This is a genomic window from Microcoleus sp. AT8-B5 (assembly GCF_036705565.1).
Lineage (GTDB): Bacteria > Cyanobacteriota > Cyanobacteriia > Cyanobacteriales > Microcoleaceae > Microcoleus.
In genome coordinates this window covers 1-52,925 of record NZ_JAUBUY010000028.1, presented here as the reverse complement: position 1 = coordinate 52,925, position 52,925 = coordinate 1, and the positions used below count along the sequence as shown (strand labels likewise).

At 44.6% G+C, this 52,925-nt stretch carries 40 protein-coding genes and 1 pseudogene; 19 read left to right on the top strand and 22 right to left on the bottom strand.

Features of this window, described 5'->3' with window-relative positions; translation table 11 throughout:
* The first annotated feature begins 40 nt into the window (after positions 1-40).
* The 5 genes from smc to QUB39_RS19110 all read left to right on the top strand — a co-directional run bounded on the left by smc (position 41) and on the right by QUB39_RS19110 (position 10,203).
* Positions 41-3,544, top strand: coding sequence for a chromosome segregation protein SMC (gene smc, locus QUB39_RS19130; protein ID WP_445243115.1), 3,504 nt, complete (start codon positions 41-43; stop codon positions 3,542-3,544).
* A gap of 68 nt (positions 3,545-3,612) precedes the next feature.
* Positions 3,613-4,632, top strand: coding sequence for a PRC-barrel domain-containing protein (locus tag QUB39_RS19125; RefSeq protein ID WP_333210372.1), 1,020 nt, complete (start codon positions 3,613-3,615; stop codon positions 4,630-4,632).
* Positions 4,633-4,958: 326 nt separating this feature from the next.
* A complete protein-coding gene (locus QUB39_RS19120) occupies positions 4,959-5,984 on the top strand; it encodes an SGNH/GDSL hydrolase family protein (protein WP_333053363.1) in 1,026 nt (341 codons plus the stop codon).
* Positions 5,985-6,126: 142 nt separating this feature from the next.
* On the top strand, positions 6,127-8,358 hold the full coding sequence (locus QUB39_RS19115) for a hypothetical protein (protein ID WP_333053481.1): 2,232 nt from the start codon (positions 6,127-6,129) through the stop codon (positions 8,356-8,358).
* Between the two features lie 12 nt (positions 8,359-8,370).
* Positions 8,371-10,203, top strand: a complete 1,833-nt coding sequence (locus tag QUB39_RS19110; protein ID WP_333243181.1) for a DUF6798 domain-containing protein — start codon at positions 8,371-8,373, stop codon at positions 10,201-10,203.
* 93 nt (positions 10,204-10,296) lie between these two features.
* Here the strand turns inward: QUB39_RS19110 and QUB39_RS19105 are convergent, their stop codons facing one another.
* From QUB39_RS19105 to rfbC, 4 genes are all read right to left on the bottom strand, one after another.
* A complete protein-coding gene (locus QUB39_RS19105; protein WP_333053361.1) occupies positions 10,297-11,271 on the bottom strand; it encodes a glycosyltransferase family 2 protein in 975 nt (324 codons plus the stop codon).
* A gap of 94 nt (positions 11,272-11,365) precedes the next feature.
* On the bottom strand, positions 11,366-13,159 hold the full coding sequence (locus QUB39_RS19100) for a hypothetical protein (protein WP_333395904.1): 1,794 nt from the start codon (positions 13,157-13,159) through the stop codon (positions 11,366-11,368).
* A gap of 221 nt (positions 13,160-13,380) precedes the next feature.
* Positions 13,381-14,259, bottom strand: coding sequence for a dTDP-4-dehydrorhamnose reductase (gene rfbD / locus QUB39_RS19095; RefSeq protein WP_333053359.1), 879 nt, complete (start codon positions 14,257-14,259; stop codon positions 13,381-13,383).
* Between the two features lie 2 nt (positions 14,260-14,261).
* Positions 14,262-14,807: a dTDP-4-dehydrorhamnose 3,5-epimerase gene (rfbC, locus tag QUB39_RS19090; protein WP_333053480.1), complete on the bottom strand. Its 546-nt coding sequence runs from the start codon at positions 14,805-14,807 to the stop codon at positions 14,262-14,264.
* 49 nt (positions 14,808-14,856) lie between these two features.
* Between rfbC and QUB39_RS19085 the strand changes: the two genes are divergently transcribed.
* The gene (locus tag QUB39_RS19085; RefSeq protein ID WP_333053358.1) at positions 14,857-15,546 is read left to right on the top strand and encodes a methyltransferase domain-containing protein; all 690 of its coding nucleotides are present in this window, start codon (positions 14,857-14,859) and stop codon (positions 15,544-15,546) included.
* 85 nt (positions 15,547-15,631) lie between these two features.
* Here QUB39_RS19085 and QUB39_RS19080 read toward each other — a convergent pair whose 3' ends face one another.
* The 7 genes from QUB39_RS19080 to QUB39_RS19050 form a co-directional block, all read right to left on the bottom strand.
* Complete coding sequence (locus QUB39_RS19080; RefSeq protein ID WP_333053357.1) at positions 15,632-16,696, bottom strand: NAD-dependent epimerase/dehydratase family protein; 1,065 nt, start codon at positions 16,694-16,696, stop codon at positions 15,632-15,634.
* Positions 16,689-17,450, bottom strand: coding sequence for a glycosyltransferase family 2 protein (locus QUB39_RS19075; RefSeq protein WP_333053356.1), 762 nt, complete (start codon positions 17,448-17,450; stop codon positions 16,689-16,691). The genes QUB39_RS19080 and QUB39_RS19075 overlap by 8 nt, the downstream gene beginning before the upstream one ends.
* A gap of 3 nt (positions 17,451-17,453) precedes the next feature.
* Entirely contained in the window at positions 17,454-19,169 is a 1,716-nt protein-coding gene (locus QUB39_RS19070; RefSeq protein ID WP_333210381.1) for a hypothetical protein, read from the bottom strand.
* A gap of 264 nt (positions 19,170-19,433) precedes the next feature.
* Positions 19,434-21,434 (bottom strand): chromosome partitioning protein ParA, encoded by a 2,001-nt coding sequence (locus QUB39_RS19065; RefSeq protein WP_333053354.1) that lies wholly within the window; start codon positions 21,432-21,434, stop codon positions 19,434-19,436.
* 58 nt (positions 21,435-21,492) lie between these two features.
* Positions 21,493-24,501 carry a peptidase domain-containing ABC transporter gene (locus QUB39_RS19060; RefSeq protein ID WP_333053353.1) on the bottom strand — a complete coding sequence of 1,003 codons (3,009 nt, stop codon included), beginning with the start codon at positions 24,499-24,501 and terminating at the stop codon, positions 21,493-21,495.
* Positions 24,502-24,621: 120 nt separating this feature from the next.
* Positions 24,622-25,371 carry a peptidylprolyl isomerase gene (locus QUB39_RS19055; protein WP_333053352.1) on the bottom strand — a complete coding sequence of 250 codons (750 nt, stop codon included), beginning with the start codon at positions 25,369-25,371 and terminating at the stop codon, positions 24,622-24,624.
* Between the two features lie 280 nt (positions 25,372-25,651).
* Complete coding sequence (locus QUB39_RS19050; protein ID WP_333210384.1) at positions 25,652-29,773, bottom strand: glycosyltransferase; 4,122 nt, start codon at positions 29,771-29,773, stop codon at positions 25,652-25,654.
* A 371-nt stretch (positions 29,774-30,144) separates the two neighbouring features.
* Here QUB39_RS19050 and QUB39_RS19045 point away from each other — a divergent pair, with 371 nt between their 5' ends.
* Positions 30,145-31,818, top strand: a complete 1,674-nt coding sequence (locus QUB39_RS19045) for a methyltransferase domain-containing protein (RefSeq protein ID WP_333053350.1) — start codon at positions 30,145-30,147, stop codon at positions 31,816-31,818.
* A 74-nt stretch (positions 31,819-31,892) separates the two neighbouring features.
* Positions 31,893-32,762, top strand: coding sequence for a calcium-binding protein (locus QUB39_RS19040; RefSeq protein WP_333210387.1), 870 nt, complete (start codon positions 31,893-31,895; stop codon positions 32,760-32,762).
* A 170-nt stretch (positions 32,763-32,932) separates the two neighbouring features.
* Here the strand turns inward: QUB39_RS19040 and QUB39_RS19035 are convergent, their stop codons facing one another.
* Together QUB39_RS19035 and QUB39_RS19030 are read right to left on the bottom strand one after the other, a co-directional pair.
* The gene (locus QUB39_RS19035; RefSeq protein WP_333210389.1) at positions 32,933-33,742 is read right to left on the bottom strand and encodes an MOSC domain-containing protein; all 810 of its coding nucleotides are present in this window, start codon (positions 33,740-33,742) and stop codon (positions 32,933-32,935) included.
* Positions 33,743-34,000: 258 nt separating this feature from the next.
* Positions 34,001-34,300, bottom strand: coding sequence for a putative quinol monooxygenase (locus QUB39_RS19030; protein WP_333053347.1), 300 nt, complete (start codon positions 34,298-34,300; stop codon positions 34,001-34,003).
* Between the two features lie 116 nt (positions 34,301-34,416).
* Here QUB39_RS19030 and QUB39_RS19025 point away from each other — a divergent pair, with 116 nt between their 5' ends.
* On the top strand, positions 34,417-34,983 hold the full coding sequence (locus QUB39_RS19025) for a hypothetical protein (RefSeq protein ID WP_333053346.1): 567 nt from the start codon (positions 34,417-34,419) through the stop codon (positions 34,981-34,983).
* Positions 34,984-34,994: 11 nt separating this feature from the next.
* Here the strand turns inward: QUB39_RS19025 and QUB39_RS19020 are convergent, their stop codons facing one another.
* Positions 34,995-36,131 (bottom strand): DNA methyltransferase, encoded by a 1,137-nt coding sequence (locus QUB39_RS19020; protein ID WP_333053345.1) that lies wholly within the window; start codon positions 36,129-36,131, stop codon positions 34,995-34,997.
* A gap of 35 nt (positions 36,132-36,166) precedes the next feature.
* Positions 36,167-36,844, bottom strand: a complete 678-nt coding sequence (locus tag QUB39_RS19015) for a hypothetical protein (RefSeq protein WP_333210393.1) — start codon at positions 36,842-36,844, stop codon at positions 36,167-36,169.
* 273 nt (positions 36,845-37,117) lie between these two features.
* Here QUB39_RS19015 and QUB39_RS19010 point away from each other — a divergent pair, with 273 nt between their 5' ends.
* A complete protein-coding gene (locus tag QUB39_RS19010) occupies positions 37,118-37,597 on the top strand; it encodes a hypothetical protein (RefSeq protein WP_333053342.1) in 480 nt (159 codons plus the stop codon).
* Between the two features lie 118 nt (positions 37,598-37,715).
* Here the strand turns inward: QUB39_RS19010 and QUB39_RS19005 are convergent, their stop codons facing one another.
* Positions 37,716-38,219, bottom strand: coding sequence for a hypothetical protein (locus QUB39_RS19005; RefSeq protein ID WP_333053341.1), 504 nt, complete (start codon positions 38,217-38,219; stop codon positions 37,716-37,718).
* A 427-nt stretch (positions 38,220-38,646) separates the two neighbouring features.
* Here QUB39_RS19005 and aroA point away from each other — a divergent pair, with 427 nt between their 5' ends.
* Entirely contained in the window at positions 38,647-40,002 is a 1,356-nt protein-coding gene (gene aroA, locus QUB39_RS19000; RefSeq protein ID WP_333053340.1) for a 3-phosphoshikimate 1-carboxyvinyltransferase, read from the top strand.
* 143 nt (positions 40,003-40,145) lie between these two features.
* On the opposite strand, the gene QUB39_RS18995 is transcribed toward aroA, so the two are convergent.
* Both QUB39_RS18995 and QUB39_RS18990 read right to left on the bottom strand, forming a co-directional pair.
* The gene (locus tag QUB39_RS18995; protein WP_333053339.1) at positions 40,146-40,583 is read right to left on the bottom strand and encodes a CAAD domain-containing protein; all 438 of its coding nucleotides are present in this window, start codon (positions 40,581-40,583) and stop codon (positions 40,146-40,148) included.
* Positions 40,584-40,779: 196 nt separating this feature from the next.
* Positions 40,780-41,787: a 2-hydroxyacid dehydrogenase gene (locus QUB39_RS18990; protein WP_333053338.1), complete on the bottom strand. Its 1,008-nt coding sequence runs from the start codon at positions 41,785-41,787 to the stop codon at positions 40,780-40,782.
* Positions 41,788-42,031: 244 nt separating this feature from the next.
* Between QUB39_RS18990 and QUB39_RS18985 the strand changes: the two genes are divergently transcribed.
* A complete protein-coding gene (locus tag QUB39_RS18985) occupies positions 42,032-43,036 on the top strand; it encodes an ion transporter (RefSeq protein WP_333053337.1) in 1,005 nt (334 codons plus the stop codon).
* Between the two features lie 96 nt (positions 43,037-43,132).
* Here the strand turns inward: QUB39_RS18985 and QUB39_RS18980 are convergent, their stop codons facing one another.
* The 3 genes from QUB39_RS18980 to QUB39_RS18970 all read right to left on the bottom strand — a co-directional run bounded on the left by QUB39_RS18980 (position 43,133) and on the right by QUB39_RS18970 (position 45,581).
* A complete protein-coding gene (locus QUB39_RS18980) occupies positions 43,133-43,867 on the bottom strand; it encodes an ABC transporter ATP-binding protein (protein ID WP_333053336.1) in 735 nt (244 codons plus the stop codon).
* Positions 43,868-44,002: 135 nt separating this feature from the next.
* On the bottom strand, positions 44,003-44,659 hold the full coding sequence (locus QUB39_RS18975; protein ID WP_333053335.1) for an energy-coupling factor transporter transmembrane protein EcfT: 657 nt from the start codon (positions 44,657-44,659) through the stop codon (positions 44,003-44,005).
* Positions 44,652-45,581: an energy-coupling factor ABC transporter permease gene (locus tag QUB39_RS18970; protein ID WP_333053334.1), complete on the bottom strand. Its 930-nt coding sequence runs from the start codon at positions 45,579-45,581 to the stop codon at positions 44,652-44,654. The genes QUB39_RS18975 and QUB39_RS18970 overlap by 8 nt, the downstream gene beginning before the upstream one ends.
* A 2-nt stretch (positions 45,582-45,583) precedes the next feature.
* Here QUB39_RS18970 and QUB39_RS18965 point away from each other — a divergent pair, with 2 nt between their 5' ends.
* The 6 genes from QUB39_RS18965 to QUB39_RS18940 all read left to right on the top strand — a co-directional run bounded on the left by QUB39_RS18965 (position 45,584) and on the right by QUB39_RS18940 (position 50,147).
* A complete protein-coding gene (locus QUB39_RS18965; RefSeq protein WP_333053332.1) occupies positions 45,584-45,715 on the top strand; it encodes a hypothetical protein in 132 nt (43 codons plus the stop codon).
* 875 nt (positions 45,716-46,590) lie between these two features.
* A complete protein-coding gene (locus QUB39_RS18960) occupies positions 46,591-46,716 on the top strand; it encodes a hypothetical protein (protein ID WP_333053331.1) in 126 nt (41 codons plus the stop codon).
* Positions 46,717-46,871: 155 nt separating this feature from the next.
* Positions 46,872-47,060: a hypothetical protein gene (locus QUB39_RS18955; protein ID WP_333053330.1), complete on the top strand. Its 189-nt coding sequence runs from the start codon at positions 46,872-46,874 to the stop codon at positions 47,058-47,060.
* Positions 47,061-47,176: 116 nt separating this feature from the next.
* Positions 47,177-47,611, top strand: coding sequence for a ferritin-like domain-containing protein (locus QUB39_RS18950; protein ID WP_333034807.1), 435 nt, complete (start codon positions 47,177-47,179; stop codon positions 47,609-47,611).
* A 110-nt stretch (positions 47,612-47,721) separates the two neighbouring features.
* A complete protein-coding gene (locus tag QUB39_RS18945) occupies positions 47,722-48,684 on the top strand; it encodes an FTR1 family protein (protein WP_333053329.1) in 963 nt (320 codons plus the stop codon).
* A gap of 725 nt (positions 48,685-49,409) precedes the next feature.
* Positions 49,410-50,147, top strand: a complete 738-nt coding sequence (locus QUB39_RS18940; RefSeq protein ID WP_333053479.1) for a response regulator transcription factor — start codon at positions 49,410-49,412, stop codon at positions 50,145-50,147.
* Positions 50,148-50,675: 528 nt separating this feature from the next.
* Here QUB39_RS18940 and QUB39_RS18935 read toward each other — a convergent pair.
* Positions 50,676-51,478, bottom strand: a pseudogene (locus tag QUB39_RS18935) (transposase); the annotation flags it as partial.
* Between the two features lie 136 nt (positions 51,479-51,614).
* On the opposite strand from QUB39_RS18935, the gene QUB39_RS18930 reads away from it, so the two are divergent.
* Positions 51,615-52,829 carry an ISAs1 family transposase gene (locus QUB39_RS18930; RefSeq protein ID WP_333058664.1) on the top strand — a complete coding sequence of 405 codons (1,215 nt, stop codon included), beginning with the start codon at positions 51,615-51,617 and terminating at the stop codon, positions 52,827-52,829.
* The last annotated feature ends 96 nt before the right edge of the window (positions 52,830-52,925 follow it).

Sequence of the window (52,925 nt, the reverse complement as noted above, 5' to 3'; positions counted from 1 at the left end):
AGACAACAACGGCCAATCATCTGCCAATCGAAAATCCAAAATCCAAAATCCAAAATCGGATGAGTTATCTGTTGAAGCAGAGGAAGTCGAAGGGATAGAAATTGCCGAAACTCAAGACAACAACGGCCAATCATCTGCCAATCGAAAATCCAAAATCCAAAATCCAAAATCGGATGAGTTATCTGTTGAAGACGTAGAAGAGATTGAAATCGCAGCAAGTCAAGACAACAACGGACAACTACTCGCTACTAATAAAAAATCCAAAATCCAAAATCCAAAATCGGATGAGTGGAGTGTAACGCGCAAACTTCGGGTAACTCGCCAAGGTACTTACACTTCAACTTATTACATTAACGGCCAACCTTGCACGCTGACTCAACTTCACGAACAACTCAACCGCTTACGAATTTATCCCGAAGGCTATAACGTCGTGCTACAAGGAGACGTTACCAGCATTATTTCGATGAATTCTAAGGAACGCAGAGAAATCATTGACGAATTGGCTGGGGTGGCTCAGTTCGATCGCAAAATCTCTTTAGCTAGGCAGAAGTTGGATGAAGTTAAGGAGGTGGAAGAACGCAGCAGGATTGTAGAAAAAGAGCTGATGTCTCAGCGCGATAGACTTGCTTCCGATCGCACAAAAGCGGAAAAATATCAAAAGCTGCGGGCGGAATTTCAAGAAAAGTCGCAATGGGAAATTGTGCTGAAATTCCGGCAATTGCAGCAGCAAGAATGGAAACTGCGCGAACAAATCGAAACGGGCGATCGCACTTCGGCATCTCTTACCGAACAACTGCAAACAATTAGCACCCAAATTCAAGCAGCAACCGCCGAACTAGACGCGCTGAATGCCCGCGTTAAAGCTTTGGGAGAGTCGGAATTGTTGGCTTTGCAAGCGACGATTGCGACTCAGGAAGCGGAACGGCGACAACTGCAAAACCGCAAACAGGATTTGGAAAAAACTGCTGGGCAAATGGCGGCTAATATAGCACAAACCGAGGAAGAAGTTCGGCAATTCCGGCAAAGTTTGGAGCAAATTGAGATAGAAATATCTTATGTTAAGTCTCAGCAGGGGAGTTTTCAGGAACAGCGGGACGCAGCCCAGCAAAGTTTAGATGAAAGTCGGGAAGTTGCAAATGCGATCGCCTCGACGGCAGAAGTTTGGGTACAGCAGCAAACGGAACTGCACCGCCAAATCGAAACAATTCAACAAACTTTGGAACCGCAGCGTACAGAACAAGCTACCATTGGCGAAAGAGCCGATCGCCTGCAAAGTCAAATTCAAGAACAAAACCAATCGCTGCAAGTATTGGAACAGGAAATTGCAGCGAAAAAAGAGCAGCAATCTCGCCTTGTGGAAACCAAAGGCGTGGCATCTTTGCAAGTAGAATCGCTGAATCAGATTTTAGTCGAAGCCGAACAAGAATTGCAACTGCAACAGGAAACTCAAACTCGTTTGTTGGAAGAACAGCGGGAAAGACAGCGCAAATTAGACAAGCTAGAAGTGCAGTTTCAAGCACTGCAAGAAGCGACGGGAACGTTTACTGCAAAAATTGTCGCGCAAAGCGGGATTGGCGGAGTTTGTGGCTTGGTGGCTCAACTGGGTAGGGTAGAACCGCGCTATCAGTTGGCGCTGGAAATTGCGGCGGGCGGGCGTATGGGAAATATGGTGGTGGAAGATGACAGCGTGGCTGCTGCTGCGATCGAATTGCTGAAACAAAAACGGGCGGGAAGGATGACGTTTTTGCCTTTGAATAAGATTAGGGGCGGCAGGTATTCGGTGAATGAAAATTTGCGGCGCGCGGCTGGGTTTGTGGATGCGGCTGTTAATTTGATTGACTGCGATTCGCGGTATCAGGAAATTTTTGCTTACGTTTTTGGCAGTACGGTTGTGTTTAGCAACCTCAGCGATGCTCGCCGCTATTTGGGACAGTACCGGATTGTCACTTTGGACGGGGAAATTTTGGAAACTAGCGGGGCGATGACTGGGGGAAGTTCTACTAATAGATCTACCTTACATTTTGGCACGGTTGAGGCTAGTGAGGCTGCTAGTGAAGCCAGGACGATCGCGTCTTTGCAAGAAAGGTTGGAGGAAATTGAGCGGATATTGGAACGGTGCAAAATTGCGATCGATCGCGCCTCTGTTGCAGTCAAAACTCGCAGCCAAGAATTGATGGAAGCGAAACAAAATTTGCGCGAACATCAGTTGCGCTTGGAACAGTTGGATTCAGAAATTAAGAATTTGCAAGCGCAACAGGAACAAGTGCGATCGCAAATTGCGAAAAATACACAGGAATTAACTAATTCGCGATCGAGATTGCAGTTGCTGGAACGAGAATTGCCGGCACAGGAAACTCAATTGCAGCAGTACCGGCAAACTTTGGCGCAGTTGGAAGAGTCGAACAGTCACAGCGAATGGCAGCAAATGCAATCGAGTTTGCGCGCTTTGGAAGCGCAACTCCAAGAGCGAGAATTGGCTCTGAGAAACGTCCAGCAGCGCCTTGTAGACTTGGAAAATCAATTCGGGCGCTTGGAAGAGAAAATTAAGGAAGGCAGCGAGAAATTGCAGGAATGGCAAGTGCAGCAAAACGCGGGGGCGGATGCGCTCGATCGCATTGTTTCGCAGCAGTTAGAACTCGATGGACAAATTGCCGCAGCTAAGGCGACTTTGGGGGAAATTGAGGAAAAATTGGGCGTGGAAAAGGGAGAGCGCGATCGGGCGGAATCTCAATTGCGAGAACAGCATTTAGCCAAACAACAGTTACAGTGGCAGTTGCAAAAACTGCACGAAACCCAGCAAGAACGCCGGGAACAATTAGCCGCCATCCGCACTCTCTTGGAAACGCAGCGGGCGGAAATGCCCGACCCCGTGCCGTCAATTCCTGAAAATGTCGAGAAAGCCAATTTGACGGAATTGCAGCAGGAAGTAAAGGCGATCGCCAAGCGCATTCAAGCTTTAGAACCAGTCAATATGCTAGCCTTGGAAGAGTACAACCGCACTCAAGAACGCCTTCAAGAATTAAGTCAAAAATTGACGACATTGGAAGGAGAACGCACTGAACTGCTGTTGAGAATCGAAAATTTTACCACACTCAGGCGGCGCGCTTTTAAAGAAGCTTTCGACGCGGTTAACGAGAACTTCCAGACTATCTTTGCGGAACTTTCCGAAGGCGATGGCTATCTCCAGCTAGATGACCAGGAAGACCCCTTCAGCAGTGGCTTGAATTTGGTGGCTCACCCGAAGGGCAAACCCGTACAGCGGCTGGCTTCCATGTCTGGAGGCGAAAAGTCGTTGACGGCGCTGAGTTTTATTTTTGCGCTGCAACGCTACCGCCCGTCTACGTTCTACGCTTTTGATGAAGTGGATATGTTTCTGGATGGGGCAAATGTGGAGCGATTAGCTAGAATGATAAAACGACAGTCTGAACAAGCCCAGTTTATTGTTGTGAGTTTGCGGCGACCTATGATTCAATCGGCTGAGCGTACAATTGGCGTTACTCAAGCGCGGGGAGCTTATACTCAAGTCATAGGGCTGAAGTTGTAGTCCCGGAGTTTATGTTAACGCTCGTGTTGAGTGATATATGTACTTAATAAATCAGGATTAAAGTTAGAATGACATCCGAACAAATCTGCCAACGCTCCGATATTCTAGGCACTCAGGTCATCACCCGCGACAGAGGTAAACGCTTGGGGGTGGTTAGTCAATTGTGGGTGGACATCGATCGGCGGGAAGTTGTGGCGATCGGTCTGCGTGATAATATATTTGCGGTCGCTGGAATGCCGAGGTTTATGTTCCTCAGCAATGTCAGTGAAATCGGCGACGTGCTGTTGGTGGAAGATGAGAGCGCGATCGAAGATGATGTTGATGTTGAAGTCTACAGCATTTTGATTAACAGCGAAGTTATTACCGAAACCGGCGAACTTTTGGGTAGGGTGCGGGGCTTTAGATTCGACCCCGAAGACGGTAAGTTAGTTTCTATAATTATCGCTTCCCTGGGAATCCCCCAAATCCCCGACCAAGTTCTCAGCACTTACGAGTTGGGGATTGAAGAAATTGTCAGCAGCGGCCCGAATCGCTTGATTGTGTTTGAAGGTTCCGAGGAAAGGCTCAGGCAGCTTAGTGTGGGTTTGCTGGAGCGCGTTGGTTTGGGCCAAGCACCTTGGGAACGAGAAGAGGACGAGGCAGGTTATTATCCGAAACCCGTGGCTACGGGAAATCAATTGGGCCCAGGCGTGCGGATACCTGCACCGGAAATGCGGAGCCGCGTAGCTGCGCCTGCTGTGGAGGAAGTTCCTTGGGATGAGGATTTAGAGTGGAATCGGCCTGCGGTTCGCCAGCCGCCGATGCGCGCGGTGCAGGTACAGCAGCAGCCCATCGACGATTACGAGGATTACGAAGAGGATAATTGGGGCGGCGAGGAGGACGATTACGAGGAGGAGGAGTACGAGGCGAAGCCACAATACACTCGCGCCGAGATTTCTCGCCCGAAGCAGCCTGTGGTGGAGTACGAAGATGATGTGGAGGCTGATGCTTGGGCTGATGATGAGGCACCGAAGCCTTACCAGGCTCCTCGCGTGAATATTCCTGAGAAAACTAAGACTCCTGAGTACGAGGAAGAGCCTGGTTATTAGGAATCACTCAATTAGCTGAAACCAATATTTTGCACTCTTTTTAAGAACGGGCAAGATGCCCGTTCCACAATCAAGTTTATTTTTTGTGGAACGGGCTTCTAGCCCGTTGCTGATATTGGTGCAAGATGTGAGTTTAAACTGAGATGTGGCACCATTCTTAAGAACAGGCAAAATGCCTGTTCCACAAAGAGTAGATTTTATTGTGGAACGGGCTTCTAGCCCGTTGCTGATATTGGTGCGCTCAATCTAATTAAATTAGATCCATGAACTAGAGAATACTGGCATGGCAGTTTATTATACTTTTGCTGACGTTTCATATTATGTTAATGATCGAAAAAGATTTTGCTAAAACTGTTGCTTTCAGATTAATAACATATCTAATTTTTCCAATTTTTTTATCCACCACCACGGCTGAAATTGTCTTGCGAGTTGCGGGATACAAACCCTGGCAAATAGAAAATGTTGATGTTGCCGTCGAACCCAAAGGTAACTTTTTTACCAAAGACTCAGAACTTGGCTACAAGCATTTGCCGGGTCAATTCAAAGTGACACTTAACGGCAATTACTCATTTAATGCCACTCACCTCAATAATAGTCTCAGAATAACACATCCCCTCACTACTTACAATTCTTCGTCAAAAAAGCATAAAATTTGGATATTTGGCTGTTCATTTACCTACGGTTGGTCATTGAATGACAGCGAAACTTATGCTTGGTTGTTGCAAGAGAAATTACCCAAATATGAAATAGTGAATTTTGGCGTTAACGGCTACGGCACGCTGCACTCGTTGATTCAATTTAAAGAAGCACTCAAACAAGGAAATAAACCCAAAGTTGCGGTGATTGCTTATGCGGGATTTCATAACCGCCGCAATACTTTGTTAAGGGCGAGAAGAAAGCAAATGGCTGCTTGGAATAAACTCGGTATTCTATTTCAGCCCGATGCGAGGCTGAATGGAGAAAATAATTTTACCTACAAAATGGCAAAACTTGAATATCGCGAGTTCCCGCTGATGCGGGTTTCTGCATTAAGCCATTTTTTGGAGGTTAATTACAATCAATTTGAAGAGGGATTGTATAGAAGCCATGAGGTTTCTAAGGCAATTATTCAAGAGTTTCACCGGGTGGCAGAGGCTAATGGTGTTAAGTTAGTTGTGGCCGGAATTAATGTCGGTTCTGCTAAGATGTTGGGGGAGTTAAGTCAGGAGGGAATTTCTACGGTGGATATTTCTGTTGATTTGAAAATACCTGCCAATAATAATTTACCTCATGACCTTCATCCAAGTGCGATCGCGAATCGGCAATATGCAGAAAAGTTGGACGTTTTTTTGCAAGGTAGTGTTTTAAGGTAACAATCTTGGACGCGCATCCATACCAAAGAAACCGGGTTTTTACCGAAATTAAAAGTTTTGATGCAAGATTTTGGCAAAAAAACCCGGTTTCTGACTACCCGTGCGTCCAGGACTATACAATTGATTGAGGGTTGCTAGAGTGATGGAAGTATTTGATGTTGTTTCTTTTAAATTGCCTCGAAAATTTCTAATTGATGGGTTTTTCCTGTTTTTACTTGTTCTCCTCACAGTTGCAGTAACATCAATCTATGTATCCAGCGAACATACTTTTTATTGGTGGGATTACGCGGGATACAATACCGCTACAGTCAACACGGCAAATTTATTTCGAGAGTCGCCAGATAAAGCATGGCGCGGAGTTATAGAATCGCTATCTAAGGAAAAAAACCTATTAATTTCTCTGCCGTTAGTGCCGTTTATTCTCTTATTTGGCGAGTCTCGGCTGAGTTACATTCTCAGTGTATCCCTGATTTATGTGCTGCCGTTTCGTCTGTTGCTGGGGGCAATTTCTGCAAAGCTAATTCCAGTTTATCCCCGCCGGGTATTTTGGTCAACTGTGCTGCTGAGTTTATTAATTCCTATGAGTTGGATACCGACTCTGCGGGGATATCTGGATACTGGCGGCTGTGTGTTTGTAGCCTTGGCAATTTTGGTTTATTTGCAGGATGTCACGCTGAAATCTTGGTGGAAAATCCCGTTGATTGGGTTTTTGCTGGCGGCGGCGATTCTGTTGCGGCGCCATTTTGCTTATAGTGCGATCGCATTTTTTGGTGCCGCGACTTTACAGGCTTTCATCGAGTTTATTGTACAGTATAGCAATCCCAAGGCAGTTATCACAATGGTTCAGGCTTTTAGCCGGGACGGGCTAGAAGCCCATCCCACAAGTCATTTAGGATTGCTATTTCAAAGTATTCAAAACAAAGGTTGGAAAAATTTGTTTGAATCCGCTGTAAAATTGGGCTTGATAGCTGTAACTAGCTTGATTATTTTAATGTTGGTAGCGGGGGATTTTACTCGCAGTGCTCTGACGGTTGACTACCGCAATTTGTATGTCGCTTGGAGTTTGCCTGTAAATGATATTTTAACTCGTTATGCGGATTTTTACGGTTTGGGAACTTGGCTGCTGGTACTGATTGGTTTTTCGGCGGGAATTCTGACTCGAATGCTGGTTCCGGCGGCGGCTATTTTTGTTTCGCTGTTTGGGGTTTTGTCGCTGATTGAATGGCTGTTAGTGTTGCGTTATGGCTACTTGCACTATACAATTCATATTACACCGATCGCACTTTTGGGACTCTCCACATTTTTCTGGACAACTTGGCTGACACTCAAGGGAAAAGTCCGGTATTTCATGCTGGGCGCGGCGGGTTTGTACCTGGTTTTGAATGCCGGAGTCGGGTTAATTCCTCTCAAAATAGATTTGCCAAGACTGTTTGTGGGTAATTTTCCGCCGTTAGTGCGATCGGACTACGACGAAGTTGTAAAATTAGTAGAGTTTCTGCGAAAATTAGCACCCAACGAAGAACCAATTTATATTGCCGGTGCTTCTAACAGTTTTAATGCTAATATCCTCAGACAAGCTAACCGAAAATTAAACCCGCCGGAGGGTTGGTGGAGATTAAATACAATCGGGAGGCCGCAAATTGACTCGCGCGATACTTACCCGCTACCGGAGTTGTTGCAGTCACAATATGCGGTGGTTGCTGTACCTTTTCAGCAGGTGTTAGCGACTGACGAACAAGTTTTGCGATCGCACGAACAAGATGTTGTTAAAGTTGTGTACGATGCCTTTACTCAAAACTGGGAAATTGCCCGCGATTTCCAATTGCTACCGGAACAGTTTAAGCTAGAAAACGGCGTGACACTCAGCGTTTACCGGAGGATGCGGCCGACTGATACAGCAACGGCAGTTAGGACTCTGGATGCAATGCAGCGACAAATAGTCGATCGACCAGGCACGCAGTTAGATTGGATTAGTTTGCATCAATCAATCTACACAAGTGCCAATTATTCAGTAAGTCAAGAATCGGATAACCTATATAATATTGTAACTCATCCAATTAAAAACAGCAAGAAACTCGATACATCTTTTCTGTATTTAGGTTCCATTTCAGATAAAGTAAAAGTTACCGGCAAACTCAATTTACCTAACCAACAATGTCCGGGAGTTGCCCTGCGCTTGACTTTGTGGGACAAGCAAGGTAAATTAGTAGACTCAGCAGAGATGGCTTATAGTCAAAAAAGTTATCTCGCCTTAAATCTATTAGTTGAAGGCAAAAATCCCATTTATCTGCTGCTTGAGGTATTGAGTAGCAGCCAACAGGATTTAACAAACCAATGTCAACTGGAGATTAACAATTTGGCTGTCAGTAGATAAATTGAACCGTCAATGCAAAAACATCAAAAATCCCACTGGTATTTTAATCTATCTCTCTATACTTTTGTCATCATCGGCTCCCTGATGGCTACTGGCTATATTTTCCCCATTGGAGGCAATTTCCCAGAAGTGCCGCCTATTCAATTTATGTTAAATCCTGAACTCTACAAAAATGACTATTACGTTCAGGAAATGGTGAAATTTAATCCGAGATATTACTATTATTATATTATCTATTTTCTCGCCAACTTAGGAACAAGCATTCCCCTAGCGCACTTTATTTATCAATTCCTCGCCTTCGGTTCATTTGTCCTAGCTTGCTACGCAATTCTCAATATCTATACTAATTCCAAACTGCCAGCAGCAGCGATGGCTTTTTTATGTATAGCCGCTTCATTTACCGATGTTGGTAACACGCTGATATTTTCCACTAAATCAGTACCCAGTATCTTCGCAATGGGTTTCGCAATCTGGGGAATTTACTTTAGTTTGCGCCAGAAATGGCTGACTGGATATTTCTTTTTTGGACTAGCTTGTCTGCTGCAATTCTTAGTGGGTTTGTTGCCGGGATTGATGATGGTTCCCGTTTTATTTATTGAATCTGTAAGACAGCGGAATTTCAAAACATTGATTTTGGCGATCGCACTTTTAGCAGCAATGGCAAGTATCGTTTACGTACCGATGTTATTAACAGGTACTACCAGCACTCAAACTATCGACAACGCCGATTTTGTCTACATTCACGCAAAAGTCCGCAACCCCCACCACATCCTCCCGTCAAATTGGTATTTGGGGAATTGGTTCAACTTTATATGTTTCATAATTGGTGGCTTACTGTGCATCAAAAATTCCGATTTATTGTCCAAAGAAGACAAGGTTAATTTTTATATAATTGTTACTACATCCATTTTGGGACTGTTTCTAAATTACATATTTGTAGAAATTTACCCGCTGGCTTTTATCGCAAAACTACAGTTAGCTAGAACCGTACCTTTTGCTCAACTAATTATATTTATTGCTGTTGCTTTGACGGTCGAGCAACTTTACAGAGAAAAACACATAGCTATTAGCTTGTTGCTGTTAGCTGTACTAACTTTGCCTTTTAGGGGTATCATTTTCCTAGGATTATCAGTTTGGCAAACAAAAAAATACGTATTTCCCAAACGATATAATATATTGTTGTGGATTTTAGCAGCAGGAACGGTAATTTTCAGCTTGATATATCCGGTGACTGATTCATGGGAAATAATGGGCGATAGAATAATTAGCATCCCAGTTTTTTTCTCAATCCTCGCCTTCCCATTCATTTTAGAAAAAACATCCCTAGCTACATCTATCAAACAAACTCTAACTCACACCTTAGCCTTAATAACTACTGCCACCTTAGTTTGTGGAATAGCAGGAATTCTGCCCAAACCTATATTAAATGTATTTCAAACAAGAGTTAATATCAATGCCGTTCCCAGAGACGACTTAAGCAAATTAGCTGTGCGATTTTCGCAAAGTAGCAGCCCCGATTCACTCGTATTAATTCCACCCTCAGTTACCAGCTTCCAGTTTTTCTCCGAAAGGGCGATTGTCGTCAACTTCAAAAACTTCCCCTTTACCGAAAAAGGCATCAAAGAATGGCAAAATCGCATGGAAGCTGTTTTAGGGGTTCCCTTAAACCCGCAAATGATTTGGGGAGGAAATGACTTTTTCATCCGCCGCAGCAGTGCGGATTTAGTCAAAGTAGCCAAAAACTATCATGCCGATTATATCCTGACTCGTACTGACTGGCATCCAAATATTCAAGGGGAAATCGCCGACAAACAAGGCAAATGGATACTGTATAAAATCAGATAATACTATTCTTGAAAATATGATATCTTTCTTCAGTCTGCGGAGGCAGACTTTGCTTGTGTAGAAGCGATTTCAATCGCCGTTTCCATCTTGCGGTTAAATATCAAAACCCGAATCATCAATAATTTCGCTAATTTGCTTGTCCACATAATCAGCATCCACATTCCGCGCCATCAACTCAGCCAAAATCCCCAAAGAAATCAACTGCACCGACAGAATTGTACACAAAATCCCAAAAAATAACAAAGGTCGATTGCCGATCGGCCCAAAATTCATCCCCGCCAAATTCAGAAACCAAATAACTATCAAATAACTCAGCGAAACAGTTCCAACAAAGCCAAAACACAAACCCAAACCGCCAAACAAATGACCCGGTTTGTGCAAATATTGCGTCGTGGCTAACACCGTCAACAAATCAATAAAACCCCGCGCATAACGTTCCCAGCCGTAATTCGATTTTCCGTGCTTTCGCGGATGATGTTCCACGACTACTTCGCCAATTTTAAACCCTAAATTGTTTGCTAAAGCTGGAATGTAGCGGTGCAATTCTCCGTACAATTTAATCGACTGCAAAACTTCCCTACGGTAAGCTTTAAAACCGCAATTCATATCGTGCATTTGCACGCCAGTCAGCAAACACGCAACGGCATTAAATAGCTTGGAAGGTAAAGTTTTAGAAAGCGGGTCGTTCCGCTGTTTTCGCCAACCGGAAACTAAATCAAATCCCGATTCTAAATGATGTAAAAATTTGGGAATTTCAGCGGGGTCATCCTGAAGGTCAGCATCGAGAGTAAAGATAATTATCCCTGCTGCATTGCGAAATCCTGCTGAAAGCGCGGCGGATTTGCCAAAGTTGCGGCGCATTTTAATTGCTTTAATTAGTTTGGGATGTTTGCTGGCTAAATCTGTGATTTCTTGCCAGGAATAATCGCGGCTACCGTCATCTATGAAAATGACTTCGTAACTGTCAATTTCTGTTTGCAACATGACAATTTTGATTTTGTCAAACAGCAATTTTAGGGTGGCTTCTTCGTTGTGAACTGGGATTACGAAGCTGAGTTGTTTTGGCATAGAGATATTTTATTTCATTTTTGTTGTTAATGAGATTTTTTTTTATTAACCGCAGAGGGCGCAGAGGGCGCAGAGGAGGAGAAAGAGAGGTTTTTTAGTTTTTATTGATAACTTGGGAGTTTCGTAAGGCTACCCAACCTTTGCGGTTTTTAAAGGAGGCATAGGCTGTCAATAGTTTATCTGTTGGTGATGTTTGAATGTATCCTCTCCAAGCTGCGAATTCGTAGGAAGGGCCAAATAATTTAACTAAATCTGGGCGGGGAAATCCTGACATGGCGAAACCTCTAACGACATTTTCTTGGTTGAGAATGGCAATACATTTTACATTGTTTTCGGGGTCTCCTACCCAGCCAATTACTCTGGCTGCTGTTGGTGCCAGTCTGGTGGCTGTATCAAAGTATCCGGGTACTCCGTCTTTGGGGGCTGACAGTAAATTTGCGTCGATTTTTGTGTCTAATGCTGCACAGAAATTGTGTTTTTTGATGTCTCGGTTAAATGGCACTAAGTTGTTAGTTTTTAAAGCGTCGATTAAGCCGACAAAAGCGGCGGGTTTGTTGCCTACGCGGTCTTTAATTAGGGTTACGTCGGTGATGCCTAGTTGCAGTGATAATGCTACTAACGGTTGATAGGTTGCTCTGTGGGCGATCGCCATTGCAGTTTCGCCTCCCACCCCGTACATTAAAATAATCGCGACTGTGGTGACTGCAAACAGCGGTGTCAACCAACGCCCTTGGATTCTTGGTGTTGGCTGCAACTCGCGCACCCACAATACTGTCAGCACAATTGTGCTCATCCAAAACAAAGCTGGAAGTGTGGCGTAGCGGGAAGCGGTGGCTTGTTCGACGCCAAATCCCGATCGGCTAACCGCGGCCATTAAGGCCGTTTGCAGCGTGTAAAGTTGGATTGATAGCCAAGGCAGCCAATCCGGGCGATCTACCTTTTTTACAAATAGCCAATAACCCACAAAACCCGTCGCTGCAATCAAACCAATTATACCAATAATTGAAGCAACAATAATATTTTCGCTAAAAATTCCGCCGAGATAAATGGGAATATATTCGAGAGTTTTGAGCGGGTTAATTTTAGTTAAAGAAGGGTGATGAGATGGAGTTTTATAAGTTAAAAAATAAATCCCAATCACTGCAATCGAAGCAATGAAATACAAATAAGTTATTCGCCGAGGAAACCGCAGCACAACAGCAGCAGCACACAATATCGGCCACAAACCTAAAGGAGTGCTGTAACTAATACAGCCTAAAACGCCAAAAACAATGCTGCCAATTACCCACTTATTTTGTAAATGCGGGGGCGGGCACGGGGGCACCGCCCCTACCAACTCGTTACCAGGCTCTGCCTCCCTTTTCTTTAATAAATCTGTCACATAGGATTGCAAACAAAATATCGAACAAATCACAAATAAATTAGCAATTATCCAGTGAACGCCACTGAATCCCCGCATCCAATTGTGAGCCGCCGCCGGAGTAAAATTAAAAATAGAAATGCAAAGGAGTAGCGAGATAAATTGCAGCGGAAAACGCCTCATTTTTAACGGCAGCAGAGCAATTAATACGTGGCACTGAATCCAAGCCAAAAACCAGGCAACTAAACACAAACCAATATTTGAACCTTGCGTTACAGCTATATTCAAGCCATAAATAATGGCCGGAATCAAGACAAAATGCTCGTTGGCCCGAAATATCCAATTAAAAGGATTTGTAGAAAAACCGTCTACTGAATAAAAATTCCATGTCATCCACCAATAATCAAAATTAGACAAGTCTCCCGCTTGCGATATCAAGTACAAAATATATGAAGCTGGTATTAGGATGCCGAGAACTGAGGCGGCAATTAAAATATATTGTTGCTTGATTTTCATGGATTCAGACATGGGGTATTTTTAATTAATGGGGCAGGTTTAGCGACGCACTCCCGACAAAGAAACCGGGTTTTTTATTTAATCTCTAGGCTACAGCGAAGGATTTTCGTAAAAAACCCGGTTTCTGGCCACCAGTGGATAAGTCCTATTGTCCTGAATCCCTAAATTTTAGACTAAAGTTCAAACTCCCAGATTCAATGCTGCAAGTAAATCTAAAATCTAAAATCTAAAATCTAAAATCGACTGACTTCTCTTGCCAGCATTTGTCTGAGCCCTTGCCGCCAGTGGGGAGGATACGTGCCCAAAAGTGCTGATATTTTTACCGTAGATAGGACAGAAAAAGCGGGGCGTTTTGCCGGTGTCGGATATTCGGCGGTGGTGATGGGAATTACGCGCTGAACTTTTAGGGGAAAGCCGAGTTGTGCTGCTTCCTCAAAAATGGCGATCGCAAAATCGTACCAACTACAAACACCGCTATTAGTGTACTGGTAAGTCCCAAAAGTTTCTGGCCCAAGGAGAGGAATAATTTGTGAAGTCGCCGCACCTAAATCCCGAGTCCAAGTAGGACTTCCGATCTGATCTGCTACTACTCGAATTTCTTCCCTTTCCTTTCCCAACCTCAGCATGGTTTTGACAAAATTACCTTTGCCACCGTTGCCGTAAACCCACGCGGTTCTAATAATAATATGTCGGTTTCCCGATTTGAGAATTGCTGCCTCGCCTGCTAATTTCGACTTGCCGTAAGTTCCCAGTGGATTCGTAGAATCTGTTTCCAAATAAGCAGAACCGTGGCTGCCGTCAAATACATAATCAGTAGAAAAGTGAATCAAACTTGCTCCCTGTTTTTCGCATTCTTCGGCAAAAATTCCTGGGGCAATAGCGTTGACTGCATATGCTAATTCTGGTTCACTTTCGGCTTTGTCTACCGCAGTGTAAGCACCCGAATTGATGACTAAATCCGGTTTAATTTCAGCCATTGCTTGACGGATGCTTTCGGGTTGGGATAAGTCGAGGCGAGTGCGATCGAGCGCAATTACCTCTCCCGAAGATAATAAAATCGGCTGCAATTCTTGAGCTAGCTGTCCGCTGCCGCCTGCGAGTAAAATTTTCATGATCAAAACACTTGAGCTGTTTTCAATGTTTGTCCAGCTTGGTCTTTAGCTGATAAGATTGGTTTGGCACCATCTAGCGGCCAGTCGATCGCCAAATCGGGGTCATTCCACAGGATACACCGCTCGTGTGCCGGTGCGTAATAATCTGTAGTTTTGTACAAAACTTCAGCCGTCTCGGAAACCACTAAAAAACCGTGTGCAAATCCCGCCGGCACCCAAAATTGCCGTTTATTTTCTGCACTCACCAAACACCCCACCCACTTTCCGAAAGTCGGCGAACTTTGTCTAATATCCACCGCTACATCAAATATTTCGCCAGCAACTACCCGCAGCAATTTTCCTTGAGGTTGCTGCAGTTGGTAGTGCAAACCGCGCAACACATTTTTAGAGGATTTGGAATGATTGTCTTGAACAAATTCGGCTGTCACGCCTGTTTTTTCGACAAAAGCTCGGTGATTGAAACTCTCAAAAAAGAAACCGCGATCGTCTCCGAAAATTTTCGGCTCAACGATCAGAACTTCCGGTATTTCGGTAGATATAACATTCATAGTTAGCTGTGAAAGTGATAAACTCATACTCAGTCTAGGCTATTTTACTATGAAAACTGACACATATCTCAAAAAATTGTATGCCAACCGCTTTGATTCGCGACAAATGCAAGCGAAGGTGGCACTATGGAAAGTTTTAATTGACGACTTCTTACAAAATTATGTTCCTCCCGAATCAGCGGTTTTAGATATAGGCGGCGGTTACTGCGAATTTATCAATCAAATTCGGGCTAAAAAAAAATATTTAATTGATCTTAATCCCGATTCAAAGTTATTTGCTAATGCTGATGTAAATGTGCTTAATATTGATGTGTTGAATTTAGAAAATTACACATCTTTTACCGAACAGTTCGATAGTATTTTTATCTCAAATTTTTTTGAACACCTCCGCAACAAAGAGGAACTTGTAGAAATTATCTCTTTTTGCTTCGAGGCCCTCAAGCCTAGCGGTTCTCTGTTGGTAATTCAGCCTAATTTTAAATATTCATACAAGGAATACTACGATTTTATCGACCATCAATTACCGATAACGCATTTATCGCTACAAGAGCTTTTACAAACTGTCGGGTTTGAAATCGACTTAATTATACCGAGATTTTTACCCTTTTCGACGAAAGGCAGACCGGCCTCGCCCTTGCTGTTAAAAATTTACTTAAAATTGCCTTTTTTGTGGCGTTTTTTGGGAGGGCAAATGTTTGTTAAAGCATCGAAACAAAACAATAGAGGCAGAGCCTCATGACAGGCAATCCTAGTCATATGCAGGCAGAGAGATTCATCTGCGTTTAGCCGCGTTTATCCCCCTGTACCTGCCATTAAAAAAATCCCTACAAAATCGAACTTAAAACCACCTCATTAGCAGCAATCCAATCATAAATATCCTGCAAAGCTGCTTCCGGCCCAATAACAGGCCGCCATCCTGTTTTCTCCATCACCCTAGAAGAATCAGTAATAAAAATCGGAATATCCCCCGCGCGTTCCTCCAAAACAGGATTAATTGAAATCGATTTACCCGTAATCTTTTGGCACAAATCAGTTGTCTCAACCAAAGAAAGACTGTTGCTAAAACCACCGCCTACATTAAAAACTTCGCCGTCAAATTTAGCAAAATTTTCTAACTGATAATTAACTAACCTCAACAAATCTTCCACGTGCAGCAAATCCCTAACCTGCTTCCCACTGCCACCAAAACCGATATAACTCAGCGACTTTTGAAAATAGTGAGCCGCCACCCACAAACCGCAAACTCCCTGATCTACTTTACCCATTTGCCAAGCACCCGTAATTAACCCGCAGCGGTTAATAATTGCGGGTACATTGTATGCTTCCCTGTATTCCTCAATCAGCAATTCCGAAGCTAATTTAGTGGCTCCGTAAAGCGAACGGTGTCCTTTTAATGGGAAGTCTTCTGATATGCCCAACTCGGATATACCGGGTAAAGTTTGCTCAGGGGCGATCGCAAATCTATTGGGCAACTCTAACAGTTTAACAGATTTGACACTGGCGATCGGATAAACCCGACTCGTAGACAAAAACAGCAAACTCGCACCCGTTTGTCTCGCCAACTCCAAAACATTCACAGTGCCCAGTAAATTCGTCTGCAAAACGTACTGAGGCGAACTAAAACCAGCCAGCACAGAAGGCTCCGCAGCACAATCTATAATGCAGTCAGCATTGAGTGCAACTGGATCTAAATCTGCCGCTGTGCGAATATCCCCGTAAACAAACTGAATACCACAACTTTTAAGGCGAGGCAGATTCAATTCTGAGCCCCGGCGACGCAGGTTATCTAAACAAATTATTTGCCATTCCGGGTGCAGTTTCTTCAGGCCAATTGCCAAACAACTGCCGATAAAACCCGCACCACCAACAATTAAAATTTTATCAGGCATTCACTTTCAACTTTGCTATCTTTCTAGTCCGGTGGTAGTCGCCGCGAGACAGATGTTTTTCGAGCCAGACATACAAGACAATAAACAAATATCGACTGCCCATCTCTTTGATTTTCAGCTTAGAAATACCAGCAGTCCGATTGTACCACCTCAGAGGAATCACCGTATAAGAAAAACCCCGAACAATTGCTTTTAAAGGCAGTTCCACTGTCAAATTAAAATGATGGCTCAGAATCGGTTGCACGCCTTCAATTACTTCTCTGCGGTAAATTTTAAAAGCATTGGTGACATCGCTGTACCGCAAGCCGAAAATACTTTTGACAAACCAGTTTGCTAAGCGGTTAATTACTAACTTGTGAATGGGATAATCAACTATAAAACCACCTTTGATAAAGCGGGAACCGAAAACGCAATCATATCCTTCTTGCAACTTGCGGTATCCTGCTACCAAATCCATCGGATCGTCGGAAGCATCCGCCATCACAATTGCCGCAGCATCTCCGTCAAATTCCACCAATCCCCGACGCACCGCAAATCCGAAACCGTTGGGAGGTTGATTGTTGATGTATCTCACTGTGGGAAAAGTCTCTGACAACTCCTGGCAAATATCAATAGTTCGATCGACACTATTGTCATTCACAATCAAAATTTCGTGCGGAATGCCTTCTAAATCAAGCGTCTGGGCGATCGCCCGCACAGTACCGTACAAACAGCCCTCCTCATTGTGGGCTGGTATAATCACAGAAATTTTCACTCCTCATCCTCCGCGCAACTCGACAAACTGGTTGTCAACAGGATTATACACCCAAGCTTTAATTTCTGTTTGGGCGATCGGCAAATTATTATCCGACAAATCAACAGCCCACCTGGCATTATTGTATAACTCAGATTTTAAACTCTCAGCAATGTCGGGACTGTCCAAATTTACATAAGCGTTAGCAAAAAAAGATTTTTTATCCCCGACAGATAGCAGTACAATATTGGGCTGTTGCAATTTTTCTGGCAAAACCGCCCAACCAGCAGCCTTGACAGCCTCATTTTGCTTAACAGTCAAGGATTTATCGCTAGTTTGAGGTTTGTCTAAATAACCGTAAACTTTCTCCGTATTAGAAATAAACTCTACATTTTTCGCGAACTTGATCCAACCTATTTTGTCGATAATTGCAGCGCCTTCTCTCACCAGCCAAGTTTTTTTGCTCAGCACCCTCAAACAGCTTTCCGGCGAATTATCAAAAAAATCCGACGGTTCCAGATAGTTAATTAACTGCAAACAATCTTGAGCGCCTTGTTTGTAAATAACTGCTAATCTAGTTTGGGCGATCGCCTGTTGAGAGTTAACAATAATTGTAGCAATTAACAGCCCTGCCACTACCCGATAAATACATTTATAATTACGCTTTAACGTTGCTTTTGTTTCTTGATATTTACCTCGGACAAACAATTGCCCTAGCTGAACCACAGCAATTAACAGCAAAATCGAATTCGTCGTATATCTCGACGATTCGAGCGCCTGAATCGCTCCAAATTCAGCCCTCCCCGCCGTAATAAACAGAGCCGATAAAACCGAAAAACCACCTATTGACAGCCAAGGTAAAGCCTCACGATGCTCGGTAATCTTTCTCCCAAAGTGGAACACAAAAAATAAGAAACTTGCAAATATTAGCAATCCAACTAATGCTGAAATTCCAGGCGATCGCACAATTGGCGAACCCAGCAAACTTAAAAAGTAATCAATCACCACAAACGGCTTATTCAACAATGAAATAATACTTGCTTTCCGACTAGGATGATAATCAATTGAGTAAACAGCACAAGTTGTCGCAAACAGCAGCATCCAGACAATAAGTCTTTTTCTTTTCTGCGCCGCATTTCCTTCTACAGCCGCCACAGCGGGAATTGCAGCCAACCAAGACAGCAAGCCTTGCGCGAGGGAAAAACTCGCAACAAAGCAGAATACAGCAGCAATAAAGATTCTAATATTAGGCAATAATTTGTGATTTGAAACCAGCGCATAAACCGCAGCGACAAAACACAAATTGACTAAAAACCACGCTAATTGAAATCCCCACAGCCAGTTTTCGTGCTGAACTAGAGAGAAAAGCAAAATACAAGTTAAAATATTAGCTAAATGCCACAAATCATCCCCAACATTCTTAACTTGCATTGAGGATAACTTGTACATAGCGATAAAAGTTATCGCAGCCAAACCTATGCTGAGACACAACTGATAATTAATATTCCATCGGGAAGCAAAAGCCAGCACCGCAATAATTATTTTAGGGAAAAGTATGCGGTGGTTGCTGTGCAAAGCCCAAAAATCGTTAAAAGTTACATTTCCCGCAGCTATTTTTTCAAAAAGGCTAGCTAACCTCCACTCGTCATCAACGGGAACGTTAACGTTAAAATTCGATACAAATCCGATTAATAAGAGGACAGGAATTAGATATAAAGTAAATAATATGATTTTTTTCATTAATATCCAATCCGGTAGCATCGGAATTGTAAAATCTAGTCATATCATGTCCGATCGATTAACCATAATATCCCGGTCAGGGCGGGTTTTTGAGAGTGTAAATTATTCGCAAGTATTGTTGGCTCACGGGCCCCTACAAAAATCGCGATCGCTCGAACGGACATGATATCATCAGCTTTTCGACTGAAAATCAACAGTAAACCGTCAACGGTCAACGGTCAACGGTCAACCGTCAACCGTCAACAGTAAACCGTCAACTGTTCGCTACTTAATAGTCTTGAACGTATCCATTTTCCCAGTAAATCGGTTAATAAACATCTGCAAAACAGTCCGCTTGCCGATATTAATATTAGAACTCACTGCCATTCCCGACTGCAAGTTAACCTCCACTTCATTTGCCTTGCCCTTGTTCAAAACAAACTTCTGATTTTTGAGCTTAATTTTGGTTTTGAAAGCATAGTATTTCCGCAGTTCAGTAGGAGGCTCAGCATCGCTGCTAATCTCTATCACTTCACCCTCAGCAGTACCAAACTCCATCGCCGGGAAAGCTTCTACATTCACTTCCACAGGCACGCATTGGTATTTCGTCAAACCCAGTTTCTCTCTGTTAATTTCCTTCTCTGGACAAACGCAAATTTTACCTGTTTCGCAGTCAATCTTTTCTCCGTCTAATTGCTTGCCGTGATACGGCTCCAATTTGGCCCGCTTCTGTCTCAAAGCATCCAATACCAGAGCCACATTGCTGTTTTCCAGGTAAACAACTGCTTCCAAACCGTTGTCGTCATCCAAAACTTTAAGCAGCTTTTCAGTTTGCTGTGCTTCGTAATAAGCTTCTTCGCAGCGTGCTGGGCGCGGTTCGCCCGGTTTCACCACCGAATTAATAATGGATTGGCATATCGGATCTTTCGCCATATCCAACTTAGCTTTCTCCTTCGTAGAAGGCTTCAAATCGAAGATAACACCGGATACCGGAGCTTTCAGAACTTGAGTGTCGCGGTTTTCTTGAGCCTTTTCTAGCTGAGCGTTCACCTCGGACAACTTTTTCAGGTTTTCCACTTTGAAGCGGCTTAGCTGAGAATCGCTGCTGGCAATTTGTTTCTCGTTTTCAGCAATTTTGGTATAAAGTTCTCTCGCCCAGGCATCCTTGGTATTTTTTAACTGTTCTTGAGCGCGGGCGATGGACTCCTGAATGCGCGCTTGCTCTCCTTGCTGGCGCTGTATGTCAGCACTAATTTTTTGGATGTCGCCTTGACGCGCGTTAATTTCGCCTCGGCGCGTATTGATTTCACCGAGGCGCGTGTTAATTTCGCCCCTGCGAGAGTTGATTTCACCTTCGCGCTGCTTGATTTGATCTTGCTGTTTGAGAACGTCGCTTTGGCCTCTGAAAACATCTTGTTCTTGACGTTCTTTTTGCAGTTCAGCGATGGCTCCTTCCTCCACCAGGGGGGCGAGTCGGCCTAGAATGTTTTGATTCGACTTCAATACTTGTTGCGATTTCGCTAACTGTTCTTGGGCCAAATCTCTCTGAGCCAGGGCGGATTTTACTTGCTCTTGCGAAGAAGCTAACTGCTGCTGGGCATAATTTAATTGGTTCTGGGCAAAACCCAATTGTTGCTGTGCGACTATCATTTGATCGCCGGCAGCTTTCTCAGCATCCTGAGCTTGCTTCAGTTGTTTTTCCAACTCCTGAACTTGGCCTTGAGCTGCAGCGACGCGAGACAGAAATTCCGATCGATAATTAACATAAAGTCCTTGCTGAGCAGCATCAAAATTTCCGCTGGCTCCCCGATTGAGGTACAGTTCGTCAATCAAAGCTTGCAGCACTTGATTTTGTGCCGTGAGGCTCTGTCTGTCCCTGATTGTTGATTCTAGGTTAGAAGGAACAGGGCCTTGAATTTTGCCGTTGACAACATCTTCGTAAAATTTATTTTCCTTTTCCAGAGCTTCTTTAGTTTTCTGAACCGATGTTAAATCGGCACTGGGCGCAACAGGGTTGAAAGTGAGCAGAGGCTGGTTTTTTTCCACGCGATCGCCATTTTCAACGTGAAGTCTCACCACAGCGCCCGTAGCAGGTGCTTGGATGTCTCTAGCACCATCTTTGAGTTCCAATTGACCCACAGCGGGGACAGCTTGCTCTACGCTAGCAAAATAAGCCCAAACTACAGCAGAAGTGGTCATCAGCATGATCATCCACAAAAACAAGTGCGACCAAATCGCTGGTTTTTCGAGAATGACTGGTTGCTCAGAAAGTATTAACGATTTCATAGCCATTTGTTAGTTCTCAGTTGTTAAGGGTTAGCGATCAGTTGTGAGTTGTTAGAGATTAGGTATTCGATGACTCTTGTTGTTGGAAGAGGCAGTAGTAACGCCCTTTAAGAGCCATTAATTCTTTATGAGTTCCCCGCTCGACTACAGAACCTTGATCCATCATAATAATTACATCAGCGTTTTGGATGGTAGTCAGGCGGTGAGTAATGAAAAACACCGTGCGGCCGGCGAAAGCTTCTGCTAAGTTATTGCAAACTTGGCGTTCGGAATGGTAGTCGAGGGCGCTTGTAGCTTCGTCCAAAATCAGCAGTTTCGGGTTTTGCAAAATCGTCCGGGCGATCGCCAAACGCTGTCTTTGACCCCCAGAAAGCGAGGAACCACGCTCTCCGACTATCGTATTGTAGCCAGCAGGCAAGCCCATAATAAAATCGTGAGCTACCGCTAATTTCGCAGCTCGCACAATCTCATCCGTACTCGCATCTGGATTACTCAGAGCAATATTTTCCTGCACAGTACAGTTAAACAGCAAAGTATCTTGCAACACCACCCCAAGTTGGCTGCGGAGCGAGTACAGTTCCACCTTAGAAATGTCATAGCCGTCAATAAAAATCCGGCCCGACAGCGGCGGATAAAGACGCTGCAACAGCTTCATCGCCGTACTTTTACCGGAACCGCTTCCCCCCACAATTCCCACAAAACTGCCAGCGGGAAATTCCAAATTAACATTAGCCAATTGCAGTGCCCCGCTCTCCAGGAATCGGAAGGAAACCTCCTCATAGGTAACCTGCCCTTGAATTGCCGGCAGCGGGATATTGCTGCGATCTTCATCGCTGGTTTCCGTCGGCGTATCGACCACATCCTTGAGCATATCGATCGACATCGAGACTTCTTGGAAACTCTGCCAGACGCTCACAAAACGCAGCAGCGAACCAGTCACGTTCCCGGAAATAATTCGGAAAGCAATCAACTGACCCAAAGTAATCTCATTTCCCAGTACCAAATAAGCTCCCACCCACAACTGAGCTAAGTTACCCACCTGGTTTAAAAAGCTGCTAATCGTACCGGCCGTAGTCCCCGTGATAATTGTTTTAAAACTGGCTGTAATGTATTTTGCGTAGCGGCTCGACCACTCCCAACGGGATTTCAATTCAATATTTTGAGCCTTAACAGTTTGAATCCCGCTGACTACTTCCACTAAATAAGATTGAGAGTCAGAAAAACGCATATTTCTCTGTTTGATCAGGCGCAGCACCAGCGGATTGATTAGAACAATCATCAGCCCCAGTACCGGTACCACTGCCAAAGATACAAACGTTAGCTGCACGCTGTAGGAGAGCATCACGGCGACGTAAACCACCGAAAATACCGCATCGAGAACCACTGTCAGAGCTGTACTCGTCATGAATTCCCGAATCTGGCCCATCATGCTGAATTTGTAAACCAGATCTCCGACGCGCCGATTGTCAAAGTAATTTTGGGGCAGCCGGAGCAAGTGGTCGATGACTTCTGCACTCAATTTGACATCAATGCGGTTTGAGGTATCTATAAACAAAAAGGTACGCAAACCGTTGAGCAGTCCTTCAAACAGGGCAACACCTAACAGAAATGCACCCAAAATATCCAAGGTGTCAATGCTGCGCTGACCTAATACTTTATCAATAATTACTTGGCTGATTAATGGGTTGGCAAGACCAAATAACTGTACAAAAAACGAAGCGAGCAACACCTCAAAAAACACTGTCTTGTGTTCCATCAGCGCCGGCACAAACCACCAGAAGCTGAACTGCTCTTTTTGTTCGACTTGCGGAGCTTGCAGCAGCAGGACTTCTCCTGATTCTCCCCAGATTTCTTTAAACTGAGGTATCCGCTTCCGCATTAACCCTTTTTCGGGCGTGGCCATCACCAATTCTTGCTCGGTGATGCTGTAAATAATGGCAAAGCTGGTTTCCCATTTAATCATTACGGGAGCTTTGATGCGGTTGATGGCTTCTGCGGGCACTTGCGCCAATTGGGGCGTCAGGCCGATGCTTTGGGCGATCGCCCCGCAGGCTTGCATACTGATAGAACCAGCGGTTTTTAACTGATTTTCTAGAACTTTGCGGATGATATCTCGACGAAACTTGAGGCCGAAATACTTGCTCAACATTTGGAAGCAAGCAAGCGGGGCCTCAATCTGCCCTTTGGCCCGGAAAACTGGGTATCTCCCGGCATCCTTTGGTTGGTCGGTTTTGGGTTCTGGGGGACGATCGGGGGCGTCTATAACCGCGATCGAGGTTCCGTTGGGCGGATTCTGCCCAGAGCCTCCTGTCTCTGTCGTGCCATTTAATGGGTCTGTTTCGGGTTGGGCTTCGGGGGGTTCCCGGAAGCCGACCAAGCGAGCGCCGAGGCGGCCTTCTACTTTTAAGGATTTGGCTGCGTTTTCCACAGAGAAGCGGCTGCCGGTGGGAAAGTCGCCCAAGACGCCGCTGCTGACGAGCCAAATTCGATCGGCATCTAGCTCTTTGGCGATGTCTTGAGTTTTTTTGTTGCCGTTTGGTACGTTGACAACTGTCGCATCTTGCCAAGCTTGCAGGGTGAGTTCCTTGAGATTGGAAGTGCCGTCGGCTTGGCGCTGCAATTCCAGGCTCAACAGTTCAAATACTTCGCTCAAGGAACAGTGTTCGCGAAAGGATTCTCCAAATGTCGGCTGTTTTTCCAGTACGCTCAGGAAATCTTCGGCAGGTAGGACGATCGCGATCACATCTGTAGAGGCGATCGCGGTTTCGCAGGGAACCCCCCTGAGCAAGCCAGCCCAGCCCAGGATTTCCTTCGACTGCACCAAGCGTAAACTTACGTGGCGCTGCGAGCGCTGGTCAAAGCCCAGCAGCCGGGCCTGGCCTTGATAGATAATTGCCACCTGAGTCGGCATTTTTTCCCGTTCAAACAGGGGTTGCCCCGTCCGGTAGCCAAGGAGTTGGCATTTAGCCACCAAGGCTGTCAGAGCCGTCTCTGACAGTCGGTCAAAGGGAGGTGTTTGAGCTAGGAAATCCTGAATTTGGGAGAGGGAAACAGCGGAAGAAGTCATCCAATTTTAGATTTTAGATTTTAGATTTTAGATTGAATCCAGGGGGTTTTTGTCAGGATGCTACGCTTTTTCAAGTCTCCACGGATAAATCCGGGGGCCCCTGACCCAATTGCTGGATTGTCATGATATTGAAGACACGGAGGAGAGGGGCTGTAGCGGGCCTATTTGCGATATCTGTTCGGCGAGCCAGCTTTCAAATAGTTCGTTAATCAAGTGCAGCCGCATCGATTCATCAAGCTGGGCCGGCATGAACTTTTCTAGCCGAATAATTACCATCCATTCTGCCAGAGGACGCGGCGTCCAGAGTTGATTTGGCTGGCTGACGGACAAAAGTTTGCTGATTGCCGGGTGGGGCTGGCTGAGGGGTACGGGGCCCAACAAGCCGCCTGACTTGGACTCCGGCCCTTCGGAATAGTCGCGGGCCACTTCAGCAAAGGTTTGTTCCCCTTCGAGGATGCGAAAGTAAAGTTCGTTTGCCAGTGCTGGATTTTTGGTGCGTACCAGGGAATAGACTACGTGGTCTAGGCTGGCTTTGCGGGTTAAAAAATAATTATCTACTTTAGGTCTCCAAGTTGCTTGCTTAAATTTTTCGATCAGCAAGGGCCTAACGGCCATCTCTTGAAGTTCTTCTTCCGTCATGTTTTGGCTACGCAGCCAAGCTTCTTTGGCTTCCGGGGCTGTCAGTTGGTGTTGTGCCAGAAAGTCAAGGACGGCGGATTTTCGTTCTTCGTCGCTGCAACTAAAGGATGCGATCGCTTGGTCTACTATTACACCCCGCAAGAATTGTGGCATCAACTGATACCGCTTCAGGAGCGATGGCATATCTTGAGCTTGCAATAATTTATCGCCTATTTGAAAAAGTCCTGTCATTTTTTTATCTCCAACTGACTTGCGCTTCCCCTTTTAATTTAGCTGTGGCAGGAAAAGAGCGACAACCACTAACCCCTCGATTCCCCGATGATAGCAGACCGTCAGTGGGCTAGCGCTATTGCTGTCTATTTCTTGACGCTCTGCCTAGCGAGGGGTTCCCCGCGGGGCTCAGAATGGTAACGGGATGCGAGAGTGAGAGAGTGGGAAAATCTTCCCTCAACATCTACCCGTTAAATCCCGTACACTGCTTAGTTGCTGAACTTCCTTCTTCCTTCTTCCTTCACTCTCGGAATAGTCTTTCAAAGAGTGCTTCGAGTTGGGTCGAGCAAGCGCGACTGTCGAGATATTTGGGGTTTGCCGCCATTTTTTGCTGGATTCGCTCGCGGTAGTGCCGGCGCAGTTCTGGGCTGGTTCCCAGTGCTGTGTTCAGCTCTAAATAAGAGTTCTCGCTGTCAGCTACCAGTTCCGGAATTAGTAGTTCTTCGAGGACTGCGGCTGATTGTCGCGATCGAGTTTTTTGCCCTTTTCTTACCACTACAGGCAACCCCACCAACAGGGGTTCTGCTAAGAAGCAGCCACTGCTGTATGGATAGGAGTCTAAATATATATCAGCCAATTCCAGACATTTTATGCAATCTGCGCGAGATGGCAGCGCCTTAATCACAACTAAGCGCTTTTTGTCAATCCCAAATTCGGCAAAGAGCGATCGAATTTGGTTGTAAAAAGGCACCGTCGGATAGTTTTCATTGCGGGAACTAAAGGGATACAAAACTAAAATAGAATTCGGTACGGCAGCAATAATTTTTGCCCAAGTTTCTCTCAATTCTGGGATAATTGTCCAAGCTTGAGCGCCGGACATGAACACTACAGATTCGTCGGTGGCTCCCCAACTCCTGCGAGTCGGTTCAACTGTGGCAGGTGCTGACCCTACAGTATAGCTTACACAAACTCCCGACCCTTTTAAAGTAATTAATTTTTCGCGAAACTCTGCAGCAGCACCTGCGGGCAATGTCAAATCTCCAGCAATGAAATAATCGATATTTCGGGTGCCGGTGGTTGCGGGGGTTGATGCACCGGTAGCGATTTGCACCCGCGCTAGTCGGTGCAGGCACAGCAGCGCGCTTGGTTGAGAAGTGTCGGTAGTATTGGTGCAGATTAGCAGAATATCTAAATCGTGCGATCGAATTTCTCGGACTTGATTGGGCAAAGTTTCTGACAGTTGCACCAGTTTGTCAGCGCAATTTTCGCAATATTTCCCCAGTCGCTCGTCTTGTACCTGGAAATAGTACACAATAATTTCAAATTTGCTTCTGTCTAAATATTCAAAACTCGCAATTGCAGCACGAGTCTCGGATTCCTCACTAATTTTATCCAGCAAAAAGCCAACTCTGATTTTATTTTTTTCAGGTTCTCTCTGAGGAAAATTCCATTCTATTTGACTGCCGATATTTTTCAAATGAAATTCCAGAATATCAGCTCGCTGACTCAATATATTGAGCAGATTGACCTCGTCGCTCAAATACAAAGCTTGGAAGCTAACACTTTTGGCAATAAAAGCTGCCAAATAACGCCAAACTTCTGAATCTGGAAAACTGGCGATATTAGCAGCGACGTACTTGATTAACTGCTGGAAATATTCAGAGTAACTTTCTACTTCCGACTTGGGTTGAAACTGATATCTTGCACCCTTCTCAATTACTTGTTTAGGAACAGGCAAGATGCCTGTTCCACCAGCAAATTCATCTTGTGTGGAACCAACAGGCAAGATGCCTGTTCCACCAGCAAATTCATCTTGTGTGGAACCAACAGGCAAGATGCCTGTTCCACCAGAAAATTCATCTGTTGTGGAACCAACAGGCAAGATGCCTGTTCCACCAGAAAATTCATCTTGTGTGGAACGGGCATCTTGCCCGTTCTTGACAATTCCACCTCTCCTTTGAAAATAATTCGGTGACTGAAATAGGAATTTCAGAAAATCGTCAAAAAACCACTGGGGAATCGCTGCATTTTTATACTCAATCGGCAACTGATAAGCGTCGCGGTACAGCATCGCTGCGAGGAGATATTGCATCTTCTCGGCAATTTCCCCTCCTTCAGCAAGTTTCGAGGATAACTGCTGGACAAAACGTTGTTCTGACTCAGTTAAAGTTTCATTTTTTAGGGCGCTATCTAGTAGCAATTTATGAGCCTTCCTCATGTCTTTCGAGTAAGCAATTTCTAATTTTTCCGCTGGCAAATTCAGCCAATACTCAGCTAGCTGTTGGCGGTAGGGGCGCAGCGCGAGAAGAGGCTGTTTTGAGGGGAATTTATTGTATTGATCGAGCAGTGGTGATAATTCTGATAAACTCGGCTGGGTTCTCAATGCCAACTTATGGCGGATTGTCTGTTTGATTTGTTGATCCAGGAAACTGTAATCAGGACTATTTAGTAGTTTTTTATAAAATCTTACTACATCCTTATGATTTTCCCCAGCGGCGAAGTTTTTCCAAGTTTGTTGTTCGGGATGAATCCGCAGTGAGGACAGTTTTTCGTCTACAAATCCGATATGATAGTTGCCCATGATTCGCCACCACATATCTAAGTCTACATACTGAGATAATCCCGAATCAAATAATCCTATTTCTTCAAAGACTCGCGCGGCAATTAAGACGGTACTCGGTTCGCCAATTTTGTTTATCGGGTTGTTCAAGCATTTAGTATCTGCGAGTAATTCTTTTCCTGGCTGAATAGATTTTAAATTCGACCAGCTTTTGTGCAAATCTTTAATTGATTGGGAAGCTCCGCGCAAAATCGGGTTAGATTCATTGTCAGCGATGGTGATGCCGCGCGGGGAGAAAACCATACCTATTTCTGAGTTTTGTTGGGCGAGTGCGACCATTTTCTCAATACATTCTGGTGCGAGCAAGTCGTCTTGAAATAAAAATTTAATATATTGACCTGTTGCTTGAGAGATGCAAAAATTCCAGTTTTGTGATAAACCGTAGTTGCGGTGCAGTATGATGCGGAAATCGACTGAGGTTTGTGATTGGAATGATTGGGCGATCGCAATTGTGCGGTCTGTGGAGCCGTCGTCGGATATAATCAGTTCTATGTTAGCGTAGGTTTGGGCCAAAGCACTTTGAATTGCTTCCCCAATAAATGCTTCTCCGTTGTATGTCGGAATGCAAATGCTAACCTTCGGCTGCTCGTTTGGCAGTTCTCCTTTTGCTTGACTTTGTTGCTGTGATGGCGGCAAGTTAGCCCTAATTTTGGCAGACTTCGCTTTGGCTGTTCCTAACAGAGGTATGCTTTGAAAGTTATCGGTAATCTCGGCAATATATTCGAGACGTTTTCTAATTTTATTCCCTGTAACTTGGGGGTTGAGTAAAGTCTTAATTTCCTCAGCGGCTATCGCTCCAATTTGTTGAGCTTCCCGGTAATTGTTGAAGACGTACCGCATTAAATCCGCAGCGTGTTCGACATCCGCTTGGGCCCAAACATTGCCTTTTTTGTAAGGCCCGCAATCTTGCTCAATTGGGATTAACTTATACTTGACTAAATAGCTGTTGCCGACATTCATAAATTCTGTATTTGATGAATAGCCGGTGGCAATTACGGGTTTGCCGTAAAACATGGCTTCAGCCATTGTTAAGCCAAATCCTTCGCAGCGGTGCAGGGATACATAACAGTCGCAATTGTACAGCAAACCGTTTAGTTTATTTTTGGACAAATACCCGTCTAGATGTTTGATATTTGAACAATTGGCGATAGCAGACTTTAATAACTTTTGCTGTTCTAAATGTTGGGTTGAATTAGAAGATTTGATGACCAATAATACGCTGTTATCTTCGCCAAAAGCTTGCTTAAATGCTTGAATTGTCGCTAAACTATTTTTGCGCTCGATGCGGCTGGAAAAGTCGAATACAAACAAGAAAATAAATTTATCTTTAGGTAAATTCAGTGCTTCTCTGTTCAGGGAAGGTGCGGGGAGAGCAATACTGGGCATGATTTTGATGACGGGAATTGGCGAGACTGCGGAAATTGCCTCGGCGCAATAGTTGCTGTAAGTCCATATTTCGTGAAAGTTATTAAATGCTGGCTGCCATTCTGGGGGAAATTCGGGAAGTTCCCAGGCCCAAAATCCGATATTGTATTTGTTTTCAAAATAGCTGGAACCTCTATCTTTGATAAAGGTTGCAACTTCATCGGCGTTGACTTGAATTAAGTTTACGGGATGGGGATTGTCTTGGCTAAAGTTTTGATAGGTGGTGTCTTGTTTGCGGTGGGGACTGCGGGTAAAATTGTTGATAATGAAGGGAATGTTGGCTGCTTCTGCGGCTCTGATGTTGGCTCGGACACCTTCTCCTATGCCAAATTCGCCGCTGATGTAGCCGGCGATGTTCATTCCTAGATTAGGGTTCATAGTTTCTAATGTATTTAGCAAATTGTTGGGTTAATTTTTTTTGGGAAAAAGCCGAATTAATTGAGTTTTTCTATCGCGCTGAATGAGGGTAGGGGTTGAGAATGAATTATAATTTTGCTCAATTTTTGCTAAGATATAGGAATGCTTGTATGATGGGTGAATAAGATTAAATGAACCGCAGAGGGCGCAGAGAACGCAGAGGAAGAGAAGAGAGGGAATAGAAAGGGTTGGCAACAGAAAATAGGGTGCTTGACAAATGTGCCGATCGCCATTGTATACTGGCATCGCAATGCTAACCTTCGGCTGGTTGTCTGTCGGCATGGGTGGCTCTGTTTTATTTTACGATCAACTAATCAGGAATTTTAGAGAAAGTGATCGATCGCGTCAACCACGACTTATTGAAGCTGCTACCGCCGGATGCTAAAGTCATTGTTGAAATTGGCTGCGGTATGGGCTCGACGGGCGAACAGTACAAGCTGATCAATCCCCATTGTCAGTATATTGGCATTGAATGCGATCGAGAAAAAGCTAAAATAGCGGTCGATCGGCTAAACTGGGTGACGGTAGCCGATATTGAAGAAATTGCCCTCGAAAGTCTTGACATCGCCCCAGGAACCGTAGATTGTTTGGTTTTTGGCGACTTGCTACCCTACTTTAAAAATCCTTGGGATATTCTCAAGCAGTACAATTCTTTGCTGAATCCAGAGGGGCAAATTCTCGCTAGAATCCCTAATGTTCAATACTGGCGGCGAATTGTCAATCTGTTGCGGGGACAGTGGGAGAATCCCGACAACAAGATGCAGCACTGGTTTACCCTAGAAAGTATTAAATCACTATTTGCTCAAGCCGGATTGCAGGTTTATGAATTTCAAGGGAAGGGACACAAAACCGAAAATTTTGTCCAGTTTCAGCAATTGCTGCATCCAATGGTACAGGCTTTAGAGCTAACATCGAGCAGTTTTGCTACGGAAACCGGTGCTGAACATTATATCGTGCGATCGACCAAATCGGCCGTACCTGCGCGCAGACTGCTGATTCAGACTATCATTATGGCTCCTACAGGGTGCGATCGTGTGCGAGTTTTGGAACCGGACAAATTTAGCGCTACAATTCCCGGTGTCCGCGCCGTATCCGGCGTGAAAAAAGCCGAGTTAATTCCGCCGCTGCCGGAAGAAGAAAAAGTCTTCATCTGGCAGCGGACAATCATGCAATATCCCGCGTACATTCCCCAAATCAAAGAACTCCTGCAACAAGGCTATTTAATAGTAGCTGAAATTGACGACAATCCCATCCGTCGCCGCGAATACGCCGACAATAATTACCTCAGCTATCGCGGCTGTCACTGCGTTCAAACTTCGACAGAACCGCTAGCAAAAATTTTGCGCCAATACAATCCAAATGTTGCCGTATTTCCCAATCAATTAGCCTATCTACCTCCGCCGCGAATTTATCCGGCAGAAGATACAGTCACAATTTTTTTTGGTGCGCTCAACCGCGAAAAAGATTGGCAGCCGATTATGGCAGCGCTCAATCGAGTTTTAGTCGCACACAAGCACCGGATTCGAGTTAAAGTAATCCATGACCGCCGATTTTTTGAATCCTTGGAAATACAGCAAAAAGAATTTGAACCCTTTTGCAGTTACGAACGGTATCAAGAAATTATGTACAGTTGCGATATAGCTTTGCTACCGCTTGTTTCCAACCCGGTTAATGAAACGAAATCTGACTTAAAATTTATTGAATGTGCAGCGCGGGGAGTAGCGGTGCTGGCAAGTCCCACTGTGTACGAACATTCGATTGTCGAAGGTGAAACGGGATTGATTTATAGATATGAAAAAGAGTTTGAAACCAAACTAAATTCGCTGATATCTGACACTTCTCGGCGCAGGAAAATAGCCGCGAATGCTTACGAATGGGTGCGCGACAACCGCTTGCTGTGCGGGCACTACCGACAGCGCCGAGATTGGTACTTACAGATGCGGGACGAGTTGCCGCGTTTAAATGCTGAGTTGCGCGATCGCCTGCCGGAGTTATTTGGTGACTAAGTGCGGTAAGATTTATAGGCTATTGTGCGATCGTTCTGTTTTATTGTTTAATTTCTAATTGTTACTCCACACCAATGCGAATTCTATTCACTATTGCTCACTTTTACAATCCCAGCGGCGACGGAAAACACGCTTCCCAGCGAAATGATCCGCAACCACGACTAAACGCTTTAACAGCTTGCGTGACATCGCTGCAAGCTTTGTACGGCAAATCTCAGTCCATGATTGACATTAGCGAATGTGCAACTATCCCAGCAAATCAATCTCAACAGCACGAAATTGACATTGTTGTTTGCACTACTCAAGGTTATCATCTGTTGCCTCAACTGCCAGTGCAGCCCAGATGTTTTATGCACCACGCTACCAAATGCGAACCGCTGCTGTTGGGGTTTGAGTGTCAAGCAGTTTTGCGAGCCTGTCTTAACAAATACGATTATTTCTGTTATTTGGAAGATGATTTAGTTCTGCATGACCCGTGGTTTTTTAGTAAATTAAAGTGGTTTACGCATCACGGAGGAAATGGGAATTTGCTGCAACCTAATCGCTATGAAATAGCGCCTCAAGGCGCGGTTTTTAAAGCATATATTGATGGTGATTTAGCAGCAACAGCTACTGCTAAGTTTCAAAATGTGGAGGAGCAGCGGCAGTTAAAGGGAAAAATCATGGAACAAACAGTCGCTTTTGAGCGAGCGTTGAATCCTCATTCCGGCTGCTACTTTTTGAATGCAGAACAGATGGCACACTGGGCTAAGCAGTCTCATTTTTTGGATAGAGATACTAGCTTTATCGGCCCCCTGGAAAGTGCGGCGACTTTAGGAATTATGCGGACTTTTAGAGTTTACAAGTCAACTCCTTCCTATGCTAATTTTTTGGAGATTCAACATTTTGGAGCGAGTTTTCTGAATTTGATTGGTAATAAGGTGAGGGTGCCGCAAGCAGGATGAGTTAAGATATTCAGGTAAGCTGCAATCCTTGAGAGGTGCATCTCACATCTTGCACCATTCTCAGGAACAGCCAAGATATTCTCATGAACAGGCAAGATGCCTGTTCCACAAATAATGAGTTTTCTTGTGGGGAGTAGGGGTTGGGCCGAAGAGCCCGCCCGTAAGTCCTACTATTTTACAGCAGTCAAAACATCGCCGATTTTAACTGTGCCGCTGTTGATAATTTTGGCTAAAACTCCAGTTTGTGCGTGACCGAATTCCTTTTGGAGTAAACTGAGTAGGGAAATATCCCGATCGCCCGTTTCTGGATTCACTTCTATATTGACACAGCGGCCGATTCGTGCTGTAACTTCTATGCGCGCTGTTCCTAATTGAAACTGTTTTCCGATCAACTCAAATTCTGACCAAGCTGCCATACCTTCTAGCACAATGTTCGGGCGAAATCGGCCCACGTCAATGTTTTGAACAGCAATTTCTGTTAATTGGTCTAATGTGGCTTGACTGAGTAAAGAAATGTGTACGGGTTCTCGATCGGGATAACGAGTTTCGCCGCTGGTGTCGCCGACTAATTGCAAAGGTGCAAACTGCGGGTGTCTCGCTTCTTTTGTGGGTTCAATTGCTGCCAAATATTCTGTGAAAAAACTGCCGATGCGATCGCGCCCCGCTGCTGTGTTTGTTTCTGCGGATAACACTGCAACTCCTTGACGCTTGACTGTTAAAACGGCAGTTTCCGGTTGATAATCACATTCTAAAGCTGCTAACAGAGGCCAATCGTTTTGAACCGCAAAATTTTTTTTGCTCATCCAAGGCACATTATCTGCGGGCTTTTTTGCAGCTTCCAGATTATCTGCAAACATTAAGGCAAAAGCTCGATCGCCCTTAATTCCGTGTCCTGCTGTTAAAGCAAACTCCGACATTTCTTGCGGTGTCAGCCCTTTAATTGGATAAATAAATAACTGTTTTATTGTTGCTAATGTCATAAATTTTTCCGAAGTTAGTAGAATCTAAGATTTTGCACCATTGTCAATAATCCTTTTTTGAACAGGCTTTTCAGCCTGTTCAGCGAGAAAATCTACTCTTTGTGGAACAGGCCGAAAAGCCTGTTCAGCGAGAATAGGGCAAGATGTGAGTAGAATTGGACTTACGCAGAACCTATATATGTAGGTAGGGTTCGCCGCAAACTTTGGGGGAATAGAAGCTATTTCACACACATTAATCAAATTGCTATAAAAACCCGATTAAGCTAGCAATTCATAGCGGCGGATATCTGGAGGCCCAACGGCCAAACCGTCTAATTTCTGTACGGCGTCTTGAATGTGAGTTGAACCGAGATGTAGTTCGAGCAAATCAGCACTTTCCCACTCTTCAACATAGGTAAAATCTGTGGGATCGGCTTGATTTTGCAGGAGTTCGTATTTGATGCACCCTTTTTCTTTACGAGTTGGTTCTATAATGCTCAGCAGCAGAGATTTAAGTTCTGCTACTTTGTCGGGAAAGGCTGCGAGGCGGGCGACTACTCGCAAGGTTGTTTTGGACATAGGAAAAAAGAGGCTATGCTATTTTAATTGAATTTACGGATTTCAATGAAGCAAACACTGTCATCAGTAACTACTGTAGCGCGGAATGGAACCAAATCAGCAGCGTACTTGCTGCTATGCCACTGCACATAAAACCTTCAGCTCAAGCTGGATTTCTGGGCGCTCCAGTTTTCGATACTGTAGCAACCAATGAATACATCAAAACTGAGTTGCTCAAACTTGGATGGCTAGCGAAAATCAAGATTCCGCCGATATATCGATTTTTGGGAACAGATGTTGACTTTGGCTCTGCTGGTGCGATTGTAGAAGTTCAGTTTTCTCACTATGCACTTCTATTAAACAATACTGTGCGATCGCAATTGTTTTTCAACACTAAGACGCCTCTGACAGGACAGCCCGTTAAGGTTGTTATTATAGTTACAAGAGCACAAATGTTTCCTGCTGCTAATAGCAGCCTTTACTACGAGCAAGCTGTGAATCAGTTAACAGTATTATCGGCCTCTCTATTTAATGTACCGCTCAGAATAGTGTGTTTATTCAACCAAAGGAATACAAAAGTACCTGCAAAATTGACTGTTTACAGCGCTCGAACATCAAGGACAATAGTAACTCAGCAAGAGTGTGAATGTCAAATAATTTCAGGACGCTCGCCCCGCAGTCGCAGTTCTATTCGGATTATTTGAAAAATGATATACTAGCTCCACAGCTCAAGTTCTAATTGCTCTCCAATTTTAGTAGAATTCAGCGTTTTCTTACCGTTGCCATTTAGCTTGAGGTCTACTGGTGGAGCTTTTCCCCGAATATCCGCAGCAAAAGCAGCTTCCTCATAGAGCAAGCGTTTCTCCATTTCTTCTAAGTGATACTCTTCGGGATATATTTTTGCTTTGCTGCGTTCAGTTGGTTTTTTACCTACTTGTACGTCAAACCGAAATCCTTCTATTGGCTGTCCGGTTTTTTCTACATAGTCCCGCAGAGTTTTTAAGTTGGGGAAATAGCCGCGCTCGTCCGGTTCCCCGCTTAAACGACGCAGCGCAACTTGATAATATTTTAGATCCAATTCTGCACCGATAAAATGCCGATCGCAGTTTTTAGCTACAACGGCCGCCGTACCCGAACCCATATAAGGATCGATAACAACATTACCTTTCACCGTTGTAGTCAAGACAATTCTAGCTATTAAGTCTTCGGGAAATTGACAGGGATGTATAGTTTGTTCTTCGTGGTTGTGTTTGACGTTGCGGAACATCCAAATGTCGCCTGGGTTTTTCCCGTCAGGATTGCATGAAAGTTCGCCTTTGCGAGATCCCCGGTAATGTTTTTTATTTTGATACTTTTGCGGTACTCTAATATCGTCTAAGTTAAATATATATTCATCGGATTTAGTAAACCAAAGAATTGTCTCGTGGCGGCATGAGAATTTCTTTCTGCCGTGCAAACCGTGCTGTCTCCCCCAGATAATTCGATTCCGAGGAATTAACCCGCAGGATTCTAGAATTGGAAAGAAGCGAATATCGAGCGGAATTAGCGTACCCCGATCGGAGAAAGCACCGACTTGCCAGAACAGCGAACCTGATTTTTTGAGAATTCGGCTGCACTCTTGGAGCACAATTCTCTGTTCTTCTAAATAAATATTGAGAGCTTGCTTGGTTTCGTATTCCTTGCCCAAATTGTAGGGAGGAGAGGATACTACTAAATCAACGCATTCATCTGGCAAGCTGCTCAGAAGTTCCAGACAATTTCCCAGAAATATCCGATCTAGCGGGAGCTGTTCTCGGTTCTGGTGCTGCTGCATTTGCTTTGCCTTTAATTTCAAAAAAACTTCAACTTTCACTGAAGATAACCCAAATCAGTCAATTAGTCAATACGTCAATCTTTGGGATAAAATCGCTTGTTTTCTGTAGAATATTCCCAGGCGATATTCTCCGGGTCTTTTTCGCGGCTCCACTGAGCAAACTCCGGCTTAAGTTTCCACTTGCCGATCGTACTTGCGTGAACTTTGAACCTGCGGGATAGTTCCGTCTGGGTAAAAGAGATTTTGGGCTTTTGAGGAGTCTTGGTTTGAGCAATGGGGAATAAATTTGGTTTTTTCTCTTGTGTTTTTTCCCGATTTGTGGGAGGCTCTTGAACAGCTATTGCCGCATTAGCTGTTTCGCTTTGATTGACAGTTGGAGCTATTTGAAAATAATACAAAATTCCGCCTTGTTCCGTCACTTCAAAATCTGCGGCAAACTCAGAGGCTCGTTCGTCGAGATACTCTTGAACCTTTTCTCCGGGCAGTTTTGCATTCATCGCCAAATCCAAAGCCGTAACTCGCCCTTGATTTTCCTTGATCAACTTATAGAAAACCGAGTCTAAATGAGCGAGTTTATTTTTTTGCTGCTGCTGATAGAGCTTGTAAGCCCAAGCAACGCCCGCTGTGGTGGCGATCGCCCAAAACATCCTTCCCGACTCGAAACTGGCAACCGCCGTCAAGGAAATAGGCAAAAGCAGGGTAAGATATCCCCAAATGCTTCCCTTCTTTAGGTTATTGCTGTTTTTGACCATAGTTCCTAAACAGGTACGTAGTTTAGCTTAGTAGAGCGTGTTTGAATGCCGCGAAAGTTGTTCGACAGTCGATATATCGATCGGCCCGCTGACACACCCAAAAACGGATACTGTGCCGCGTACACTCGCCTTGTGGACAATCCCTAATTTTAGACCAAAGTTCCAGCTCGTTTGATTCAATGTCGCAAGTAAATCGAAAATCGAAAATCGAAAATCGAGTGACGCACTCTACGACAAAATCCCAGAATCTACTTTTTTTGCAACCGAGGGTTCATGTACTTTTTTCGCAAACAGATTGCCATCCTGCTGATAGTTGTTGCTTGCTGTACGCTGACGATTAGTTGCAGCGAGAGTCGAACTGTCCAGTGTACTAAATTTACTGAAATTGTCAACAAAGGCAACGCTCTCATTGATGTTGATAAAGACAGCAACGATGCTGCAACGACCGACAATTTAGCTAAAAATTTGAACCTAATAGCGAATGAACTTCAAGCTCTGCGAATAACAGATCCAACCCTCAAAGAAATTCAGGAGCCATCGGTTAAATCCTTCCAGGAAATTAGTCAAGCACTCGGCGACATAAGCAAAAGCCTTCAGGCTGGAAATCTCGCTTCTACAAGTATAGAAGGTCGAGAGCAAATCCAAACAGCTCAAGCAGATATTATTAGAGCCGGCCAACAGGCGAATCAAGCAGCCGCAAATCAAGACGCTTTGACTAGCAAACTGATTAATTATTGTAAGGGCGATCGCTAAAGGCTAAGAGTTTTGTATTTTGAGATTGCCACGCGAACCCCAACAACCCACGGGGGGTGAAGGAATTTGAGGAATGCGTCGCCTTCACCTACTATCTACCCCTTTGCAATTACCCAATTTAGTGATGAATTTCTAGATTCAAAATATAGCGACCGAGTTGCACTTTCTCCGACCACAACTCGTATTCTAACTGCAAGTGATCCGGTTCCGGCTTTCCTGTCAGGGTCAAGTTGCGAGTGAAGTTGCGGAGTCGCAACTGTTCGGGAGTCGCCAGCGATTCGCCCTGAAGCCAATAACGGCTCAGGCCGTACATTCCTCGTTCCCAGCAGTGGCGGTAACTGTATTTGCCGTTTCCTTGCATCGTCATAATGACTCGATAGGGCGAAACTTCTAGCCAGAGCAACCGGGGTTTTGTAGTTGGGGGTAAGATTGTAACTGGCTCGGCAGATTCGTTGGAACCGTCGGAAAATTCGCGATCGATTATTGCTGGTTCGTGCAACAACAAGTGAAAGCGCTCGCGGTCTTTTTGATAAAGCGTAGCAGCGGTTTCAACGACTGACCACAAAGGTAAATCTGTGGAGACGAGCGATAAACTTACAGGCTTGCGGTGATGGGTCAGCATAAATAAAAGTTTAGGAGTTGTGGTGGATCGGGCAGTTTGAGATTTGAGATTTTAGACTTTAGATTTTAGATTGGCTGGGTTCCAAATTCCGGAGCTTTTGCTTAACAAAATGAAAAATCTACAACTCGCAATCGAAAATCTAAAATTGTTTAGTCACAATTCAATCATCTGGTCGATAACTCAGAGCTGGAGATGAAATCTAAGCAGATACACGGATAATATTTGTGAAATTAATGTGAAATCCGTGCCGTTGCGTCCGCACTCCCGTGTCGCCGACAACTGACAGCGGAGTCTCCGGGCGAGTTTAATCAGCCTTTAAGTTAACCGGACACATTGGGAAAAAACCCTCAGCCCGTACAAAAGACGACTGACTTAGGACTGAGAAAAAGGTAGGATAGCTAACGCCATCCAATCCTAGTTTATCTCAATGCAAGCTGACATTATAACTACTACGCTTCTTGACAAAAGCCAAACTTTAAGCATTCAAAAACCGGCATCGGGCTTGTCGCTGGTGGGGAGGATTCGAGTTCCGGGCGATAAGTCGATTTCTCACCGAGCTTTGATGTTGGGTGCGATCGCCCAAGGTGAAACGACAATTGAGGGACTACTCCTAGGAGAAGACCCCCGCAGCACGGCTAAATGTTTCTCGCTCCTGGGAGCCAAAGTTTCGGAACTCAATGCGGAACGGGTGACAGTCACGGGCGTCGGAATTGGCGAGTTAGAGGAGCCTGTGGAAGTCTTGGATGCGGGTAATTCCGGCACGACGATGCGGCTGATGTTGGGAATTTTAGCCTCTCATCCGGGGCGTTTTTATGCGGTAACGGGTGACAGTTCTCTGCGATCGCGCCCCATGTCGCGCGTCATTAAACCGCTACAACAAATGGGAGCGCAAATTTGGGGGCGAAAAAGTAATTCTTTAGCTCCTTTAGGGATACTGGGACAGCAGTTAAAACCGATTCACTACCATTCTCCGATCGCCTCGGCTCAAGTTAAATCTTGCATTTTGCTCGCCGGTTTGATGGCGGAGGGAGAAACTACAGTCACAGAACCCGCTCTGTCGCGGGATCACAGCGAACGGATGCTGCGAGCGTTTGGAGCCCAATTGAGCGTCGATCCAGAAACTTGTAGCGTGACAGTCACTGGGCCGACACAACTGCAAGGGCAGAATGTGATTGTACCGGGGGATATTAGTTCGGCGGCTTTTTGGCTAGTTGCTGGGGCGATCGTCCCAGGTTCCGAGCTCGTAGTCGAAAATGTCGGCGTCAACCCAACTCGTACAGGCATTTTGGAAGCTTTGGAGATGATGGGCGCCGATATTGAACTGCAAAATCAGCGAGAGGCGGCTGGGGAACCTGTAGCGGATATTTTGGTTCGTAGTTCCGGCCAATTGCGGGGATGCACCATTGCAGGCGACTTAATTCCCCGACTGATTGACGAAATCCCGATTTTGGCAGTAGCGGCGATCTTTGCCTCCGGTACTACAATAATTCGAGATGCGGCCGAGTTGCGAGTCAAAGAGAGCGATCGACTGGCCGTGACTGCTGCCGAACTCAACCGCATGGGAGCCCAAATTTCCGAGTTACCCGACGGTTTAGAAATTACCGGGGGAACTCCTTTGACTGGCGCGGATGTTGACAGCTACACCGACCACAGAATCGCCATGAGTTTGGCGATCGCAGCCCTCAACGCCACAGGTATTACTAACATTCACCGGGCAGAAGCTGCTGCCATTTCCTACCCCGACTTTACCGCCACTTTGCAACAAGTTTGCCATCCAAATTGAGATTGGGAGAGTGGGAGAGGGGGAGAGGGAGGAGTGGGAGATTAGGAAAGAGGAGAGTGGGAAAAATCCTCTTTCTTCCTTCTTCCTGACATCCGTTACATCCGTTGCCGAACTTCCTTCTTCCCTCTTCCTTCAACACCCCTTTAAGAATCTTTACCTACAACTTGTTCTTTTAAAGAATCAATTTCCGTTAACAACTCTTGGCGATTAGAAGCCTTGAGCAGATAGCGGTAAACAAACCAACCCGTATATCCCATGCCAATCAACTCAAAAATTGGAGCTACCAAAGGGACATCATTAAGAGCACCTAAAACTCCCAGCATTACCTTAATACTAATACCGCCTGCCAGGATTAAACCAACTGTGATGAGGGGCTTTTGGTAGTCAGCAAAAAAATTAGAGAGATAGGCTGGAAGTTCCGACAAAATTGTAATAACTTGGTCTTTAATATCTTGGAACTGGCCGGCCGTTGTTTCTGTGGTTGTCACTGTAGTCATGACCCCCGGTTTGTCCTCAACCAGATCTACTGTCACGACTTCAGTGATGGTTTGTGTCTCGTCCGAAAAGTTAGCTTGTGTCATTGGATACTTACTCCGTTGTCAGGTAAAATTGCAGGCTGTGAATTGCTGCCAGTAGAATTCTCCGGCAATTAGCACAGCATCCGCGCTGCAGGGACTAATTGATGAGACTAAGGCAGAGTTTCACAAATTGCAAGCAAAAATAATGATATGACTTGATTTTAAACAATTGCCTTCGCTGCCAAATCGGTCTTTTGACTCATTTTTTCACTTGAGAGAGGTCGATTTGATTCGGGCAAGGGCGTCCTTGTTCAAAGTCGGTGATATTGCCGATCGTGGTTTCGGCGATATTTTTCAAAGCTTCCTCGGTGAAAAAAGCTTGGTGTCCGGTAATCAGGACGTTGGGGAAAGTCAGCAAGCGCTGAAAAACGTCGTCTTGAATAACGTGATTTGACAAATCCTCAAAAAACAGATCCGTCTCTTGTTCGTAAACATCTAAGCCTAGGTAGCCAATTATACCAGACTTCAGTGCTTTGGTGACAGCTTTAGTGTCAATCAACTGACCGCGGCTGGTATTGATCAGCATCATCCCTGGTTTCATTTGCTCGATCGCCTCTGCACCGATTAAATGGTAAGTTTCCGGTATCAGCGGACAGTGCAGGCTGACAATATCAGAGGTGGCGAACAGTTCCGGGAGTGCGACGTATTCCATGCCTAGGGCGAGGCAATCTGGGTTTTGGTAAACATCGTATCCCAACAGGCGACACCCGAATCCGTGCAAAATTTGGGCAGTAATTGCGCCAATTCTGCCTGTTCCGACGATTCCCACCGTTTTGCCATGAAGGTCAAAACCCAACAAGCCGTCTAGGGCGAAATTGCCTTCGCGGACGCGGTTGTAGGCCCGGTGGATTTTGCGGTTGAGGGACAAAATCAGAGCGACTGCGTGTTCCGCGACGGCGTAGGGAGAATAAGCCGGAACTCGGAGGAGAGTTAGATTTAAATCCTTCGCTGCTGCTAAATCGACGTGATTAAATCCGGCGGATCTCAGGGCCAGCAAGCGGACGCCTTTTTCGGCAATGCTAAGCAGCGTTTTCGCGTCCAAGGAGTCGTTCACGAACGCGCAAACGGCCGGAAATCCAGCAGCCAAAACGCTGGTTTCCAGGTTCAGACGCGGTTCAAAAAAAACTAAATCGTGTTTGCCGCCGACATTCGCTGCTTCCAGAAATGTGCGATCGTAGGATTTGGTGCTGAATACGGCTACCTTCATGATTTTTGCCTGCAAACCCAGTAATAGTTGGAAATTTTTTCCAGATCAACTCTAAATTTTACTAGAATACCGTTGCCCCAAACAACCCACTTTCCATGAGAAATATTGAATTTCGTAACAAGAGCCTCTCTGAAGAACACAATTTTTTAGCTTGAGGGCAACTCCTGCTTAATTTTGGGAATTTCATTGCTTATACTGTAGTGAAGCGCGAGCGTTAATTGCTAAATTCTTAGGACAAACTCCAATGCCTAAAAAAATCAAAACTATAATTTATGAAATCTTAGAAACCTCAGAGTCAAGCAATTTATACAGTTTAGCAGATGATGTTTTCATAACTTGTTTGATTCTGATTAACGTCGCAGCTTTTATTGCTTCTACTTCCCCCACCTTGTCGCCAGAACACACATCGCTTTTGGCAAACATCGAAATTGTTTCCTCCTTAGTATTTACAATAGAATATATTTTGAGGCTATGGGTTTCTACAGTCGATCGCAAATACAGCCACCCGCTTTGGGGAAGATTGAGATATGCTCTTACACCGCTAAGCTTGATTGATTTAATTTCAATCTTACCTTTTTACTTCTTGCTGTTATTTCCTAGTTTTAACTTCGTTAACTTAATTCGTGTTTTGCGCCTGTTGCGCTTGCTAAAAATGAGTCGCTATTCAGAATCGCTCAGAACTCTGGGAGCAGTATTGTACGCTAAAAAAGAAGAGTTAATTGCCACTGCATTTGCAGTTTTTATTCTCTTAATATTTGCCTCTAGCGTCATGTATTTTGTTGAAAACGAGGCGCATCCCGAAACTTTTGCGAGCATCCCCGATGCAATGTGGTGGGGAGTTGTGACATTAACTACTGTCGGTTACGGTGATATTTATCCAATCACTCCTTTAGGAAAATTGTTAGGAGCAATATTAGCATTTTTGGGAATTGGAATTTTTGCGTTACCTGCGGGGCTCATCGCTGCGGGTTTTTCCGAGGAAGTCCAAAGGAGAAAGCAGGAAAAAATGGCGGCAAATTTAGAGCAATCGGCGAATTGTCAATCGGTCAAAAGGCTGGCGGAAATCGAGGTCGGCTTTGAAGAAAAGCAAAGGGCGATCGCACTTCACATCGAAAGTTCGTCAGACTTGATGAGAAAATGTGTTCAAATTGCCAAACAGAAGTTAGGAAGTGATTTTCAAAATGAACAAATTATACGCGATTTAGCTATTCATTTGTACAATGAAGCCGTCCGCAAATTCGACCTGTAATTACAGATATATATTGCCTGTAATTCCACCCAATCGTTGCCATCGCTTGTGGTTGGTTATCACTGCTTTATGTAATGACTCATGACCAATAGTTAATTACCAATCTGGTGGCAAATTGTAATATTCGAGAGTTGATTTGTCTGCCAGCAAATCTTGGGTTTTTCTGTCAATTTTTATCTCACCATCCGCCAAAACTAACGCCCTTTGAGTCGTTTTACCGATCCAATTCAAATTGTGAGAAGCAATCAAAATTACCTCGATCGGCAATTGGGACAAAACAGACGCCAAATGACGCCGCCACGAGGGATCGAGTCCGTTCGTCGGCTCATCTAAGATTAAAATTGCCGGCTCTAATGCTAAAATTGCTGCCAAGGCTGCTAATCTTCTTTGACCTCCCGAAAGTTCGTGGGCCGAACGGTTGGCAAATTCTACTAAACCAAATTCGTCTAATAGGGCTAAAGCTCGATCGCGCGCCACTCCCGGCGGCACTCCGTAATTGCGAGGCCCGAACATGACATCCTCTAAAATAGTCGGCATAAATAGCTGGTCGTTAGCATCTTGAAAGCAAAATCCAATCTGCCTGCGCGCCTGCGATAACGTCGCCTCTTCCAACTTTTTTCCCTGCACTCTAATCTCGCCCGCTTGAGGGATTTTTAATCCGATCAAGTTTTCGAGTAAAGTGCTTTTACCAGCACCTGTCAGGCCGAGTAGAGCCACTCTTTCTCCTGGTTGCAAACTAAAAGAAATTCCCCGCAATATTGGCTTTTGATCGGGATAGCCAAATACTAAGTTTTCTACTTCGATTGTTGGCACAGATTTTAGTCTACTCAAGTTTTATTTGCCTCGATTTTAGGATTAAGAGTATGTAACCGCAGAGAGCACAGAGGGCGCAGAGAGGGGAAGGGAGAAGGCAAAAGGTAGAGGAATGAATTAATCAATTACCAATTACCAATTGCCCCTTCTAAATTACCACTTACCATAAGAAGCTATTGTTAATCCGGCTGCCATTACAATTGCTACTGTCAGCCAGAGTCGCTCTTTTGGTGTTGATTTTGATTCGGCAGGTACAGCTCCTTGATACCCGCGAATTAGCATTGCTGCGTGTACTCTTTCTGCCCGATCGAGACTTCGCAAATAAAGCGCTCCGATCATGGAAGCACTGGCGTAGCGCAGCCATCCTCCGGTACCCGACAAGCCCCGGAGTTGGGCTGATATTTTCATGCGGTTGACTTCGGACAGCAGGATTTCTAAGTATTGTCCTGTTAAAAGTACAATTTCTTGCAAACCTGCTGGTAGGGGTAATCCTTTGAGGGCGATTCCGAAACTGTGGGGTGGCAAAGTTAGCAGAAAACTGTTCATAATTAGCAGGCAAATTAGGGAACGCAGCAACAAAAAACTGGCGCGTTCCCAACCTTGGGGCAGCACTAATAAGGACAGAAAAATCAATTCTGCTCCCAACAGTTGCGCTAGGGTTCGCACCGGAGCCCTGAGCCAAAACGACCAAAAAAGTGCGATCGCCCCATAAATTCCCAGCCACAGCCAAGCGCCTGTCTTCAGAAAACCCATGCCAATCACAATTGTGAGAGACACTCGCAATCGAAAAGGTATGGAGAGTTTAGACATCTTTAGGTTTTACCACCAACTGAGCAATCCCAAAAGCCGCGCCGAAGCTGAAGGCAGACCCTAAAAGTCCAGCAATGCTAGTACCAATAGGCTGTTCTTCTAATCCTTTAACTGTGTAATCTGCTAAAGGAGTGGGATTTTCGATCGCCACAGCTTCTTTATCTTTAAAGCCGTATTTTTCGGCTACCGCTTCTAACCCGTCAGGCCAACTTGAAGCAAATAGTGAAAGCACCCCGGAAATTAATAAAACTCCGATTACTGGCACTATCCATTTCTGCAATTGTGGCTGTTCTCCCGGCAGTAAATCCGGCCGCACTTTGACGAGATAAGTTAACACGCCGCCTGTAATTACCCCTTCGCCAATCCCAATTAAAATATGTACCCCTACCATTGCTGGCAATGCGATATTGAGCCCTACAGTACCAGAAATTGCCAATTGGATCGCCACACTAATCGAAGCAGCCACGACGCTGAGGCCAGCGGCAATACCCGCAGCTAGGGGCAAACGATTTCTAGAACCTCCCAAAAGTTGCTGCAATGGCTGCAACAGCCACCAGCCCACCCAAATGCCAACTAGCCCCATGTTAAAAATATTAGCTCCCAAGGCGGTGATGCCCCCGTCGGCAAACAAGACGCTTTGAATTATAAAAACTGTGCTCATCGCTAAAGTTGCCGCCCAAGGGCTCCCCAAAACGACGGAAGCGAGCGCCCCTCCCAACAAGTGGCCGCTAGTGCCACCAGCTACCGGAAAGTTGATCATCTGGGCTGCAAACACGAAAGCTGTAGTTAAGCCCATAATTGGGGCTTGTCGGAGTCCAAGACTGGCGCTGGTTCGATTTAGGGCAACTGCGATTGCTGCTGCGCTTGCTATGCCGGTGGCAATGGCTACTGGCGGTGAAAGAAAACCATCAGGTATGTGCATTGATGTATCCTAACGAGAGAAGTTCCAACTCTTTAGTCAACTATTTTTTACTAAAATTTAAAACCCCCTCTGGGGGCATTAATGCGATCGAGCGATCGGGGGATTTGCGGCGGGCGATCGCTTATTTGACATAGATTCGGGCTTCACAGCCAAAGTTTTGAGGATGAAAATGCAACATTAAATAATCCTGAAGAATTATTCGGATATTGTACCGAAGACCCCCACATTCAAGCTTTTTGATAAAAAGGATCAATGTTTGTTTACAGATTAACCTGCAAAATGTATTTACCATCAAGCTCAAGCAATAATTAAAAAAAAATATCAAGAAAAAACTGAAAATCCCTAATTGGTTTTATTCCCACTCTTGAGAATAACTTACATTAAATTTTTGACCGAAATCATCCAGGATACAAGTCCTGAATTCATCCGTCCAGAAATAAAAAACCTGTATCCGATGAAACTTGCCGAACGTATTTATCTCGCGCAAGTCAGTCGATTTTAGATTTTAGATTTTAGATTTTAGATTTACCCCACAGATAAATCTGGGAGCTTGAACTAGGGTCTAAAATTTTGATCTTTCCACCACTCCTGTACGTGGCAGCGTATCCGTTTTTGGGCTGGGTTAATGCTTTAATCTAAAATCTCACATCTCAAATCTAAAATCGATTGACTTTTCCCATCGCAATGTGGCGCGTTAGGGAACATCTCATATTTGTAAAAACACTTCTTCTTCCTCTTCCCTCCTGCCTCCTGCCTCCTGCCTCCTGCCTCCTGCCCCCCAGCAAGAGAGCCTCAAAACTCCAATTTTTAGCTGGGCTGCTTTCATTCAGATGCTCCCGCGCGTTAGCCAAAAATAAATGTTTCGCGGTTTTCATGTCAAGTCTTTGACAATGGAGGGGCAAAATCCCGCTAATGCTGTTGCTAAGGGGTGGCCTAACGAGCTATTGCGAGTAACAGTCCGCTTCCGGCTGCAAATAATTCCAGTTTAGCTGTTGACAACCCCAAAAATTTGTCTGACAAGTCTCCAGAGGTTGTACCTTTCACTAATATGTCTACTGAAACGGCTATGGCAAGTAGGGCTACAGATAATACTCTCCAAGCTGTACCTGTATCAGCAGCCCAGCAGAAAGTTTAGGCGGTAGATGGAACAAATCAGACAGCAGAAATTACGGCGTAAAACTAGATGAGTTAACTCTGAAACTGTACGATCGCATCGATCGAAGTTGGCAAATTAGCCCTACGTTCAATCAAAATCTAGTCTATCGAGTCAGTACAAGTCAAGATGGGGCGATGGCGTTCCGCCCCGCAAGCTACGGCAATTTCCAGCCACTCAATCAACCAGCCAAGGATTACACCAAAGAAACTCCTTTGCCAAATCTCCTCAAATCTTCCGAAACTAGCAGCAGTAACAGTGCAGCACCAGTCGCTAAATTTACTGTAGTGTTTGAACCTACAGGAACCTTAGAAGTTAACCCCTAGCTCACATACAACATCTCTCCGGTAAGCTGCGCCATCAGCACCTTACTTTTCCTTTTTAACTTAAATGTGCTATTATAAACAGCGCCCTCTAAGGCATTCTACCTCTAAAACAACAAATGAAAGAACTTGACGAGAAAAAAACCCAGGAACTGCTATGCACCATCATGGAATGGGAACTTGCAGGTGTCGTGCGCTATACCCACTATTCACTAATGGTGACAGGGCCAAACCGGATTCCCATCGTGCAGTTTTTTAAAGCACAAGCAACGGAATCTCTACTCCACGCCCAACAAGCAGGAGAAATTCTCACCGGTTTAGAGGGACACCCCAGTCAGAAAATTGCTCCCATCGAAGAAACCTACAAACACTCGGTGAAAGACTTGTTAGAAGAAAGTTTAAATCACGAGAAAAAAGCCCTCAAAAAGTATAAGTCTTTACTTGAAGTCGTGACCAACTCCAGCGTTTATTTGGAAGAATATGCCCGAAATCTAATTGGGCAAGAAGAATTACACCAAGTAGAACTGAAAAAAATGCTCCGGGATTATAGTTGATTTAATCATTAGTTAATTGTGATTGGTTATGGGTTATTGGTTATTGGTTATTTCCAATGACCAATGACCAATGACCCATGCCCCATGACCATGCCCCCTAATTATAAAAAATGAATTTTAGTGAAGCCATACCAACTTTTATAGTTACCCTGCGCGAAGGCGTAGAAGCCGCCTTAGTAGTCGGAATTGTACTAGCTTGTCTTAAAAAAGCTGAGCAAAGTAACCTCAATTCTTGGGTTTATGCAGGTGTCGCAGTCGGCATTGCTTCTAGCGGTATTGTGGGTGTTATATTCAATGGATTGCTCGCAGCACTATCAACATCTGAGCAGCCTTACGCACCAGTCATTAAACAGCTATTAGAGGGCGTATTGGGAATTGTGGCGATCGCAATGCTAAGCTGGATGCTAATTTGGATGACTCAGCAAGCTCGCTTTCTCAAAGCAGAAGTTGAAGGAGCAGTTACAGCAGCTTTGACAGAAAATAGCAATGCCGGCTGGGGCGTATTTGGCTTAATTTTTATTGCGGTACTGCGCGAAGGTTTTGAAACAGTTATATTTGTCAGCGCTCAATTTCAACAAGGTTTGAGTCCCGCTTTGGGTGCTTTGGGCGGTTTGACTGGGGCGGCAATCATTGGCGCGCTACTGTTCAAGTGGGGTGTCAAAATTGATATCCGCCTGTTTTTCAAGTTTATGGGGATTTTGTTGTTGTTAATCGTGGCAGGTTTGGCAGTATCTGCACTCAAGCATTTTGACCAAGCCGCTGGGATTTTGTCGCAGATGAATAGCAAGTATGCAGCGATTTGTGTTTATTACGATCGCCTCGCACCAGTCCACTCTTGTATTTTAGGCCCGATGGTGTGGAATGCAGCAGAAATTTTGCCCGATCGACAATTTCCAGGAGTGATTCTCAAAGCACTGTTTGGATACAGAGAGCGACTTTATCTCGTCCAAGCGGCGGCTTACACAATATTCTTAACCACCATCGGCAGTCTTTATTTCCAAAAATTAAGTTCTAAGCCGACTGTTCCCAACCAAAATACTCCGCCAGCTCGATCGGAAACTCGCCCTCAGTAGGTATGCAAGCATTTGTTATCGGTTGTTTTGCTGATTCCAAGCAGAGAAAAAAATTAGCCCAACAGGCAAAAAAATGACCAAAATTTTTCAGGTTGCGGGATTGATTATTTGACTTTTATATGTCATTATTTAATAATGGTAATAGTTTTTATTATTTCTATAAATAAGCTGTGGAGTATTTAAAATAGTATTGTATGGTGCGGAGCGTCCTCCGCGTTTCCCTTGTCGGTGGAAGCGAGCGATATCTGACGCACCCTACTGACATCGTTAGTGGTTTAAATGCTCCACAGCTTACTTGTATTATTATTATTTAATAATACCGTAAATCCCCCCAAAAAGCCAGCCATACCCACTCAAAAAACACAAAAATTTTATAAGCAAAATTAACCAACTTAAAAAATTTACAGTTAACGGTTAACAGGGTAATGCAAGACGCGGACTACCGCTAGGGCGAGCCTGTGAGGACCTAGGCGCACCCTGCAAAAGTTAAGGCTGTTCTTCCCCACCCCAAATCTGCCCCCAGCCAGATTTGGAGTAAACAGTTTTCTGATATGCGCTGTTATCGCTTATAATAAGTACAAGAATATTTACAGAGCTCCGAAAGTTCTTAATCAACCTTATAATCCTTAATGAAGCTTAAAATTAAAAAATTGTTCGTTAAAGTTACCTGGAACCCCCAGAAGGCTGTAGGATCTGCCATTCGGTTAGCGGTGAGATAAATAATGATGCCCCGGATACTTGTTATTGATGATGACGCGGCGATCGCCGAACTTGTAGCCGTCAACCTAGAAATGGCTGGCTATGAAGTCACCCAGGCAGAAGACGGCATCAAAGGTCAGGCACTAGCAATACAACTGCTCCCCGACCTGATCATCCTAGACCTCATGCTGCCTAGAGTAGACGGATTCACCGTATGTCAGCGTTTGCGGCGTGACGAGCGCACCTCAGACATTCCCGTCTTGATGTTGACAGCCTTAAGTCAAACTCAAGACAAAGTAGAAGGCTTCAACTCCGGCGCCGACGACTACCTGACAAAACCCTTTGAACTAGAAGAGATGCTAGCCCGAGTGCGAGCTCTACTAAGGCGCACAGACCGCATTCCCCAAGCTGCCAAACACTCCGAAATTCTGAATTACGGCCCGCTGACCCTTGTCCCCGAAAGGTTTGAAGCTGTTTGGTACGCTCAGACAGTCAAACTGACCCACCTAGAGTTTGAGTTGCTGCACTGCTTGCTTCAGCGCCACGGTCAGACAGTCTCTCCCAGCGAAATTCTCAAAGAAGTGTGGGGTTACGACCCCGACGACGACATCGAAACTATTCGTGTACACATCAGACACCTGAGAACCAAGATGGAACCCGATCCCCGCCATCCTCGGTACATCAAAACCGTATACGGGGCTGGTTATTGCCTGGAGTTACCCAACAACGAACAAGTAGCTGAAGAAACCAAATCCTCTGCTTGAGCTAGCACGCCAGATGCAACAAGCAGTTAAAAATCCCGCTAGAAAAGCCTGAGAGCATTTGCTCTCAGGCTTTGTTGTTTTGAGTTTGAGATGAATATGTCAACAAGTAGCCATTAACTCTCTTGATTCGGAAAAAAATAATCCCGCATCCCCCTCTCACCGCAGGGCGGTTTCATTCTCAGGAAAATCGCGATTTTGTAGTAGGGGCTGTGCGACCCCTACTCCCCGTGCCCGCCCCCCCACGGACGATGAAATCGATGTTTCAAATATCGGGACTCTTCACGAGGGTTTGCCCCTACGGAGCCTGAAACAGCCCTGCCTCTAACCGTACTTTTAGAGAAGCTTGTCCATAGGAAAGTACCGGATTTCTTTTTCCACCTTGTCTTTTTCGAGAGGATTGGATAGCTACTTAGGGCTTGCTGAAAAAGTCAGAAAACAGCATTTAGAAAGATGAGTGAATTTGAGCTGGCATCGGCAATATAAGTTGTGTCAATCTTGTGATGGCGAAACATAGCTTTTACCAATGATTTAAGCCAAAAAACATGACAAAAGGTTTTTGTTGTGAAATAGACCGAAAAAAAGCCAAAAAGCCTGCCGTAGCAGGGCAGAAAGATTCATCACCAGAAAAGTTATTGCGATGCTTGTTTCAGAAGTATTACCAAGTTTAGCCATCACTCTACCGAGGCTGAATCTTCTTTTGGCTTCTCCAAATTTTCCCTCAATTGAGTTACGAATTCTCTCGTCTGACTGAGCCTGTTTTTTCGTTGACTTGCTGATATTTGTCGGGGGCCTTCCTAGAGGGGGGGCCACTCATTCTAATCCCTCTTTCTTTGCACCACGCTCGATTTTCTCTGGTTCGATAAATTCGATCTACATGAATTGATTCAGGATAGAATCCCGTGAACCGTTTAAATTCTTCTACTTGTTTCTTTAAGTCTACAGACTCGTTAAAATTATCCCAACTAATTCGGTCTAAAAACACGTATCCGTTACGACAACTGGCTGACAGCTTTGCCCCAAACTCAACGGATTTCCCGGCTTTCCCTCTGACGATGGGGCGGATGTGGGGTTGTGTTAAACTTACCCCAACTGTCCTCAATACTATGTGTTTTATTTTCATACATCCATAACTGTTGACGGTAGACTTCTGTGACTACTAATAGCATTTTATAATAATATTTATTCAGCCACGTTAGCTCACCCATTTCCTCGATATGAGCTAAATTTCTTTTAATATATTGAAGTTGTTTCTTAATCGCTTTTCTTCGTTCTTTTAGTGATGATCTTCGTTTCTTTGCTACTGTCAAGTATTCTTTTCTGGCTAGGTTTCGATCAGGGTAAGCTCATCTAATTTGGTATAAATTGTACTTGACAAAACAAACAAAATACACAGGTAGCCCGCTCGTCATTAACGGTTCTATAATGCCTCAAAAGCTAAGTCATCAAGGTAAGGAAAAGTTTATGGGCATGAGTAAAGGATTCGCTCCTTCCAAGCCAACGGCAAAATCCCAAGAGTTCAACAAGCCAAAACCCATCTCTATGGAAGATTTACAAGCTGGCTTTTCAAATTATTTTGATGACGTACCAGATCCAAGAGTGGAGCGAACCAAACACCACTTACTCAAAGATATTCTCGTCATTGCCTTATTAGCTGTGATAGCCGGAGCGGATGGGTGGGAAGACATGGAAAATTATGGAATCAGTAAGTTTACCTGGTTACAAAAGTTTTTAAAGTTACCCAATGGCATCCCAAGTGACGATACATTCCGTCGGGTCTTTGAAAAGCTAGAGCCAAAAATTTTAGAGCAAAAATTAGCTCAGTGGATGAAACAATTAATCGGGTCAGTTGCTCAAGAAGTGATCCCGATTGATGGCAAAAGTCTGAGAGGGTCTTATGACCGACAAAAAGGGGTAAAAAACTTACATTTAGTGACGGCATGGGCGAGTGAACATCGGTTAGTTTTGGGACAAGTCAAAGTTGAAGACCATTCAAATGAAATCACAGCGCTCCCGGCATTGTTGGAATTAATTGACATCACCGGAGCCATTATTACGATTGATGCGATGGGGACACAAACCGAGATTCTTCGGTTGATTCGTCAGAAAAAAGCCGATTATGTAGTCACCTTAAAAAGTAATCATCCAACTCTTTATAATCAAGTTAAAACCTGGTTTGATATGGCGAAATCTCAACAGTTTGAGGGAATTGAAGTGAGTCAGGATTCCCGCACAGAAAAGGGACATCATCGCGTCGAAATTAGAAAAGTTTGGGCGGTGCCAGTGGCGGCATTAGGAGGACTTTATAAACAAGAACAATGGACTGACATTCAGACTATTGTTTGTGTAGAACGAGTCCGTCATCTTTGGAACAAAACGACTCAAGAGGTACAGTTTTACCTAAGTTCTTTACCAGTGGATGCTCAGCTTAATGGTCGTGTAATTCGTCAACATTGGGGGATTGAAAACCAAGTTCATTGGACTTTAGATGTCACTTTTAATGAAGACCAATGTCGCATTCTGTCGTTAAACAGCCCTCAAAACTTGGCTCTTCTAAGACGAATGGCACTTAATGCCATCAATCAAGAAACGACTCTCCGACGTAGTTTGCGACAAAAAAAGAAACGAGCGGCGATGAATGATGACTATATGATGCAGATTCTCAAGTGCTTGTGTCAAGCCTGATTAAGATGCTCTTACCCTGAGGTTTCGATAAGTTCTTGGTTTTTTTTTACGGGTGACTGAATTTGAGTGTGCAAAGCATCTATGATTGTTTCGGTT

Coding starts and splice junctions, on each gene's coding strand:
- QUB39_RS19085 (WP_333053358.1), top strand. CDS start 14,857: ATGAAAACTGACACATATCTCAAAAAATTGTATGCCAACCGCTTTGAT.
- QUB39_RS19050 (WP_333210384.1), bottom strand. CDS start 29,773: ATGAACCCTAATCTAGGAATGAACATCGCCGGCTACATCAGCGGCGAA.
- QUB39_RS18940 (WP_333053479.1), top strand. CDS start 49,410: ATGCCCCGGATACTTGTTATTGATGATGACGCGGCGATCGCCGAACTT.
- QUB39_RS18995 (WP_333053339.1), bottom strand. CDS start 40,583: ATGACACAAGCTAACTTTTCGGACGAGACACAAACCATCACTGAAGTC.
- QUB39_RS19110 (WP_333243181.1), top strand. CDS start 8,371: ATGCAAAAACATCAAAAATCCCACTGGTATTTTAATCTATCTCTCTAT.
- QUB39_RS19080 (WP_333053357.1), bottom strand. CDS start 16,696: ATGCCTGATAAAATTTTAATTGTTGGTGGTGCGGGTTTTATCGGCAGT.
- QUB39_RS19035 (WP_333210389.1), bottom strand. CDS start 33,742: ATGACATTAGCAACAATAAAACAGTTATTTATTTATCCAATTAAAGGG.
- QUB39_RS19065 (WP_333053354.1), bottom strand. CDS start 21,434: ATGAAATCGTTAATACTTTCTGAGCAACCAGTCATTCTCGAAAAACCA.
- QUB39_RS19015 (WP_333210393.1), bottom strand. CDS start 36,844: ATGGTCAAAAACAGCAATAACCTAAAGAAGGGAAGCATTTGGGGATAT.
- QUB39_RS18970 (WP_333053334.1), bottom strand. CDS start 45,581: ATGCACATACCTGATGGTTTTCTTTCACCGCCAGTAGCCATTGCCACC.
- QUB39_RS18965 (WP_333053332.1), top strand. CDS start 45,584: ATGTATCCTAACGAGAGAAGTTCCAACTCTTTAGTCAACTATTTTTTA.
- QUB39_RS18930 (WP_333058664.1), top strand. CDS start 51,615: ATGAGTAAAGGATTCGCTCCTTCCAAGCCAACGGCAAAATCCCAAGAG.
- QUB39_RS19010 (WP_333053342.1), top strand. CDS start 37,118: ATGTACTTTTTTCGCAAACAGATTGCCATCCTGCTGATAGTTGTTGCT.
- aroA (WP_333053340.1), top strand. CDS start 38,647: ATGCAAGCTGACATTATAACTACTACGCTTCTTGACAAAAGCCAAACT.
- QUB39_RS19120 (WP_333053363.1), top strand. CDS start 4,959: ATGATCGAAAAAGATTTTGCTAAAACTGTTGCTTTCAGATTAATAACA.
- QUB39_RS19060 (WP_333053353.1), bottom strand. CDS start 24,501: ATGACTTCTTCCGCTGTTTCCCTCTCCCAAATTCAGGATTTCCTAGCT.
- QUB39_RS19070 (WP_333210381.1), bottom strand. CDS start 19,169: ATGAAAAAAATCATATTATTTACTTTATATCTAATTCCTGTCCTCTTA.
- rfbC (WP_333053480.1), bottom strand. CDS start 14,807: ATGAATGTTATATCTACCGAAATACCGGAAGTTCTGATCGTTGAGCCG.
- QUB39_RS18990 (WP_333053338.1), bottom strand. CDS start 41,787: ATGAAGGTAGCCGTATTCAGCACCAAATCCTACGATCGCACATTTCTG.
- QUB39_RS18955 (WP_333053330.1), top strand. CDS start 46,872: ATGGCGTTCCGCCCCGCAAGCTACGGCAATTTCCAGCCACTCAATCAA.
- QUB39_RS18975 (WP_333053335.1), bottom strand. CDS start 44,659: ATGTCTAAACTCTCCATACCTTTTCGATTGCGAGTGTCTCTCACAATT.
- QUB39_RS19055 (WP_333053352.1), bottom strand. CDS start 25,371: ATGACAGGACTTTTTCAAATAGGCGATAAATTATTGCAAGCTCAAGAT.
- QUB39_RS18945 (WP_333053329.1), top strand. CDS start 47,722: ATGAATTTTAGTGAAGCCATACCAACTTTTATAGTTACCCTGCGCGAA.
- QUB39_RS19005 (WP_333053341.1), bottom strand. CDS start 38,219: ATGCTGACCCATCACCGCAAGCCTGTAAGTTTATCGCTCGTCTCCACA.
- QUB39_RS19100 (WP_333395904.1), bottom strand. CDS start 13,159: ATGTCTGAATCCATGAAAATCAAGCAACAATATATTTTAATTGCCGCC.
- QUB39_RS19040 (WP_333210387.1), top strand. CDS start 31,893: ATGCGAATTCTATTCACTATTGCTCACTTTTACAATCCCAGCGGCGAC.
- rfbD (WP_333053359.1), bottom strand. CDS start 14,259: ATGAAAATTTTACTCGCAGGCGGCAGCGGACAGCTAGCTCAAGAATTG.
- QUB39_RS19030 (WP_333053347.1), bottom strand. CDS start 34,300: ATGTCCAAAACAACCTTGCGAGTAGTCGCCCGCCTCGCAGCCTTTCCC.
- QUB39_RS18985 (WP_333053337.1), top strand. CDS start 42,032: ATGCCTAAAAAAATCAAAACTATAATTTATGAAATCTTAGAAACCTCA.
- QUB39_RS19125 (WP_333210372.1), top strand. CDS start 3,613: ATGACATCCGAACAAATCTGCCAACGCTCCGATATTCTAGGCACTCAG.
- QUB39_RS19025 (WP_333053346.1), top strand. CDS start 34,417: ATGCCACTGCACATAAAACCTTCAGCTCAAGCTGGATTTCTGGGCGCT.
- QUB39_RS18950 (WP_333034807.1), top strand. CDS start 47,177: ATGAAAGAACTTGACGAGAAAAAAACCCAGGAACTGCTATGCACCATC.
- QUB39_RS19105 (WP_333053361.1), bottom strand. CDS start 11,271: ATGCCAAAACAACTCAGCTTCGTAATCCCAGTTCACAACGAAGAAGCC.
- QUB39_RS19115 (WP_333053481.1), top strand. CDS start 6,127: ATGGAAGTATTTGATGTTGTTTCTTTTAAATTGCCTCGAAAATTTCTA.